We start from the raw sequence: 57,671 nt of genomic DNA, 5'->3' as shown, positions 1-57,671 counted from the left end.
TTGCCTTTCGTCAAATAAAAAGAGAACGGCTCCTTGTAGGAGTTTTCCGCATCGCTGAAAGTTTTGTCCTGCCACTTCGGACTTTCGATTTGCCTAGGCCTTAAGTCGTTGCCGTTGCGGTCTTGCTGCACTTCCGACAGTTCATTGCGCCATACTCGCGAGAATACGAGCCTGTTAGCTTCCTCGAACGGAGCTGCACCGTCAATCCGGAATTCTCTTTCAATTGGGGAGCTATTCCCTTTCACAGGAAAATAATGTATCCCAAATTGATACAACCCGTCTTCCGGTACCTCGATATCCCAGTAAATGGAGCCCGATTCTCCCGTTCGTACGACAGGGCTCGTCGCATGCTCGAATGAATCCTGAATACTCGCTTCCATTCCATCCGTTCCCGCGAACGTTTCTGCTTCAATCCGCTGAGATACTTCAGGACGAGCTGCTTTCGAGTATCGTGCAATATACTGTTCATAGCGAAGTGTTGACGATTGGACATCCGCTGCATCTTCCGGTTGGTTAGCCGGCTCCCCGGCTTGCTTCGTTTCCTTACCGCTTCCTGCCGGCTGATCCGCAGATACGAACGAACCGACCATCCATACGAAAACGATAGCTATTATGGAAACAGCAGCAATTAGCTTTCTCTTTAAGATCCGCACGTCTAGCTCTCCTCTCCTTCATAATTGACCCGATCCATCCGCATCGATAGGAAACCCCGCCCGTTCAATTACCAGAGCATCACGCTGCATGAACAAACGATAATGCAACTTTTCATGAGCAGGCGGGGATTTTCATTCATTCGAAACGGTTAAGATCCGAATCCATTATTTACTTGCAGTATTCAAAATCGTATCCAGATCGGCTTGAATCGGTTGTTTGATTTTTTCCAATTCCGATTCTACCGTTCCGCCTTTATTCAAGAAACCCCAAGTGGCTTCTTGAATTTTGCCTTCAACGCTGCCTACGCCAGCCCATGGAACCGGGAATGCGAAGTCACCCGCATTTACTGCCGCTTCAACATCGTCTGCATTTTGCAAGTGGCGTTCGTTGTATTCTTTTTTAATGTTTTTAAGTTCATCCCACAGCGTGAGTTCTTGCCAGATCTTCGCAACAACTTCCGGTTGCTTCACGTTAGCCGGTATGAAATATTCGGTATAGTTAACAAGCCAGCTTGCATAATCTTTAGCTTTTGGACCTTTCGGGAAGTAGACGAAGCCGAATTCATCTGTCATGTCTTTGCGTCCTCCAGCTTCCCAAGTCTCGCCGGTAACCATAGCCGCTTTGCCAGTATGGAATGCGGTTTGGGAATCAGTCCAATCTTGGAAACTGCTGTTTTTATTCGGCATTGCAACTTTGTACGTATTAAATATGTCATTTATGAAGCGGAATGCTTCAACCGCATTCGGCTCGTCGGCGCTGAACACCCACTTACCGTCTTTTTGGGTAATGAACGATCCATCATTCGAATACGTGAACAAACGGCTTAAGAACGGTGCATGGTTTGCGATGCCCCATTGATCGATATTACCGTCGCCGTCCGTATCTTTTGTCGCTTTTTTAGCAATATCAAGGAACGTTTCCCAGTTCCATTTGTCTTGTTTGACCAGCTCATGCGGATCAGGCAATCCTTCGCGCTTAAACAATGTTCTATTGTAATAAATGCCTGCTCCGGCATTCACCGTATCCAGGAACCCGTACATTTTGCCGTTCCACTCGCCGAACGTTTTAATGCCTTTTGGCCATTTTGGATCGTTGAAGTCGAACAGGTCGTCGACCGGACGCAGAAGCCCTTTGTTGATCAACGGAATTGCAAAATATTTGTCAAAAGCGACGATGTCTGCAACCGAGTCACCGGAAAGACCTGCGGCAACTAGCTTCTCGCTTACTTGTCCATAACCTACTGGCTCGTAAACAATTTTGACATTATATTTTTGCTCAACTTCTTTTTGTCTTTCGAGTCGCATATCACCGTATTTCGTACCGGCAACCGGACCGCCAAGACCGCGTTGTTCAGCGTCGTCCATCAAGATGCGGATTTCTCTTCCGCCAAGATCGATTTTCGGCTCTTCCGGTTCAGGTGTTTTTTCTTCCGTTTTTGGATCTTCTTGTTTTACTTCTTCCTTCTTCGTATCATCTTTAGCAGGTTCTTTCGATTCATCTTTTGTTCCAGATCCGGAGCATGCGGTTACAAAGATGAAAGCAAACACTAATAAGATAGATGCGAGCGTTTTCAACTTGCGCATTGACAGATAACCTCCCCAAAATAGTTGTTGTGCTGATGCCAATCGGAAAACAATCTTACTCTGACCTCATTTACATTTGAAGCGGCATCACCTCCTTTAATGTGTTTTGTTGCATTGTGTTGCTTGTTTCTGTTGGTTTTTTTCTTTATCGATTATTTAAATAAAGAAATTTTCTTTTTTATGAAGCCGCAATTAAGGACACTCATTCAACGGATCGACTTTATCTATTATAGAGGGTGATTCTGTCGGATGATTTAATTATTGTTCAAAGAAGTTGTACTATCATCCAAACCTGCCTTGTTTGTAGCAAAATCGTAGCATCCGCATTTGGTTTTTAATAGTTCTCATATGGCCAATCGAGTTCTCAAAGGGAGAAAACGCCAGTCGTCATTTGCCTTCTCCGGTTCATTTTCAACCTATAAAATATGGGAAAACCTAGTCACAGTAAGCGTTTTCATTGGAAAGAATCAAGTCACCTAAAATATCTAAATAAGTTATTTTCTGTGTCAAGATACAGTTTGTTTGCACCTTGCAAACTCTAACATAATTTAGTTTGAGTTGTTTTTCTTACAAATCATGAGCAGCCCAGACGAAATCTCCGCATCCGTCACAAAAAAGTTACGCGGCCAAACGTTGTGGAATACCGACTTTTTGTATAGGATTGTATCTAAGTCATTCATTCCCGTTTAGAAAGAGGTTGGAACACCATGCCAAGACCGAAATCGATCGATCAATATATTCGAAACGATAAAGAAGCGAAACTTGCCGCTGCAGCCGAACGGTTGGCAAGCCTATTCGCCGAGCGGGCGGCCAAGCATGATGCGGAAGGCTCGTTCCCGTTCGACAACTTTGAAGATATCCGGCAAGCCGGCTTTTATAAATTGACGATACCGAAACGCTACGGCGGGGACGAAATTTCGCTATACGAGCTGTGCCTCGTTCAGGAAAGACTGGCGATGGGGGACGGCTCGACGGCATTGGCCTTCGGCTGGCATCTCGGCCAGACGATGCACTACCGTTCCACGGAATCTTGGCCGGAGCCGCTTTTCCGCCAGTATTGCTTGGATGTCGTCGAGCGCGATGCCATGATCAATACGTTTGCGTCCGAGCGAAATACCGGCAGCCCGAGCCGGGGTGGTAAATTGGAGACAACCGCGGTCCGTGCAGAAGGAGGCTGGCGAATAAGCGGCCGTAAAACATTCAGCACGCTGATTCCGATTTTGACGCAGTTTGTCGTATCGGCTTGGGTCGAGGATGAGGATCGGCCCGGGCATTTTTTAGTTCACCGTACCGAAGGGGTCGAGGTCGAAGAAACGTGGAACACGCTCGGCATGCGCTCGACGGGCAGCCACGACGTCGTTTTGCACGACGTGTTCGTTCCGGAAGGGTCTAGAATCGATTCGATCGACAGCAGCGGCAATTCGCTGCCGAAGAAGGACGACTCCAATGCCTGGATGCTGCACATTCCAGCCTGTTATATCGGGATCGCCCATGCGGCCCGCGATTTCGCCGTCGATTTCGCAAGCAAATACCGGCCGAGCAGCTTGCCTGGACCGATCGCCGAACTACCTCACATCCAGCAGCAAATCGGGCAAATTGAGGTCGAGCTGAAAACGGCGCGCGCAATGTTATACACCGCCGCGAACCGGTGGGATGCGGAAGTTGAGCTGCGCGGCGATCTGCGGCCAGAACTCGGGATGGCCAAATATATCGCCACCAACAACGCGCTGCAAATCGTCGACAAGGCAATGCGCATCGTCGGCGGCATCAGCTTGTCGAAATCGCTGCCGCTAGAGCGGATGTACCGCGACGTCCGCGCCGGGTTGCACAATCCGCCGATGGACGATTACATCTTGAAGACGCTCGCTCAAGAAGCGCTGCGCGAGCGGTCTAGCATCTAGCGCTGCCTGCCGTCCGGCGCTGTCGGGCTGTGGGAAAGACGCAATCGTGCAGTTAATTTCATGTGAAATGGCTCAAAGGCTGGAAATACCCGCACACGGCGCTACTGGTCAGCTCAGCATAAAGACGGTTTTTGAGCCTAGTCAAAAACCGTCTTCGGATCGGTTCTTACGGGATATTCCGAATCTGAATCGAACCCTTTATTTCGCCGCCCTATTCAAAATTTCGTCCAAGTCTTTCTGGATCGACTGACTGATTTTCTCCATCTCTGATTCCGGCGCCCCGCCGTCCTTCACAAATCCCCAAACGGCCTCGGCCATCTTCCCTTCAATTTCACCTATTCCGGCCCAAGGCACCGGGAATGCAAAATCGGCGATATCCAGCGCAACTTCTACGTCTTCCGGATTTTGCATATTTTTTTCGTTGTACTCTTTGCGAATGTTGCGAGTTTCATCCCACAGCACGAGGTCGTTCCAAATTTTCGCCAGTACATCCGGCTGTTCCGCGTTGGCCGGAATGAAGTATTCCGGGAAATTGATCAGATAGCTTGTATACGCATTAGCTTTCGGACCTTTCGGAAAGTAAACGAATCCGAACTCGTCCGTCATATCGCCGCGCCCGGCCGCTTCGCGCAGTTCCCCGGTAACCATCGCCGCTTTGCCGGTATGGAACAATTTTTGCGATTCGTTGTAATCGTCGAAATTGCCGTTAAGATTCGGCATCATCACTTTGTACGTATTGACCAAATCGTTCATGAAACGCATCGCTTCCATGGCGTTCGGCTCATCGCCGGTAAATACCCATATTCCGTCTTTGTTTGAAATTAACGCTCCATCGTTAGAATACATAAGAAGTCGGGCCAAAAACGGGGCATAGTTCGTAAAGCCCCATTGATCGATCGTGCCGTCGCCGTCCGTATCTTTGGTAGCTCGCTTGGCAATATCGAGGAATGCATCCCAGTTCCATTTGTCTTCTTTGACCAACTGCTGCGGGTCGGGCAAGCCTTCACGTTTGAACAAGGTTTTATTGTAATAAATTCCTGCACCGCCGTTTACCGAACCGAGAAAGCCGTACATTTTGCCATTCCATTCGCCAAACGTTTTAATGCCTTTGGGCCATTTCGGATCGCCAAAATCGAACAAATCGTCGACCGGACGCAGCAACCCTTGATTGATGAGCGGGATGGCCAAATATTTTTCGATCCCGACGATCTCCGCGACCGGTTCGCCGGAAAGGCCTGCGGCGATTAATTTTTCGCTGACTTGGCCCCACGAATGGGCTTCGTATACAATTTTGACATTATACTTCTGCTCGACTTCCTTCTGTCTCGCTATCTGCATGTCGCCGAATCTCGTTCCTTCCACCGGGGCGCCCAGAGCGCGCGATTCGGTAAGGATCCGGATTTCCCTGCCGCCTAAATCGATTTTCGGTTCCTCCGTTTCTACCTGCTTCTCATCCTTAGCCTCCTGTTGCTTTGCAGGTTCTATCGGCGTTTCCCGATTTGCCGTTTCGTTGGCTGCTTCTTCGGATCCCTTTGTTCCAGATCCGGAACATGCGGTAATAAAGATGATAATCAAAACAAATACAAGTGTTGACGCTTTCAATTTGTGCATTGGTAGTAATCCTTTCTCAGCATTGTACTAGAATTATTAGAGATTTAAGTGCAACCCTGCCTAGCCCGAGAAACTACATCACCTCCGTTAAGCCGGCTATTCTCTTTTTTCAGCAAAATCGCACTTCCGTTATTCCGCTATATTATACAAATTGTTCCACGAACTCCGTTATAAATTTCGAACAATATATTTGTAAAATCATCCCAACCTTCTTTTGCGGTAAAACTCATGTAATTTAGAACAAAAAATTGAAATTGAACGATCGAAGCCGGTTTTCCCCACTTACGAGCAAGTAAAAAACGGCGCCAGAACCAATGTGGTTCAAGACGCCGTTTCTTCAATATGAAGCGTTCATTTTCACCACAGCTCAAGCAGAAAATCGTCACCGCGTTTCTCGAAGCTCAACAGAATCTCCATGGAAGCTCTACGGCAACTCCACGGCATCCGCCGTTTTGCCTTCAAGACCATAAACCTCGATTTCGTCGATGAACACAAACCGCTCGACCGGGAACGTGACTTTCACGTACCTTGCATAAGCCTTGGTCGCCCCGGAATGTCCGGGAATGCCTTCCTTACTTCCGTCCCAGGTATACATTTGCATTCCGCTCGTATTCATATACGTCCCCGGAGCAAGTTTGGTGTTCGCTTGACCGATCGGAGTCCACTGCTGACCGTCATTGGACACGGCTACCGAGATGTTCTGCGGGAACAGAATCGCGGCGTCGCCATATTCGAAGAAGTCGGCGCGGACCATGCCAACCGATTTCTGGGCGCCGAGATCGAATACGACGTCCCTGGACGCTCCGTCACTGTTCACATGGCCCTGCCATTTCCAGTCGAACATATCGGTTCCGCCGTAGTATCCGTCCGTCAGTTCATTTCCAGAATCCGGATAATGCGCCTCGGCCGGAGCGGAGATCGTATAGCTCATGCCCTTAACCAAATTTATCGAACCGTCGGCAGGCCCGCCTGTCTGCTTCGTGTACGTCCCCTTGACGAACTGGTACATCCAGTCGTAGTTCGCGCGCACGTCCGGGTCTTTGCTTTGCGAAGCCTTATACATGGCCAGAATTCCCTGGTAATGTGCCTTGAACGTATTGTTCATGTAACCGTAGTCTACGCCGCCGTTCAAATATTCGGTATATTTCTGACGGAGCGCATAGCTTTTGTTCATATCCTCGTCGGTTTCCATTTCAAAGCCCATCCCGTATTGCTTGATAAGCTCCGCCGTATCTTGAATGCGGTACTCGCCATGCTGGAAGAAGAAATGGTTCGGCTGCAACGCCGCGGCATCAAAACCGAGCTCCTTCCATTCGAATACGGAATTCGACTGGAAATACGGGATCCAGAAAAACTTCAAATCCAGCCCATGTACAATATCGCTTGTCGCCCGGATCAAGTCTTTATCGCGGGGATTTTCGACATCGACATTTTCGTTCAGCCAATATAACCCGCTAAGCGTCAGGTTGGAAAAATGGCTTTCGTTCCATTTTCGCATCAGGTCGTCAACATGCCATTGAATCGTCTTCAACTTGTTGTTATACGCTGCATCGGCGCCGATGGAAGCCGTATTGAAATTTTCTGAAATTCCGTCGCCGTCGATGTCGCCGAAATCCGTTTGCGAATCAACCGGATATGGGATCGTCAGCACAACCTTCACCTTATGCTTCGGCTGGCCGAGCTTCGCCCCGACTTCCTTCGCCGCCTCATTCAAATTGTCCAGGTCTCCGCCTGCGGCAAACGTTTTGTCGGCGTACCATTCCCAATCCTCCTTATTCGCCGGCGGATCCGTCGCGAATTTGCGGTAGGACGGCGCATAGTTCGGACATAACAAGAAGCCATCGTAAAACCAATCAACAGGTTCGCCCGCTTCATTGACATAACCGACGTACGGAATAAACTCCTCCTTCGTCCAGTCGCCCATGTTATCCGGATAATAGCTGTTCGGGATGAGCACCAAATCATGAATGCCGCCTGTTGCTTTCCCCGGTTTCAAATACGCCGTTTTGTCCTTAGGCAATGCTTTGGCGCCTTTGACTTTGCCGTCGACGCCCCAAATTTCGATCTCGTCGATGAAGACGAACATTTCCATCGTAAACGTCACTTTAATATACCGGGCATACGCCATCATCTTATTGGAATTGCCGTCGGGCAGTCCGTCAATCGACCCGTCCCATATAAAATCATGCAATTTCGGGTCCGACCATTTCCAAAAGGGAGCCTTCGCGCCGACATGCGAAATCAGACCCCAGTTCTCCCCATCCATCGATGCGTAATAGGATACGGTCATCGGAAGCATAATTCCAGGTCCGGTGTCGTGCAAGAAATGGGCTTTGATGCGGCTGACCGATTTGTTATCGCCCAGATCGAATATAACGGAACGGGTCTTCCCCCTGGCATGCCCCTGCCATCGTTGATCCCAGAACTCCAGGCTGCCATATTGGCCGTCCGTTAGTTCATTGCCGCTGTCGGGATAATCGACGGTAGGCTGTTCGGAGAATGTATAACTCAAGCCGGCGGCCAAGTTTCTTTCGACGGCCGGTGGTGCATCTTTTTTATTCTGTTCATCTTGTGCATTTTGTTCATCCTGTTCATTCTGTTCGTCTTGTTTGTTCTGTGCATTCTGTTCGTCTTGCGAATTCTGTACATTCTGTTTGTCCGCCCAAACATTCGAGACGCTTAAGGATAATAGCAGTACGATAATGAGGATCGAAGTCATTTTTTTGAACAACATAGTCGTCAAACACCTCCGTTTGATGGTTACTGTGGCACCCGCTCATGTTTCCGAACGAGCTCTAGTCGTATGACGCTTGCCTCGACGAGTATGCATCACCTCCCTTCGGAAATCCAGCGATTATCCCACCACTCCGGTCCGTTCCACGCTTTCGACGAAATACTTCTGCGCGAACAAATACAGGATGAAGATCGGCGCAATGACAAGCAGCGTCCCCGTATTGACGAGAAGCGATACATACGACGGGTCCGACGTTACCCTTCCGATGTTGCCCGGCAATAGCCCAAGCATAGACGACAGCACGTTGATGTTGTTCATATACAAGCTCACGTAATAGTTGTCGTTCCACTGCCATACGATCGAGAAGAGCAGTACGGTCACGAGCGCGGGAATCGTATTCGGCAAAATGACGCGCAGGAACGATTTCGGAATATCCGCTCCGTCCACGTAAGTAGCTTCCTCAAGCTCCTTCGGCAGTGAGCGGAAAAATTGCCGGAATATGAAAATATACAGCCCGTTTTTCATTCCCATTGCCGTCGCCGACGAAATGAAGAACGGCCAGAAGCTATCCAGCAAATTGATTCCCCGGTTGCCCGTAAACAACCCGTACAGTCCGAATACGTCAAAAAAACGGAAATGGATGTACGTCGGGATCATAATCGTTTGGGGCGGAATGACGATCGTAAAAACGACAAGGGCGAACAGCAGGCTTTGACCCGCAAACTTCAACCGGGCGAACCCGTAACCGGCAAGCGCGCACGAAACCGTCTGCAGCAGTGCCGTTCCTAACGTCAGCAGAACCGAATTCGTAAACGATTTGCCGTAATTGAGCAGCTCAAGCGCGATGTTGATATTGTCCATCGTAAAATGACGCGGAATCCAAACGACCGTAGGGTCGAAAAAATCGAACCGGTCCCTGAACACGACGGACAATTTCGAGATGAGCGGGAACAAAATGATAAAACATATGCCGAAAACGAGCATGAAACGAATGATCGCCCACAGCAAATGTTTCCCTTTATCCACCGGCCGGTGCCGGTCGAGCCAACGGGCGGCGGAGGCCTGCGCATGGCGAAGCTGCTTCGTCTGCATGAACTGCTTGATCTGCATAGGCAACCTCCTTTGCATTAGTCGTAATAAAACACTCGCTTGGAAATGATGCGCGTCGTCACGAGCAAAATGATGGCGATGAGGACAAAATAGATCCATGCCATCGCCGAGCTGAGGCCGAACTTCAGCTCTCCGAACGCGATGTTGTGCATATAGCCGGTTACCTGATTGTTATAGAACGAATCGACGATCGTATAAACCGTATTTGTCAAAATGAGCGGGGTCACCATCGGAAACGTAATTTTCCAGAACATTTCGTAGCCGGTGGCGCCTTCGATTTTGCCCGCTTCGTACAGCGTAGGCGGAATTGATTGCAAGCCGGCGAGGAAAATCAAAATTTGCACGCCCGACGATTTTACGATTTGGTAAATGCGGTCGACGGCGTCGACCAAGTAGCTTGCGATCATCGGATTCATGCCGGACTGGACAAGAAGCGGCCGCAGCTCCAAGCCCCTCAAACCGGAAAAATTGCCTTCCGTATCCGTTGCTGCCGAGCCTAAGATTTGCCCCAAATAATTGCCGCTGTCCAGATTGGCGATGACGCCGGAAGCGAGGACGACCGGCAGGAAAAACACCGCTCTGGCCAGCATCCTTCCTCTGAATTTTTGCGATAGCAACGAAGCCGAAAACAAGCTGAAAAATATGATGAGCGGCACGTTCAGCGCCATGGACGTCACCGCGTTCGTCAAAATGCGGTTAAACCACGGGTCGACATAAAAAGCGTCCAAAAAATTGGACAAGCCGACAAAATCGAGCACAAGTCCGTCGTCACCAAGCGAAAGCTTGCTGAGGCTGTACCGCACCGATTGAAAGAGCGGCACGGCCATTAGCAGCATGAAACCGAGGAGCCACGGCAAAATAAACAACACGCCGTACACGGCCCTTCGCCGCTCCAATGTCATTCGTCTTATTTTGATCATGACTGACTATCCCCCCACTGCGTAAGACTCGGCGCCAACGGTGATGCCGCCGATCGATACGGCTTTTTTTCCGTAATTCACCGTCACCGATTTGCCGTTTTCATAGATCGTCCGATAGACGTCCTGCCCCAGCTTTTCATGAGCGACGATCGTTTGTCCGCGAACCTGCCGCAAAACGGCGTTTACTTCTTCGTAGGCCTTCACGGCTTCATCAAACCATGCCTTGTAATAAATGGCATATAAATCCTCGGAATCCGTTTCGTTCAACTCGGATGGGTCCGCGCAAATCCAGCGGTAATACACGTTGGACCCCGTTTCCAGCGATCGCAGCACATTTGTGCGCAAGTCCTGGTCGTCGGCGTAATTGTACGGTTTGCCGGCATATTCGACATAACCGTGCAGCACCATTTGGGCGAACGGCACCGATTCGTCGGCGATCTGGAACATGCTGCTCGTTTGCGGCAGGTTCACGAGATGTTTGGCGTATTTCAGCGAAAAAGCGTTTCCGCCGTTTACCATCAGATCGGGAGCCGCCTTCTGGATTCGCTCCAGCTCCTTTTCGTTGATCCATTTCGCTTCCTGTCTGTTTATCGTCTGGGACAAGCGGAAATCCGAATGAATGTCCGACCCGAGGTCGCGCAGCGATACGGCGTCCATCCCAAGCTTGCCATAATCGTGCAAAAACCCGTCGATCACGGCATCGAGCTTGCTCGGCGACAAATTGAAATGCGAAAAGAGCATTCGGTTTTTCCGGAACGTAACCGGATCGTAGTCGTACACTTTGGCGATTTTGCGCGTTAAAAATTGCGCCGCGTCTTCCGACGGATCAAACCCGGATCCATCCTGATAAACTTCGAGGAAAGCGACGTCCGGGTATAGTGCGCCTCCCGTTCGTTTGACCCGTTCGACGAGCGACTGCCATTGTTCACGGCTGCCGAGCTCGCCGTTCATCCGAATGCGAGAAGGCAGCTCATGGCGAACGCCGCCGTTAAACCATCCGCTATAAAGGAGCCGAATGTTGCGTACCTGCTTGCCGTCCAGTTCGTCGACCAGCTTCGAGCTTTGAGCGAAATCGCTTAACGGCACCTGAGCCTCGTAAGGAATGCCGAGGAAGCTTTTCGTTTTTGGGATCGTTCCGATCAGCTCCATATAAAACGGTGCGTCTCCTTGCGATTCCAGCTTTTTCAAGCCGTATTTATGCTCCAGATACCCTCTGTAATAAGCGGCCATGCCGGAATAATTCGCTTTGTCTTCGTACAAAAACGAATAGCGGATTTGCAGCTTCCCCCGGTACGGCTCGCTTGGCGTCCTTACGAGCTCTTCCCGTTCGTTCAGCCTTAACTTGTCTTTCGGCAAAATCGTAAATTTGGCGGCGATGCTGTTGTACTCGTGCTGCTTGCCGCCAATATCCGCTGTCAGCTGAGCGAGAGCGTCCCCTTGTTCGATGACGGCGAAGTACGCCTCGTCTCCCTTCTTCATGCCGAATACCGGCATCCGGTTCGTTTCGGCCGTAAACGGCTTGTCATCCTTGACAATCGACCCGTCCTCTCCGTAAATCGGGACGACAACCGGTTGGGACAGCACCCTGCCGTTGTTCAGCCGAATCAGCGCGCCGGAACCGTCGGGAACGAACATGTAGCCATCTTCCTTCTTCCCCGCGGCTCCGAAGTATTCGAGCAAGCTGATCGCATGAATCCGGTACGCTCGGCTTTCCTCGATATTCTTCGTATCGACGGAAGCGAGCAGCTCATCGCCGTCGAGCGCATAACGAACGGCTGCGGTAAATTTGGCGTTCCCGGCTCCGACGCCGCCATCGATGCCGTTTTCCTTATTGTCGAAAGCCAGATCCTCTTCCGTATAGCCGACTTTCTCCAGGATCGCGATCAGCTTCGTAATCGCGGCCGTCGGCAAATCCCTTCGTATATAGGTCGTACCGTCCTCGCTTAGCTTATACCGAGACTGAAGCTCCCGCTTGTCTTTTTGCTCCGTTAGCTTGCCAAGCAGCTTCTCCTCGAACCGCTGTTTGTTTATTGACGCAGGTATGGATTCAATTCCTTTGACGTCTTTGCCGAAATGATACGTCACCAGAACGCCGCCGTCTTCAGGTTTGATTTCGAACTGATTGTACTGGACGCTATCGTTGAAGCTATCGAATTCCTTCGTTTGCCCGTTGCCGGCCAAATAGACGAGCGACAGCTGCGACGACAATTTTCCTTTGACATAGGGCGTTGCCAGTGAATCCTTCTCGCGGTCCTGCGGATTCGACCGCCATACTTTCCCGTTCCGTTTATCGAGAACGGCAATTTCGGCGGTTTTCCGATCCACGTACAGCTGGAGCGATTCGCTTGCGAGCACCGGCTCCATGCCGTCCAGCATCCGTCGCGATTCCGCCGATAGCGGAAGGTTTAGCGAAACCGGGACGGTTTGGCCGGCTCCCGTATATTCCTCCGGAGCCTGGCTGGATTCCTGCGCGGCGGTTGTCACACTGCCGCCGATTCCCCCGCTTCGAACGAATGCAAACACCGCCGATACAACCAAGACGAGCAATAGGGACGCTGCCGCAATCGTCTTGAAGCGCTTTCCGGATGTTGTCATGCGTCATCCCTCCTCCAATCTGAACATGATTTCCTGATACACCGTGGAGAAAAACAACAGGATCTGCTGGGACAAACTATAGAGCAGCAGGCCGATAAACACGATAACGCCAATAACGACAAGCGTGAGCAGCAACGTCGCGATCGTTTTCCCGACGTTGTATTGATGAACCGTCATCATGCCGACGAACAGCAAGCCGACGAACCAGATCACGCCAACCGACTCGATCAGCCGATAAAACGAAACTTCCTGAATCGTAATCATTCGCGAGAATACGATAAGCAGCAATTGGGTGATGAACAGCGGTATGAGGGAATAACCCGTTGCAATAACGATTTCCTTAAATTTCCCCTCCCCGTCCATCAGCGTCGTCAGCGACCAGTTGGCGACGCACCATAGAACGAACGGCAGCAGCACAAAGGTGATTTCCTCCAGGCTGTTCACGTCGGCCGTCGTATTCGGATTAAGAACAAATCCGGTAAACTGCTGCTTCAAGATGGACGTGACGGCGAGCAGCAGCAGGAGCAAGGCCGCGACCCACAGCTTGCCCTTCTGCTCGTTTTTCAGCTCCCAGAACCCTTTGAACGGATGGATCGTCGTGTACATCGCAAAGCGAAGCGTACCCGGCTCGCCGGACATTCTCCGACTCACAACCCGATAAACGACGGCGAACAGCACGATGCATCCGATAACTACGGTCGATATCGTTCCGAAATGGTTCCACATCCAGTCCTTGCGGTAATAACCGAACGCCTTCGAATAATACCCGCGCTGCATGCCGAGCTGAAAATCGGCCATCGCCGCCTTATATTCGCTGCCGCTCAAATGTACCTTGCCGATCCCGACATGCGACATCTCCAGGTTCCGGTTTAGCTTCAGTGCGTCGTTCCACGCGGCCTCCGACCCATCCTCCCGGCCAAGATCGCTTTCGATGACCGCTTGGCGGATCGTTGTGCCGTACCGCGTAGGTTCAAACACGGTAAGCTGGTTCAAGCCTTTGTCGAGCACGACCAGCTGATCGCCGATCGTATCGATTTCGACGGGCGCTTTGAACGTGCCGATCTGTTCGCCCAGCTGCCCGAACTGATACATCAAATTGCCGTCCTTGTCGTACGTGAATATCCGTCCGCGCTTACTGTCCAGAACGCTATAGATGCCGTTCGTTTCGACGGCAACGCTGACGATGGCGGACGATCCCGGCGTATTGCCGGCACGAGTCATGCGCAAATCCCCCATCGGCGGGTGATAGCCGTTCGACCGCAGCACGTTGACGCCGGAAGGATTGAGACGGCGAACCGGTTCCGGATTAAATGCTTCCGCCGTCGTCGTATAAATAAACCCGTTCTGGTCGATATCCACATTGTTGAATTCGACCGGGATGAACAAATCCATCCGTTTGCGCTGCTCCTTGGTCGCAAGCTGCTTCCAGAACAGCTCGACCGGATCGTACTTGACCGGGTTTTTGCCGATAAAACCGGTAAACTTGCCGTCTTTGCCGAATCCGATCAGGCCGTCGAACACGCCTTTGCTGACGACATACAGCCGCCCGGCTTTATCGGCCGCAACCTTGATCGGCATATAGGTGAAATTGCTCCGCAGCACGTCGGATTCCGGCTTGCCGATTTCCCTCACGAATTCGCCGTCCCCGGTCAACTCAACAATGCGCTTATGACCCGTGTCCGCGACATAAATATGGTTTTTTCGATCGACGAACAAGCCCTGCGGCTCGAGGAACGCATCGTCCTTGCCGCCGTTAACGAAATTTGCGATCGTTCGCCGTACGTTCCAATCCGCATCCAAACAAACAATGCGGTTGTTTCCCGTATCCAGGATGTATATATTGCCGTCATCCGCGACAACGAAGTCTTCCGGCGACTGGAAAGAACCAACGCCAAGCTGCTTCCCGTCCACCCGCTTGGCCGGCATATAAGGAACGGGCGCAAGTTTCGGTTCTCCGTCAAAATCGTAATTGTATCCCGCGTACGGCGCGCTGTAAGCAGAGGGTACAGGCCCAGCCGCCGAGAGCAAGAGCAGGAACAGGATGATAATTTTCCGCATCGCGTTCAAAATCGGGCTTCCCCTTTCTCGTTATACGCTCAATCTTTCAGGCCGGAAGTGGACATCGTCTGAATGACATTGCTTTGCGTAATAATAAAAATTGTGATCGGAACGGATATCATGAGCAGTGTCGCCGCCATCGACGGTCCCGTTCGGATAATGCCGCCGGCCAAAATTTGTCCCAGCGCATAATCGACCGTCTTCAGCTCCTCGCTGTAGATGTACATCGATCCGACGGCGCCTCCAGCACCCCACAAGCCTTGGAACGAAAAAATGATCAACGTCAGCCAAGCGGGCTTCACCGCCGGCATCACGATGCTCCAGTAGATGCGGAATTCGCTGCAGCCGTCGATTTGCGCCGCTTCCAGCAGCGCGTCCGGCACCTGCTCCATAAATTGCTTCATTAGATAAAGCCCGAGCGACGAGCCGACCGCCGGAATGATAACCGCCCAATACGTATCAAGCAAGCCAAGCCACGACATTGTCATATAGTTCGTTACTTGCGTCACCGTTCCCGAGAACATCAACGACAGGACGACGATCGTAAACAAAATGCTTTTTCCGGGAAAATTTCGTTTGGCCAGCGGGTACGCGGCCATGGAGGCGATGAAGACGTGCCCCGCCGTGCCGACGATCGTAATGAAAAACGTGTTGAACAAGTATCTCGTGAAGGGAACCCACGTCCCCGACAACAAATAATACAAATCGAAAAAGTTGTTTAACGTCGGATTGTGCACGAGAAATTTCGGCGGAAACTGCAGCAGCTCGTTGATCGGTTTAAACGCGTTGTTGATGACGAATACGAGCGGCAGCGCCATGAATAGGCCGACTGCGCCCAAAATGCAAGTGAGCAGCACATCCCCGATCCTCGACCGGTTCATTTTATTGCCGGTGCGCAAGCGCATGCGAACCATTGTTGCCATTCAATCACCGACTTTCTTTAACAGCTTCTGTACTAGAAGATTCGATCCGAGCATGATCGCGAACAATACGGTTGCAATCGCCGAGGCATAACCCATCTCGTAACGAATGCCGCCATAATCCATCAAATGGGTGACGATCGTATGGCCCGCATATTGGACGCTCGGAAATCCGGCAAGCGTTGTCGACACTTCGGCGACCGCGAAGGAACCCGTGATCTGAATGACCGCTCCGAACAATAGCTGAGGCCGCATCGAGGGAAGCGTAATAAACCACAGCTCCTGCCACCTGTTCCGGATACCGTCGATGGCGCCCGCTTCGAACAAAGTTTTGTCCATGCTTTGCAATCCGGCGATAAAGGCGAGGAAGCTCGTTCCGAGACTAAGCCACAGCTGGACGATAATAATGATCATCATGATGTATTTCGGGTTATCCATCCATAGGATCGGCTCCAGAATCATTCGCCATTTCAGCAAAAACGCATTGGCGTATCCGTACGAATCGCTTGCGAACATCAGCTTCCAGACGATATAAGCGTTGCCGGACAACGCCGGCGCATAAAAAACAAGCGTCGCAAACGCCCGCGTTTTGGGCGACAGCTCGTTGATCAGCCATGCGAGCACGAAGCAGGCGATGTAGCTGATCGGGCCGGTAATGGAGGCGAAAAAAAGCGTATTTTTCAAAGCGATCAAAAAGATGTCGTCCTGGACGAACAAGTTGGCGTAATTTTTCCAACCGACCCACTTCGGAAACTCCAACATATTGAAATTTGTGAAGCTTACCAACAGAGACAACAAAACCGGTACAACCGTAAAAATCGCAAAAATGATAAAATAAGGCGTCAGCATCATATACAACGAACGGTGTTTCCTGATTTCCTTCAGCTTGGCGCCGAGACGGAGCTGTACGGCTCCGTCCGGCGTTTTTGCTGTTTTTCGGCTTAGCTGGGTCATGTACAGCCCCCTTCTATTGTGTCGGCAATTGAAATTCCTCGCGTTTGGTCGTAATTTCCCGGTTGATCGTGCGAACGTATTCCTTTAACGTCTCCTGCGGGTCGCTGCCGTTGTTGAGCACTTCGAAAAATGCGTTGGTCAAATGCCGGCTCAGCGAATATCCGCCCGGCACGTCCGGCGTCCCTCTGACCCAGACCCATTGACTGAGCAATTGTTTGTAATCTTTGGTCGGCCAAGGCAGCCGTTTCAGCGCCTCTACATTGGCGGCCGCGTACCTGCCCGATTCGCCGAAGATTGATTCCATTTCGCGTCCGAACGTGACTTGCGCATCCGTATCCGTCCACCACTTGATGAAGGCCCACCCTGCTTCTTTATGTTTCGCTTTCTTGAACAAGACAACACCCGTGCTTGCGGATAACGCCTCGCGATGGATTTGGCCGTCCGCTCCCACCGTGCCGGGAACAGGGACAAATTCCCATTGCCCGCGAATTTCGGGCGCGAATATCGCCAGCGTGTTATAGGTCGAATAATCGGCGATGCCAAGCGGCATTTCGCCGGTTCGGAAACGGTTGATGAAATCGAATGTTTGCGGCAATTTGTAATTGGTGTACAGTTCGGTCCATTTCTTGAACGCCTCGTTACCGGCCGGCGAACCGATTCCGGTGGCGATTCCGTCTCGTTCGTACAAGCTGCCTCCTCCCTGATACAGCAGCATGTCAAAAACCGGCGTCGGCGTCATGCCGATCTGCATGTGCTGCTTCTGCAATTCGGGAATGACCTCGTACATGTCGTCCCACGTTTGCGGCACTTGCAGATTCAGCCGCTCAAATATATCTTTGCGGTAAAACAGCATCGGAAACGTCTGCTTCTCCGGAATCGCGTAAATGCCCCCGTTATACTTGAAGCCGGCAAACGCGCTGTCCATAAATCTGGCCTGAACGGCGTCAAAGTCCGGGTAGCGTGACAAATTCTCAAGCGCGTTACGCATCGCAAAATTGACGACTTCCCCTGTGCTTACCGCCACATCCGGCCCTTGGCCGGCCAGCGTTGCCGACAGCAGGACGTTTGCGCCTACCAGCTTCAGGTTGACTTTGATTCCGGTTTGCGGGGTAAAATCGTTATCGATCATCGTCCGCAGCAGCTGCGCCTGATCCCGTCCACCGTTGATCCAAACGGTAACCGTGTTGTCGTCATCGGGCAAACTGGCGGAACGATTGTAATTTTCAAAGAACGAGTACCCGAAGGATGCCACCTCGTGCTCCAGCGAGCTGAAAAATCCGGACCGAGGGCTCGGCGTTTCGACATCCGGCGATTTGGCAAACAAATAATCGATTTCCAGCGGCTGCTGGTTGACGCCGATCAGCCATGTCCCGAGTGAGCTTATATTTTCTTTAAGACTGTCCAGCCGACCCGTTACCGTTTCCGGGTTGTTGCCCAAATCGTTCAACTGATAAGCGGTTTTTTGCAATAGGGTCGTGTTTTCGCTCGTTTCCCCGATCATCCGGTCCATCATTGCCGCCGCTTTGTTTAATATTTTGCTTTGCGCAAGCATCATGCCGGTCATTTCGGGAATTTGCGTCTCCAGCTCGTAATCGCGGAACGGATCAACATCGGTGCCGGTGATCATTATGATTTTCAAATACAGGGCGTTTAGTTGCTGGATGCTCGAACGAACCATCCGGATCGTATCGGCCAGCTCGCCCATCGTCACCTCAAGCTTGATTCGATGGCTGCCTTTGGTCAAATAAAACAAATACGGCTCGTCCTCCGTACCGGGAACGGTCGTTTGCCATGCCCCGCCATATTTGAACGGGATTTGCATCGCTTCCTGAAACGGCACTTGATCGTCGATGTACAGCTTTCTGACGACCTGAACCCCTCTCGCCTGGTTTTGCCGATATTTGATTCCCAATTCGTACAAGCCGTCCTTCGGAATGTCCAAGTCCCAAGCAATCCACTCTCCGGGAGACTTCCAGTTGATTCCGCCGATCGTGTTCATCCTGATTTTCGACACGTCGTAAGGCTCCGTTGCCGGGCTGGAACGGTCGTTGAGCGGATACAAAGAAGGGCTTGATTTGAGAACCGCATGCTCCCCCTGCTCTTTGACGAAAACGCCTTGCGTCGGCTCGCTGTGTTCACGAGACGTTTTGATGTAATCTTGGTACGTCGGAATCTTTTCCTCCTGGTAAAGCCGGATAAAATCGATCACCATCGGCTCCCGCAACGAAATCAAAGCCAATGTATGCCTGCCCTTCGTGAAATAAAAAGAAAAAGGCTCCCGATAATACCCTTCGGAGTCTGCAATGCCGGCTTCCTGCCATCCCGGCTTTTCAAATTGCGCGGGCCGCAAATCGTTGCCGTTCACATCCCGCTCCACCTCGGAATTGCTCCATACCCGCGGGAAAACAAGCCGTTTCGCTTCGTCGAACGGGTTCTTGCCGTCGATGCTCAGCTCTCTTTCGATTGGGGAACTGTTCCCTTCGATTGGGTAATAACGCAATCCAAGATGATACAATCCGTCTTCCGGCACGTCGATGCTCCATGAGATCGATCCGCTCTCCTCCGTACGAACAACGGGCGTCGGCGCGCCTTCAAACGATTGCAGAACATTCGCCTGCATGCCGTCCGTTCCGGCGAACGATTCCGCTTCGATCCGCAGATCGACGGCAGGGCGAGACGCTTTTGCATATTTGGCCGAGTATTGCTCGTAACGAATCGGCCCACCTGCGCCATACCCCAAGTCCGTCCCTGCATCAGCCGCTTTCAGGCTATTCGCCGCAGCGTCATCTTCTTCGTGGAATGCCGGTTCGGCAGACGGCAAGGCGCTGTACGCCCACAATGCGGCCAGTACCGCGATCAGGGCGATGAGCTTGATGTTTTTCTTCAACGTCTGCAAACGAAACCCTCATTTCGTCGTTGGTCAATTCCTTTTGTCCTTGTGCACAAACCGGAAGGGATCTCGGGTCGCTCTACGTGCAGGTCGACCGGAATCCCTCCCCGTTTACCTATGATACCGCTACTTTTTGTTCATTACAGAATCAAGCAGCTCTTGCATCGGTTTTTTGATTTTTTCAACGGCCGATTCGGGAGCAACTGCCTTATTCGTAATTTCTTTGACCGCTTCCCCTTCTTTATTACCAACACTGTTATCACCGGAGCCGATGCCGTTATAGTACAGCGGCTCGATATTTTGGCTCATTTGGAACACCATATCAACGTCTTGATCAGTTCGGAACTGCTGCTCCAGCCAGTCGCGGCTTTCTTGCTCCAAGCGATCCCAAAGCTGCATTTCATCGAAAATTTTGGCGACTTCTTTCGGATGTTTTGAATTCGACATCACAAACCACATGGCGAAGCCATCCGAGATATTCGTATAGCCCGTCGCTTTAGGACCTTTCGGGAAGGGTACGAAGCCGTATTCGTCCTGCATATCCTTGCGGCCGCCGCCTTCCCATTCAGCACCGGGCACAAAAGCGGCTTTGCCTGAATTGAATACTTTTTGCGATTCCTCATAATCCGCATAAGATGCGGTTTTGTTCGGCATGATGACTTTTTGCGTATTGTACAAATCGTACAGTAAACGAAGCGCTTCCATCGAATTCGGCTCGCCCATCGTAAACGTCAATTTGCCGTCTACGACATCGACGACTTTACCGTTATTGGAATACATCAACGGGCGCGCAAAAATTGGAGTATAGGCGGTTATGCCCCATTGATCGATTGAGCCGTCGCCATCCGTATCTTTGGTCGCTTTTTTGGCAATTTCCACGAATTTATCCCATGTCCATTGGTCTTGCTTGAACAGCTCTTGCGGATCCGGCGCTCCTTCGCGCTTTAGCATCGATCGGTTATAATACAATCCATAAGCGTTCGACACCGAAGGAATAAATCCATACAGTTTTCCATTAAACGATCCGAACTCTTTCATCCGCTTCGGCCATTTCGGGTCATCGAAATTAAGCAAATCGTCGATCGGACGGATATATCCTTGCTCAGCAAGGCTCGGGAAAGCCCAATAATTGTGGAGCAGCGCGATGTCGGCCGCCGGTTCGCCGGCAAGTCCGGCAGCGGTAATTTTCGGTACGCTTTCGCCCCAAGGTACGGCAACCCATTCGATTTTGACGTTGTATTTCGCTTCCAGTTCCTTCTGCTTGGCGAGCTTTAAATCGCCGGTTTCCGTGCCGCCCTCCGGAGGACCGCCCCAGACGAGGATTTTCATCGTATATCCTTGAAGATCGATCTTATCTTCCGGGTCCTTCGACACCTCTTTTGTGCCGCTCTCTTTCGTATCGCCTTCTTTCGTTTCGCCGCTCGCCTCGGGCTTTGATTGATCCGGCTGCTTCTCGCCCGTATTCGAGCCGCTTGAGCATGCGGTGACAAAAACAAAAGCGAGTATGAACAATAATAGTGAAAACGCTTTCAATCGGCGCATGACTAAATAACCTCCCTATGGTTGATCTCTTGTAAAATCTCTAACACTTTGACTTCCGCTTGCCTTCCGCCTAACGAGCGAACGTTCTAAACGTTCTAATTTCCATCCCTCCCCATACCTTCGGCAATCTTCAACTTCAATCAAAACCATCGTTTTGATTCAAGTACCACCTCATTATACCGCGTCTTATATGGGACTTTTTTAATTATTTTCCTGTTTATTTTAACTATTGTACAATTTTAAAATTTTCGCCAGGGAACATAAAAGACCGAAGGCCCGCCTCCGGTCTTCCGTACAAGTTCAACTCGAGGAATGTCTTTTTTTATAATCGGAAGGGGATATTCCGGTATATCTTTTAAATAGTGTGCTGAAGTAGCTTAAATCGTTAAATCCACTGGACAAGGAGACGTCCGTGATGGACAGTTCTGTACGATTCAACAAATCCATCCCTTTTCTGATCCGCAGCTCAATTAAATATTCATTAAACGTTTTTCCGGTAATGCTTTTAAAGCGGTTACACAAATAAGTTCTGGACATCCCGGCAATTTTGCACAGCTGCTCCAGTCGTATTTCTTCATGCAAATGTTCTTCAATATAGGTCATGACGTTTTCGATCACCAACCGATATTTTTCCAAGTGATAATCCGTCACGTATAAACTGTTTGAATGCTGATGAATTCTTGAGATCATCGCCATAAGCCGAATCAGGCTTCCTTTGATCATGTTTTCATAATATGGCTTGGCATGGTGATATTCTTTGATCATTTCTTCCAACGTTTTACATGCATCATGTTCTTGCGAACCCGTCAAACGGATTCTCGGAATAAAATGATTGTTTACGGAAGCAGAGTTTGAATATCCGAATTGGTGAGACACCGTTTTATATTTTTCATCAAGGAAATCTAGAAGAAATTCGCAGCCGATAATCGAAGTTTTGATTTCTGGGGACATCACGACGCGATGAACGACATATGGAGGAATTACGCACAGGTCACCTTTGACCATAACGTATTCTTTTTGATTGATCTCGTGAATAATCCGTCCTTTATGGATATACCAAATCTGAAAATAGTCGTGCGTATGCTCCTGAATGGAGCCCCAAGACTGGTTGATCTTGTACAGCTTGCACAAGGTCCTTCTGGACGGAAATTCCCGGGCATGGGAGAAAAAACGGACATCCGAATCGAAAACTGAAGTATGATGATCGGATTCAAAAAATCGATTCATATCGGTCACCTGCCACAATTTGATTTGATTAAGATTCGTCCTAGAGACTCTATCCTATCTGTCCGGCTCCAATTCGTATATGACGGATCACCCCCGAGTTTTTCTTTAACTTGTTAACTCTCTCGGCTATACTCTTTTTCATTATATCGGTGTTTTGAAGTTGTACATATGGAAGCATGATCTTTAATTATGGAGAAATGTAGTTTAACTTCCTATACTTGAGAGTGTTTCTCTTGCTCAATTTGAGTTTACCACCATACCTCCGAACAAACTTTAACTATCGATCGTAAAAATGTAACGATCTTACCCACTTTCTGCGTCGCTTCTCTCCGTCGCCGTCATCTTCCGACTGCTCAACGTATCTATGAGACCGGCATATGTGATGCCGTATTTTTCGGCGATATCCTTGGCATAGCTTAAACCTTGCGGGCGTGTTCGAACAATCCTGAAGCTTCTTTTCCCCGGCGTCGTTTCGTCGAGTAATGCGGTCAAATGATCGATTCGGCCGCCTTCCTCGGATGAGCTGCCGTTCATTTCCTCGACTCGGAGGGCCAGATCATGCAGATGGGTGGCAAAAATCGTACGGCATCCCGCCGCCTGCAACCCCATAACGACCTCCCCGGCGATATACGTTCCTTCCGAAGCGCTTGTGCTCGAGAACGTTTCGTCCATTAGCACGAAGCTATAACGGGAAAGCTTCTCGAACATCTTCTTGACCCGAAAGCATTCTTCCCCGAATCTCCCTTTGGCGTCGGTTTCGTTCCCGCGCGCCTGAAACAGCGTGAATAGATGATCGACTGGACTTAACGCCGCCGAATACGCCGGAACGAACAAGCCGAGCTGGAACATGAGCTGAACAAGCCCGGCCGTTTGCGTAAATACGGTCTTCCCCCCTTGATTCGGACCGGTCAGAATATAGATCATCCCGCTCTGATCGAATTCCAAATCGTTCAAGACGAGGCCCGTCGTCCGGTTCGGCTCGGAAGGACCGTTTCGCAGCGCGATCGCCGGATGATACATCCCATGCGCCGTAAAACGTCTTTGCTCCGCTTCAACCGCCGCCGGCTTGCAAACGGGGAGTCCGGTTGCGATCAATTTACGAATCAAAGCCACTCCGCCAAGTAAAAACCTAATTTCGTCGATCAAATCCACTAGAAATTTCGATTGATGCTTCGTAAACGCTCTTACCGCTGGCTTCCATTGTTTAACCGAAGACTTGAGCACATGGTCGAGCACATGGTTCACCGTCGCACGAAACGCGGCAAGCTGTTCCTCGCGTATCCCTTTGCCTGTCACTTCGAGAGGCGCCAGGCAAGTGAAGCTGCTGTCAAAATCGACTCTTAATATTTTATCGATGATGTTCCCTGAACGATAAGGTGTCGTATGAATGGACACTAGTCCGGCTTCAATCGGCCTCAGTTGAGCATCCAAATTGATGCCAACCGTCACGCTTTTTATATTTCGAACGCTGAACGTCACTTTCCCGGCTTCTTCTTTGATCCTCCGATAAGATTCACTTGCATGCACTTGCGTTATCGCGGAACTGAACTCCTTGAAGGCGGGTGATGAAAATCTCCCTTTGGATTTTTCAAAATACCCGTGCACCATATCGATACAATCGGTATACAGCTCAATTTCCGTGATGCTGTACAGCGAAGCGGCGGTATCGGCCGAATCATATTCCCCGGCAATTCTCAGCTCCTTCATATGCTCGAGCCGGGGAAGCAGCTCTTGAAGCATCGATACCAAGGCATCATCGTTCAGCAGATCGTCAAACACATCAAGCCGGTATCGGATGACCTCGATTCGATCCGTATAATAGGCAGAAGGTTGCTTGTAGCCCGGCTTGTATGCAACGGCCTGTTTCATCGTATCGAGCAGTAGTTCCCCATCCAAATCCGCAATAAACGACAGGTCTACCGCTCCATTCGAAGCTGGCGATTCCCCCTCGGGATATAGCAAGCTAATCCGGATTTCTTCGCTCATACAGCCAACTCCTTCAAAGCAACGTGTGAATTTTTGAAAGGATGATCAAGAAATACGTTCTCGCAGAATCAGAGACCAACGTAAAAACGATCCAAACTATAGCCGTCATCGAATGCAGCAATTTGATCGAGTAACCATAGGTGCTCCACTGGACAATAAAAGCAAGATAGTTCCGGAAGAAGAGGAATATGGCTGCCGGGATCGTTATAAAAAAGAATACGCCCGCAGAGGCAATGACGATCGCGAACAACAATAGCCATAACCTCAACATTCGATTCAATAGCTTCACTCTGGGCGGATTGATGAGCAGAGGCTGATCAGGCATATTCAAACGTGCTGCGGCTCTTGCCGCATCCTGCAGTCGGCTCATGATCACACTTCCTTCGCTTTATCGCGCAGCGTCTGCGCCCCATAACAATACCTATTTCGGAGTCTTTCGAGGTCTTTCGAGGTCATCTACTTTCTTATCTCTTAAACATAACCTCTTCCCGGAAAAAAGGCTTGTGTTTTTGTACAATGAACTTGAAGTTTGTTCCACAAAACGGAAATCACCCCGCTTTCAGCCAATAAAGCTCCTGGAGCTTATTGACGAAAGTAGGGTGATCTGTTGCCCGTTATGTTACTACCTTGCAGCTTCTTGCGGTCGCAGCCTCCAGCTTATGCCTATGGCGTCGTTTGCTCCGCCCACAAATCGGCAAGCGCTTTCGCATCGGCAGTCAACGCTTGAAGTGCATTTTCGGATATCATTTCGTTATTGCCCGGCTTGCCCGCCATCTTCACCAAATCACGCATCGTATCGGTGGATTGCTTCAAATGGCCTTTAGCGAAATGCTTCTCCGCCTTCTCCAGCCTTTGCCACAGCTTATCTTTCATCGAGCTATTCAAGTCGCCCGAAGCCAAATAACGGTCTACAAGCTGCTTCATCGCCGCGATGCTCGTCTGCACAGTAACATGAATTACCGTTTGCGATACGTTGCCGGCTTCGTCCTTGACTGTGACCGTAATCGTGTGGACCCCGAGTTGACCCGCCCAATCCAGCTGCGTACCCGGGGCGTACGGCTTGCCGTCCGCTTCGATCGATTGCTCCGCAATGCCGGACAGGTTATCCTCTGCCTGCAGGGTAAAGTTCAACAGCTCGTTATCCTCCAAAATGTGCCCATCGGCCAGAGGCGTTCCATTCACTGCAGCAGTAAATATAGGAGCCGTACGATCAAGCTTGACTTCAACCGACTTCTCAGCCTCCACATTGCCTGCACGATCCTTGGAACGGTATAGCAGCTTCGTGATTCCGTCATCTGCTATAACGACCGGACCGGTATACGGCTGCCAGCTCGCCCCTCCGTCCAGGCTGATTTCCGTCAACTCTACGCCGGAATGATCATCTTGCGCGGATAATGTCACCGTAATAGGCGCGGTATACCAGCCATTCTGCCCGTTAGGCTCCGCCGGAGCGAGATCCGCTGTCGTGACCGGCGGCGTACGATCGGTTTCCTGCTCGATCGAATCCCGCAACGCGGCGATTAGCTGTTCAAGCGTATTGACGGTGCTGTCGGTCATGTACGGGAATTCGTTAAGCTGCTCAATCAGCTGCTCTCGGATCCCCGCATCCCCTTTACCGAGCGCAAGCAAATCTTCCGCCTCGCGAACTTTCGCCACATAACCGCCAATTCGCTCCGGCGCATATACCTCGAATTCATAAAACGAATTGCCGTACCACGTTCCTCTTTTTATGCCTTGAAACTTGACATACCGGGCGTTCGTCGGATCGAAGGAAATCGGCTCTACGCCGCCCTGGCCGTTAACGATACCGTCATTCGCCAAGACGTTCTTCCACTGCTCGCCGTCATTCGATACGAGAATTTTGTAGGCTTGGGAGAAGGCGTATTCCCAATGGATGACGACTTTATTTATTTCCTTGCTCGCGCCGAGATCAACCGTAAACCAGGCATCGTCCGTCAGCGTGCTTGCCCATCTTGTCACGAGATCTCCGTCGACGGCCTGATTCGGTGTCAAATGCGGCGCCTCCGACTCCGACGATTGGACCTGCTTGTTCAGGGCTAAATTTTCCCCCTCCATCACTTTGGTCGCAGCATTGTAAACGATCACGTTATCGATAACGCCTTTAAACGAGTTGGTTGCGCTTCCGATTCTTGCCATCGGCAGCACCATCGTATGCAGCTGCCGAGTCGCATCGTAAACGACAGCTAATTTTTCGACATATTCATTGCCGTTCACATAAAGCGATACGCCTTTGTTGTCTCCGATGAGCAGCAGATGGGTCCACTTTCCAGTCGGGACCGTGTAGTTGAACACGCTGTTATAATGCTCCTTCGTGAATCCGAGCTTGCCGGTGCTGCCCTGCTTCAGCTTCAATTGGCCGGCCGGCGATTCCATCAACACCGCGTCGTCCGGATTGTCCGAATCCGGATTGACCCACATGGACATCGTCCATCCGAAGCCTAGCGACTCCAGGGGCGTTTGGATGTAGCTAGCGCCGCCTTCAAGCCTCGCGCCGCCTCCGAATTTGCCTTCCGTCAACTTGACGTTCGTGCCGGTACCGTCGTAGCCATTACCCGAGGAATCGGCAAATCCGTTCTCGAATTGGTACTTCACGACATTGCCGCTTTCGTTCCTCACCTTTACCCTATGGGAAATATTCGCCCCCGGAGCCTCTCCGATCGCAGTCGCTCTTTCGGTGTAATCGACATAATTCCGGTCGGCGCGGGTTCCCGTCCACATTTTTTCCGCCAGCACCTGCACGGCCGGGAACATGCGATCATGCGAATCCTGCATGGATACGCCTACGGAATCGGAGATGTCGTTCCAGAGCGCGAGCATGCCGCCTTTCAACTTCGGATGGCCTGATGGCAGCGTCGTCGACGTCCATATATTCGGCTCCCACGTGTTGTACATGAGCCGTGTATCCAAATATTCGCGGTACAGCCTCGGCACGAGGTACAAATAATTGTTTTCCGTGTTGATGATATCGTAACCAAGGTCGACTGCCTGCTGCGCGTTCCCGTAAGGCTCGTGCCAAATATTCATCGTTGCGTCGTTGCTGATCGGTGTGACGCCGTTGTATTCCAGGAGGCCGCCCCACAAGTGAGGGTGCTTGCCCTTGGCGTTAATATATTGGATCAGCGTGTCCATATATCCGCGAAACGTTTCCGTATCCCCCCAATATTCGTCCGTGCCGATATGAACGTCCGGACCGACGAACGTCGGATTGTCGCCGTCGATGTATTCGTCGAACAAGCTTTTGACAAACTGCACCGCTTCCGGCTTCGTAATGTCCAGATGCCCGCCGCTTCCGAGCGAAGGGTTATAGTCGACGAAAGACCTCGAATGTCCGGGCGTATCGATCTCTGGGATCACATTGACCCCATAATCCATGCCGAGCAGCTGCAAATCCCGGAACTCTTCCTTGGTATAATGGCCGTTGCCGCTGGCGAGTCCAGGGTAAGTCTCATTCTCCAACCGGAATGCGGCGTATGTACCGTCTTGGAACGGTGTCCCGACATCGTCGTTCAGGTGGATTTGGAACTGATTCATTTTGTACCAAGACAGCAGCTTGACGTAATCTCGCAAGAAATCGATCGTATAGAACTTACGGGCTACGTCCAGCATGACACCGCGTATTTCGTATTTCGGATAATCTCGAGCCGTCCCTTTCGGAATTTGATCGTTTCCTTCATCCTGCTTTAAGATTTGCAGCACGGATCGGGTGCCATAAAATACGCCCGTAGCCGTGGCTGATTTGAGCGTAACGTAGTACTCCGTATCGAGAATGTAACCTTCCTTGCCAAGCGAAGCTAACGAATCGTCAAGCGCCAAATAAATGTCGCCTGCCCCAGGGCTGCCGTATTGGATGTCCAAATGCAAGCCGCTAACTTCGGCAAGGTCGCTCTGCATCGCTTCCGCCGTTTTTTGCAAATCAGCTTGATCCGATGGGTTTACGACAATTTTGGAGCTATTCGTCAGCGTCATTTGATCGGTTCTGCCGTGCCATTCCCTTAAGGACGGAATGACTCCCGGTTCCTTGTTCAGTTCGCCGGTTTGGACATATTGCCCGGGAACCGTAACGGGCACATTGCCTGTGATCGCTTTCTCGTCAGGCATAGTCAAACTCTCGACTTGGAGCAAGAGATTGACCTGAGAATCCACGAGCGGCGCATGAATGACGCCCGCCTTGTCAATGACCGGAAGCCGGTCGCTGCCGTAAACGGTTACCTTGTAACCTTCCGGCACTGCAGGCATCGCGATTTCGGTTTGTCCCGGAGCAATGGCCGGAATCGAAGTAATGCCTCTCGCGATTTGCGCCGCATCGCCTGCGTTATACACTTCGAATTCGAAGAAAGAATATCCGTAATAAATCCCCCCTACCGGAGCCCTGGTTATGCCTTGGAATTTCACGTACCTTGCCTGGGTACGATCAAAATCGATCGTTTCCGTTCCGCCCTTACATGTTATGGCCGCGTCGTTTTTCAGCACGTTCGTCCACTCTGCGGCATCGTTCGAAACGAGGAGCTTATACGTGCTTGCGGGTGTCTGCCATTTGATGACGACCTGGTTCACGTCTTTCACCTCGCCAAGATCAACGTAGAACCATTGATTATCGTCTTTGGCCGAGGACCATCTTGTAGAGCTATTGCCATCCACCGCATTTTCGGGAACGAGCCAGTCGACTTCGTTTCCCGAGGAGTACGCCGGTTTATGCAAGGCCAAGTTTTCACGGACTGCCTGAATGCCCGCGAGGGAAGCGGCATCCGCCGGTTCCTCCGCCGTCGCGGTTTGAGCGAAAGCCGTCAATAGCAATAGAAACGTCAATAGTAGAGATATTTTCTTCTTTCCCATATCGTCCCTCCGTTTGGATGAATACTGTGAGGCGGCAAACCGTTAAATGCGCAGTCATCGTTATTTCCGCATGAAATAATGCTGTTCTCATATACCTCCTCTCGCGCTTGTCCGATAGACAAACAAAACCCATCGCATGAACGGCTGATCAAACCTCACGGATGGGTAATGGAATCTATTCTTTATTATTATAAAAATGAACGGCTAGACAGTGATATAACTTTCGGACAAAAAAGTTGAAAAATCATTCGTTTAATGGACCGTTTTTTTAGTCCATGGAATCCTTTAATTCTACAATCAACTGCTCCAGCGTGCTGACAGAACGGTCATTTAAGTACGGGAATTTGCCGAGCAATTCACTCAGCCGCATTCTAGTCCCGGCATCCCCTCGGCCGCTCGCAAGCAGATCTTCCGCCTGTCCGGCTTTCTTCAAATAAACGCTCAACTGTTCCGGCCCGTATAGATCGAACTCGTGAATGGACGTTCCGAATTTCGTGCAGCTGCCGTATTCCGTCCCTCTTTCGATGCCTTGATATTTGACGTAACGGACGAGCCGGGGGTCGAACTTCGTCGTGATGACGCCGCCGCGGCATTCGATCACGCCGTCATCCGCAAGCACGTTCGTCCAGGTTTGCCCGTCGGACGACACGTAAATCCGGTACTTGGAAGGGAACGCGTCCCCGAAGCGAAGCGCTACCTTCGCTACTTCCTTCGGCTCGCCCAAGTCCACCACGAACCAGGCATCGTCAACGTTCGCGCTCGACCAGCGGTTTAGCAGATTTCCGTCGACCGCAAGCTCGGGCGCATATTGCGGGTCTCCGGTCTCCGAAGACCGGACCGGCCGGCCCAACGCAAGATTCGCTCCTTCTAGCACATCGGCCGCATGATTGTAGACGACGAGAAGGTCGATCACACCCTTGAACGCGTTCGTCGTGCTGCCGATCCGGGCCAGCGGAAGAAGCATGGTATGAAGCTTCGGACGCGTTAACGCCGCGACGAGGTGCTCCACGTATTCGCCGCCGTTCACATACAACGATACCCCCTGATGGTCGCCGATCAACAGCAGGTCGGTCCAAACTCCCGCCGGAACCTCATAATCGAAGGTCGAGTCGTAATGCTCCTTCGTGAATCCAAGCTTGCCTGACTTGCCCTGCCTCAGCTTCAGTCGGCCTGCCGGCGATTCCAGCAGCACCGCGTCGTCCGGATTGCCGGCGTCGGGTTTGATCCGCAGCGACAGCGTCCAGCCGAAACCAAGCGAATGCAGCGGCGTCTCTACATAACTCTCGCCGCCGTGCAGCCGTACGCCCTGGCCGGTCACCCCCTCCGAGATCGAAACATTCGTGCCGGTACCGTCATATCGATTGCCCGATGAATCGGCAAATCCGCCGTCGAACGAATAACACAGCACCGTTCCCCCACCGTTAACGGTTTTGACCTGAAACGTCAAATCGGTCCCGGGAGCGTCCCCCGTTACGGTCGAGCTTTCGGCATACTCGTCAAACGCTCTATCGATCCGAGTTCCCGTCCACGTTTTCTCGGCCACGATCTGCACGGCTGGAAACATCCTGTTATGGGTATCGTGCATGGAGACGCCAACCGAATCGGAAATATCGTTCCAGAGCGCGAGCATGGCGCCACGCAGCTTCGGATGGCCGGAAGGCAACGACGAGCTCGTCCAAATGTTCGGCTCCCACTGATGATACATCAGCTGCGGATCGACATATTCGCGGAACAGCCGGGGCACCAAATACAAATAGCTGTTCTCCGTGTTGATGATGTCGAATCCGGCGTCAACCGCCTGCTGCGCATCCCCGTATGGCTCGTGCCAAATGTTCATCGTCGCATCGCTGCTGATCGGCGTATTGCCGTCGTATTCGCGAAGTCCGCCCCACAGATGCGGGTGCTTGCCTTTGGCGTTGATATAACGGATCATCTCGTCCATATACCACCGGAACCGCTCCGTATCCCCCCAATATTCGTCGGTGCCGATATGTACATCTGGGCCGATGAAGGTCGGGTTGTCACCGTCCAAATATTCGTCGAACAAGCTTTTTACGAATTGCACCGTTTCCGGCCGCGTAATGTCCAGATTCCCCTTCGTTCCGAGCGACGGATTGTAATCGACGAACGAGCGGGAATGACCCGGCGTATCGATTTCGGGAATGACGTTCACCCCGTACGTCATGCCAAGCCGCTGCAGCTCGCGGAATTCGTCCTTCGTATAATGATCGGTTGCGCTCGCGAGACCGGGATACGTCGTGCTCTCCAACCGGAACGCCGTGTACGTGCCGTCGGCAAACGGTGTGCCAACGTCGTCGTTCAGATGAATTTGGAACTGGTTCATCTTGTACCATGACAATAGCTTGACGTAATCGCGCAGGAAATCGATCGTATAAAATTTCCGGGCCACGTCGATCATCAAACCGCGTATCGCATATTTCGGATAATCCCTTGCGGTTCCTTTCGGGATTTTGTCGTTGCCTTCGGCCTGCTTGATTATTTGAAGAACGGAACGCGTGCCGTAGAATACGCCCGTCGCCGCGGCGGACTTCAGCGATACAATTTCATCTATGTCCAAAATATAGCCTTCCTGCCCAAGCGACGCCTGCGAAGCGTCAAGCACCAAATATAGATCGCCCGCTTGTGGATGGCCGAATTCAATATCCAAATGAAAACCGCTGATATCGGACAAGTCGTTTTGCAACGTGATCGCCGTTTGCTGCAGCGATTCCCGATCCAGCGGATTCACGATTATTTTCGAACGGTTCGTCAATACGAAATCGCCGGTTCTGCCGAGCCATTCTCTCAAAGAAGGAATGACGCCCGGTTCCATATTCAATTCTTCAGTTTGGACATGCTGCCCTGGAACCAAGACCGATACATTGCCGGTAATTGCATGGTCCGACCCGTCAAGCTTTTCGACCCGAAACAGCAGCTTGACTTCGGTATCCACAAGCGGCACATGGATCGCACCGGCCTTGTCGATCACCGGCAGCCGGTCGCTGCCGTACAGGGTAATCTTGAAGCCTTCCGGCACGGCAGGAAGTACGATCTCGGCTTGCCCCGGCTCGATGGCCGGAATTGTCGTAATCGTTCTAGCAATTTGTTCTGAATTTTCTATATCTTCCATTTCGAATTCGATCGATGAGTAACCTGTATGAATTTCTTTCATGATAGCCCTCGCAACTCCTTAACATATATGTATTTGCCGCCGCAGCCGCGGGGGGACCAACCATCAACCTTCGTTGATTCCCCCGACCGCCGCTTTTTTCTACCTACTTGGCATATACTTCAAATTCGTACAACGAATATCCGTAGAATGTGCCGCGACTCGTCCCTAGCATCCGCGTCACGCATTATGCTCCATATACTTGCATCTCGTATAACGAATACCAATAAACGGTTCCTTGCTCCGTCGCATACATCCTTACGTACCTGGCGCTGGTCGGCGAAAAGCTTATATCGTCGAGCGCTCCGTCGCCGGTCGTCGTCGAATAGACATCCGTCCAGTTGACCGCGTCGTTCGAGACTTGAATTTTGTAGCTTTTGGCATATGCAGTCTCCCAACTAAGTTTGACGCGGTTCACATTATAGGCCTGCCCCAAATCGACGTAGATCCACTGCGGATTCGAATACAAGCTGGACCACCTTGTCGCTCCTTTGCCATCCACCGCTTTGTCGGCGGTATAGGATGTAGTTTCGTTGGAGGAAGAAGTTGCCGGCTTGTTTAGCGCCAGATTCGCCGGGGACGTATAAGTGCCTTTCACGAAATTATAGATGTCGTGGTAGATCGGCCTTCCGTTATAAATGCCGCTGTTCCCGTTGTTATCCTTGTTTCGGTACAGGTTGTAAATGCCGAACACATCCTGGTACCAGCCCTTGATGGCCCCGGTCATATACCCGTACTCCACGCCGCCTCTCATGTAGTTATAGAAGCGGTTGTAGTGATCAAAGTCGAACATGACCCCTTCGTCAAACTCCATTTCGACGCCTTCATGGTACGTTTGGGCTTGGTTCACCGTGCTTGTGATCCTGGAATAATCGGTATCCAAGTGAAAATAGTGGTTCGGCTGCAGAATGCTGAAATCAAACGAGTAGTTCGCCCAGTTGTTTCTTTCGCCAGCCCCTGACCAAGGACACCAGAAAAACTTATAGCCCAGCGTGTGAAGGTAGTTGCCGGAGCTGTTGATCGCATTGACTTCCCCCTTCGTCGTTTTGTGAATATCTTCTTCCAGCCAATAAAAGCCCTTTAATTCAAGATTGCTGTAACTCGCTTGATTCCATCTGCTGAGCACCGTATCGATATACCACTTGCTGACCTTGTACATGTTGCTTGACGTATTTTTCAGATTTTCGCTGATCCCGTCGTTATCTACATCGCCGAAATTGGTTATTTCGGAATTCGGGAAAGGGATCATGATATACACCTTGGATTTGTAATTGGAAAGGCCTAGATTCGCAGCAGCCTGGGCAGTAGCTTGGTTTAAAGCGTCAAGCTGCTGATTTGCGGTGAAAATCCGGTTGATGTACCACTCCCAATCCGTCTTATACGTCCATTGCGAAGCCGTCGACGAATCGCCGAAATACCGGCCGTTCGACGTCCATAGCCCTAGGAACAAGAATGTATCGAAAAAGGTGTCGTCCATCGCATTGCTGTCATTGTAATGCGCGACGTAAGGCAATAGCGTATTTTTGTCGTATACTCCGATTTCTCGACCTTCATCGGTTGTGCCGTTGTAATACCCGGTGTAGATCAGAGCGATGTTTTTCGCAAACCCGGATTCAGCCGTATTGGGTGGAAAGTAGCCTGCTAGAGCGGAAGCGACAGTCGGTTGCAAAATCGTTGCCAATACGAAAGTGAGCATGAAAATAGAAAGCGTAAATTTTTTCATATCCAATGCACCTCGTATCTATAATTTGGCGTTGCCTCGCAGCTATTTGTGCTGCGGCCTTACAACCAATCCGCGCTCCCCGGTGATTTCCCCGTTCGGCGTCGCGAGCTTCGCCGAAATGACGACTTCGCCTTCGCTTACCGCCGATACCCGGCCGCTGGAAGAATCGACCGCGGCAACCGCCGGATTGCTGCTGCTGAAGATCAGCCCTTCGGTTACCTTCTTGCGCGAACCGTCGCTGAATATTTTATGCACGATGGCCTTATGCTCCTTGCCTGCTTTGATCGTATCCGGCAGCTCGATTTGCAGGCTAACCGGAACAGGCGCCGTGACTGTCACTTGTACGGAAGCTTCCTGCCAGCCCGATTTAACCGTGATCGTAGCCGTTCCTTGCTTGACTGCTTGCACATTGCCGAGCCCGTCAACCGCGGCTACGCTTGGATTGCTTGAGCTCCATTCCGTCTTAAACGGCGCCTGAAGCGGCATGACGATGTCCTGGTTCAGATGCGTCATGAAGTCGGCTGTTGCCTGGAGCTTCAGCGAAAGCCCGGATGGAATTTGCGCCGACGGCTCGGCGAACGTAATCTTCTCCAACAGCGGAATGACATCCCAAGAGATTTGGCTGCCGTCGACCTTCATGTTCAAGTAGTGGAAGAATCCGCCCTGCTCCGGCGTATTGTGCGTGTATTTGCCGCCTCCGCCGGAAATGATGTAGTCGACGCCTTGCACCTTTTTGTGCTGGTAAGCATGTAAATCCCCACTAAGGACGAGCACGTTTTTATTCGGGTGGCTGCTCTTGAACGCGCCGACCAAATCGTAAAACCGCTGCGCTTCCGCAGGATCCTGGAACCCGTGCCCTGTTTTGAAATCAACGCCGTCAGGACTGACTTCGTCAGGCGGGATATGCATAAAGATCAGGATGTTGTCGTTGCCTGAAGCTTCCAACGTTTCCGATAACCACGGCCACTGCGACGCATCGGATGTCGTTATTTTGCCGGAAGCGGAGTCGAGCACGATAAAGGTCGTATTGCCGTAGTCGTAAGTATAGGTCGGTTCGCCGAAATACTGTTCGAAGTTATCGCGAGTCCCCGTACCCGACACTTCATGATTGCCGATCGAAATCAGATAAGGATAACGGAACGTATCCATCACCCGTTTCGCGTCGACATAACTTGCGTTTTGACCGTCATCGACAATATCTCCGGTATACCCGACGAACTCGGTCGCCGTTTCCAAGTTGATCCGGCGGATTTGCTCCTGCAGCAGCACGTCAGGCGAACTCCCGTCGCTGCCTTGCGTGTAATAGCCGCCGTCGCCGATGACGGAAAGCTGGAAGCGGTTCGGGTCCTTCGGCTGCCCGATCAAATTGTCCGCCATGAACGACCAGTTCAGCTCCGCTGTGTTGCCGCTTCGGTCAGCTGTCGTTACTTTGACGCTATGCTGAGACTTCGGCTCATACTTGACCGGCGGCGTATAATAAATCGTGCCGCTCTCCTGGTGCGTGCGGTAGGCCACGTCCACCCCGTCGATCTCGAGCTTCGTTGCGGCAAAATCGATGCCGGTGTACGCATCATCCAGCTTCACCGCGATTCTCGGCTGAGGCGTGCGCGTCACGATCCCGTTCATCGGACTGATCGGTTTGATGATCGGCGCGTCGAGATCCGGACCGGTGTAAACCGTGAACGTGAAGTCCGCCTTCGGCGCCGCTTCGTTGCCCGTCTTGTCCTGGGCTTGAATCGTCACATGATGATTCCCGTCCGCAAGCGGCGTTTGCGGCGTATACGTCAGCTGCTTCGTCGCAACATCGTATTGCGGGCGAACGAGCTGATCGTCGACATGCATTTCGATCGAAGAAGGCTCTACGCCGGATTGATCGTCGGTAATCATCGCGGAGATCACCGGTGTCGACGTATACACGGTCGATCCATCGGCAGGCTTCATCTGCGTAATCGCGGGGCCCGTCAAGTCTTCGCCCATGTCGTAATAAACGGCGCGAATATCGTCGATATAGACGGTACCCTTCGTTTTGCGATCGGCGTTCGGCTCGACGACATAAATTTGTCTGAGGCGCAGCGGAAGCGGAGTATCCGGATCAATCGGAATGGTGACGTACTTCCATCCGACCCAGTTCATGCCGCCGTCTTCGGTAATGTCCACGGATTTACGCACGTTGTTCCCATCGACAAGCTGAGCGCGAAGCCAGTGCGGCTGCCCGTCGGCATGGACCCACATCCCGATTTGCAGCGGACGGTCTTCGATGAGGCGGCCGTCGGGCAAATCAACGTTCGCATATGAAGCTGACGTTGAAGGCTGATTCGTGAAATCGTACTCCAGCTTTAAGCTGTGGGTGCCGCGGTGAACCGGATTCGGCCGGCTGGACGGCTGCACGCTGCCTGTTGCGCGGATAGCGCTGTTGGACCAACGGGAGAACGCGTCAACCGATTCGAAATCTTCGATCACGACCGGCGGCTTGCCGACGCTGACCGAGGCTTTGCCCGTCACTCCTCCCGCTTGCAGCAGCACATAGCCTTGCCCCGATTCGGTCGACGCTTGCAGCAAGCCGGTTGAATCGATCGTGCCGATGCTGCCCTCAACCGACCATACGCCTCGGGATGCATCGAATGCGACCGGATTGCCTTGACTGTCTTTGGCCGATACTTGGAATTGCTTCGAATCACCCGGGTTGATGACGGCCGGATTCGGCGTAATGTCGAGCGCTCCGAGCGTATCGACGACTTCAACCGGCAATTGCTCGCTAATCGTTCCGACCCTTGCTTCGATTACACCGGAGCCGGCTGACGAACCTGCGATCAAACCGCCGCTCTGAAGCGTCGCTCCGGGCACCGTCGTTGTCAGTTGAAGCGAATCCGGTACGTCGACAGGCTGGTTATTCGCGTCAACGCCTTTGACCTTGAATTGCAGCGTACTGCCGACAAACGCTTTCGTCGCCTTCGCTTCGATAATGAGGCGGCTTAATTCTCCTTGAGGTGCCTTGTTGTACAAGAACAGACCGTTGGCAACAAGCCGCTCGAAGCCGTCGGACGGAGAGTTGACCGTCGTCACAAGCCGGTCTCCCGGCATGCGGACGACCATTTGCGCCGATCCGCCGGAGTCGAACGCCATCGCGTCCTTCATGCCGACCGCTTTGAAATATTCGCCGAATTGCGGCCTTGTCAGGCCGATGCTCAAGTTCGGCTGGCGGCCGTCGAACAGCGCAATCTGTACCGTCTTGCCGTCCGCTGCGATGCCGAGTCCTACGACGGGATTCCGCACATTCCGCTCTTCCGCGGAAGGCGCATCCGGATCCTCGTACCATTCGCCGTCCTTCAGCAGCTGCGGACCTCCGCCGATGATCGTCTTGTAATTGCGCCAATCGGGACTTGTGGCGAAATCCGCATCCATTTGCAGCCCTAGCATGACATTCGCGGATAACCAATCGGCAGCGCCGCCCTGCCCGACGAACATGAGCTGATTCGGCGTAAGCAGCGGCACTTTGTCGTTGTGCGTTATTGCTTTCACTTCATACAGCCCGAAGGAATCAACCTTTTCCAGCAGAACGTTCACCCTGCTGCTGCCCCCGTCCGAAGCGGCAACCTCGCTGCCGAACTTTTCGTTGTAGACGTATAATCCATCCCATTCAGGCGCCCAGTTTAGCTGATTGATCGACAGCGATTGACCGTCGGGCTTCGCGGTTCCCATGCCGTGCTGCTCCCACAACGAGATATTTTCCGGCGTTCCCGGTATTACGACTTTGCCTTGCCATGTAAACTTCAGAATCGACGGCTTGTTGTCATGATCGATTGCGAAAGCTGCCCAATCGAGCGGGCTTCGATACAATACGCCGTTCGAAAGATGAAGATTGAAAGGTGCTTGCGAATGGCCGATATCGTAATAATCGGAATTGATGCCCGCGACGGCCCCTGTCCGGTTCGCCATCGAGCTGACCGTTTCCCCCGTGTAGCTGAATACTTTGTCATGCGCCATTACGGCATCGAACCCGACATATGGATTCGATGTGTCGATTTGCAGCGTATTGAGCTGCATCGGACCGTCCTCTGTCGTCATATTGACTTTGCCGTAATCGATTCCCGGCGCGACGGCAAGCGGATCGGTGGAAGTTTGCGAAATAATGGCCGGCCAGTTGCCGGGCTGCGGTACATCGGCGGCGAAACCATGCACCGGCAAAGTGAACAACATGCTGAATAACGTTACGGTAGCTGCAAATTTCATCAGACGTCGCTTCATATTTCGCTTTACCTCGCTTTTCGATGATCTTTTGTAAAACTCGACCTGCGTCCATTAGTCATAATCTTTGAAAATTACGGGTGAAACGGCCCAACCCGATATGCTTTATCATTTTCACCTCCTGACTTCTTGGTCTAATAGACAAAGAAAACCCATCGTATGAATGGCCATTCAAATGCACACGACGGGTTTCGAATCTATTCCTCTTCATTATAGGGAGGGACAGCGAGAGGCAGATATGATTATCGAACAATGGAGTTGAAAAATCATACAAATTCCGCAAAAAAGCGAATCGCGATAAACGGAATATCAATCATCTCGTCCAATCGCGCTTAAACAAAACCGACGCCGGAAGTGACTCCCTTCCAACGCCGGTTTATGTTTACTGATACCCAATTTGTGATAATAAATTACCGTTTATTTCGCTAGCTTCGAGTTGTAAATGTCGAGAATCGTCCGGGCGTAGGCAATGTCCGCAGCCATCCGCTGCTTGACCTCCGCTTGGATCGCGGCGGACTGCTGAATGCTATTTTCCAGCTTGTCGAGCTGCTTGCCCGTCGATTTCGCCGAGCCACGGGAAAACTTCTTGTCATCCTTCGCTTTGTCGGCAACATCCTCGATCTCTTCCTTCAGCTTCTTCGCTGTTTTGGAATCTACGCCTCCGAACGGAACGTAAATCTCGTCGATTTTCCGTTTCATTTCCTTCATGATCGTAACGAACGGCTTCGTTTGGACATAATCCGGCATGATCGCTTCCGTCCGGTACAGCCCCAGCTTTAATTCATGGTCATAGCCGTTGTCGAACAGCGATTCGAATTCGAACAATGCCGTCCCAGAGACACCCGCTTCGTTCACCTGGTTAATCTGCTCGGCAAGAACCGACTTCGTCAGGTTGATGAAAGTACCGACGCCGGAGCTTACGAATGCCCGGTTATTTGCCAGCTGCAACGAGTTTTTCGCATCCGTCACGATCAATGATGGATCCGGTACGTACGACATATGGAATAAATGGTCGATATAGCCGTTGTCTATCCATGCTTTCGTTTCCTGCAACACTTTCTGCGGAGCGTCCTCGTAATTCGGCCATACCGCCGCTGTCAGCTTCATGTCTTTGCGAAGCGGCATCACTTCCTTCACGATGCGGCCGACGAACTTATTGATGATGCCGCTCCGGAATTTCGTCCAAGTTCCCCACAATGGATCTCCGGGGTTAATGTTGATCGGATCTTCACCGTATTGCTGCTTGAACAAATTCCGCGTATACGTGTCGTACGAGAAGTCGTTCGTATAGTCGCCGGAATCGGGATAACGGGCAAAATCGAGATGAATGCCGGCTACATCGTACTTGCGCACCAGTTCCTTATAGATGTTCAGCACAAAATCTTGCGCCGCAGGCAGCGCCGGGTTGATAAAATAAAACTTCTCGCCGTTGATATCGTCGTACAAGTCGCCTTGCTTGCTTACCATCGACCAGTCCGGATGGTTGACATATACCGGGCTGACGTGGTTTTGCCCGACATAGAAGTTCTCGACCCATGCGTGGATTTCGATGCCGAGCTTCTTCCCTTCGTCGATGTAAGCCTTCAGTACGTCGAAGCCTTGGTAAATCGGATTCAGCGCCGTATCCGGATTATTGATCGGGAAAGCCGTATGTCCGTCCCACCACGTTTCCAAATAAATCGAGTTGATGTTCGTCGCTTTGATCTTCTGCAAATGCTCGCGCACCTGCTCCACGTTCGTTTCCTTCGGACGAAGCCACAACCCGCGCGTCTCCACCTTCCGGGATTCGAAGTTCATGAAGCTCGCATCGCTCACTTCGTGGTCGAGCGTACCCAGCAAGTCGAACAAGCCGTCGTACGAACCGGAGGCGAGCTTGACTCTGACGCTGTCCAGCGTCGTACGGGCGCCAGCGAGCTTTTGCTCAATTTGTGCATACGGCACATCCAAGTAACGGGCACGAGATGCCGCCAAACCTTGCTCGACCTGCGCGATCGCGATTTCCGCCTTATCGACGTACGATTCCGGCGTATAGATGAAAAACACTTGCTTATTCGTCCGATCCAGCCTGACGGTAGAGCCGACCAATACGTTATTGGCGAGCCAAGCCGCCGTCTTGCCTACACCGGAAACGACGAATCCGCCTTGCGGGATGGCGTTGTCGTTACCCCCGTTGCTGACGACGCGGTTGTTGGCGTTAACGACGACTTCGTTACCCCACGGATTCGTTCCGGTACGCTCGCCGTAGCTGCTGTCATAAATGATCAGCTGATCGGGGCCGCGAAGTCCCGGATACGGCGTATTGCTCGGGTCGTGCCAGCCGCCCGGATTGTCTTCCCGTGTCCGCGGATTGAGCGCGTCGTAGCCGATTTTGCCTGCGCGGTACGTCAGCGTATTCAGAACCAGCTCGGCGCTGTCGCCTACGGCTACTTTACCGTTCAGCTCGTTGTAGAACGGGCTGGCCGACTGGATGGATAAGACGTAACCGTTCGCCGGAATCGGCGAATTGTTGTCGATGAAGTTGCCCGAAGCGTCGGCCGCAATCGCGACCACACGCGTGACGATGCCGTCCGCAACCGTAATTTCCATTCCCCACGGGTTCGTCCGTGTCGAGGAACCATACGATGGCTGGTACAAAATCACTTCCGCCAGCCCGCGGCCGCCGTTGATTTTGTCGATTCCAACCGCCGTCCCCTTCACCTTCACATACTTCGCGGGCAGTGTCGGAATGTTCAGGTTGTAAGCTACCACCGAATCGCCGACCTGCACGTCGGCAAACGCCTCCGCGGCGGTTCCGCTGACCGAAACGACATACCCTGTCGCCGGGATGTATGTACCCGTTCCTCCGTTCGTATTTTTCACGACGACAACGTTGCCGGAAACGATAAATTCCACGGTATCGGCTCCGAACGGCTTCGTAATGGTTCCGTACTGATACGTATATACGGTGGTCTGATCCGGCTGACGCTCTGCATCCATTGCGTCAACGGCAACTTCGGTTCCGTCCTCCAGGATGAGCTTTTGCCCTGTAATCGGCTCCGGCAGATTGTAGCCGTCAATAACAACCGCATCGCCTATTTTCAGGTTGCTCGTGACCCATAAGCCACTCTCGTTGTTGGCAAAAATAACGAACCCGTTGCTCGGAATGTCGACGGCCCCTTGCTTGTCTTTAATTCCCGTTACGACATAACTTCCATCGACATAATCGACGATCGCCGCCGTAGACCATCCATTCGAATCCGTCTTGCTGCCGTAGTCACGCGTAAACAAAATAACTTCGTTAACCAGTTGAATCGGACGGTTGACGTCCGTGAAGTTTAACGTGCTGCCATTCGGCGCGGTGGCGACGATGCCGCCTGCTGCCGCTGCCGCCGTCTGCGGCGTATCCGTTTGCTCTCCATGTACGTATGTAGCTGTTCCTGATAGTATGAGCATGAAGCAAATGATGAAAGAAAGCGCTCTCTTCATTAGTTTAGCCTCCAACTCGATTTATTCAGGTGCTCGAACCATTATCATTGCAGCAAAGCCGGCAATTGTTCCCACCATTCGTAATACTCCAAGTAACAAACGTCGAATAACATAACGCCCTGCGATCTCTCCCGGCATAATGCAACCGCTTTCGCAAATTGCTCCGGATTATCCTTGTAATCGTGCAAATAAAGACTTGCAAAAAACGGGATCTGACCGTTCATCGCCGCGGCGCTAACTTCGATCCCGCCTTCGACGCTATACCAGAAAGCAGGTCGGTTATTCGCGGCCGCCTCCGATTTATAAACCTCTGGGTAATAGCAGCCGGTCATGAGAAAATCCAGTTCATCCGCATACCCGGACTCATGATAGGTCGGTGACGCCCATTCGAGCTCAGCCCGGTAAGTCGAGCTCGCCCAATTGACGCCTTCCTCGTAATAGAGCGGGTACCAGGAGCCTACATAAATGCAGAACAAGCCGTCCGGCCTTATCGATTTAAACTCGGCTTTCGCTTCTTGTACGAACTGCTTGATGTTCATCGAGCGCCATTTGGTCCACTCGGGAAACAGCTCCCCACGACGAATCTTGCTTCCGTCCCCTTCACGACCTGCCGTAAAAATATCTTCCGGCCACCGCTCTACCCTCATCCCTAGATGTGCCTCGAATCGATGGCGGCTCAACTCGCTGAAATCCCCATAAACGTTCGGGTACCTGCATCGATCCAGCACGATTCCGTCCACCGGATAAAGCTCGGCGATTTCCCGAATAATCGCAAGCTGATGCGCGCGTACCTCGGGATGAAGCGGATTAACGAAAATGCTGTCCTCATGCCCTTCCTCCGCTTTAATAAAAGACGCTGTCCCTCCTTCGGAAGCAGGCACGTAATAAGTCACCTGCCAATCCTTGCGTTCATAAGCCAATCCGTCTCGGCTGCGAATCGTCCCTTCCGCGAAAATATCCACATTGGCAATGATCTTCAATCCTGCCTCATGTGCCTTGTCAGTCAGCTCCCGCAGAAAATCTCGCCCGGCCCACGCGCCATACCTTCCGTCCGACCATTCGCTGACATGCAGCGCATCCGTCGAACTCTTGAATGTCACATGCCCGTACGGAATTTTGGCGTCGACGACAAGATGCGTAATATGCGCCGCCTTCGCCCGATTCACTAGCTTTAGCTGCTCTTGCGGATCCGCCAGCCTTTGGCCGTTCGCCAGAAAATCGACCCATAAGATGTTGGAGCCTTTTTCAATGAATGCTCTCAAATCTCATATCACCTCATTCTGCTTATATTGAAGTCCTGTCTTCATCGTATGATGCGAGCAAGAGGCAGTCAATAGATTTTTAAAAATTATTTTTGTTAATTACATAAAAAATGAAGAAATTTTCCGCATATTTTCGCCGTATAAAAATAAATAGCTGCAACGGAAAGTACCCTTTCCATGTGCAGCTACTATTGCACTATTTTTCAGTATTACCTTCAGTTTATTTTATTCACCTTGGCGGCCCCCTTCTCCATCATTTCAATCACCTCATCGATCGTTGTGATATCATGTTTCAAATATTTCTCAACCACTTCTCGCCACAGATCGTGCAAAGCATAATCATATTGTGAATTGTTTGTATCATTTTTCATCATTTCTTCCACATCGATCTGGCCAGTAAGAAAAGGCGCAAATTCAGCTTGTTTGGATTCCGGAATCAAATCGATTCTTGCTGGAAGCCCGTAAATTTGATCGAGATTTTGACGTGCGACTTCTTCACTATTGGCAAACTGAAAGAACTTCAGTGCCGCATCCAAATGATTAGTTTGTGCGGAAATCGTAATGATGTCTTTAAGATTAAATATTGGTATTTGCTTCGCATTGAATTCGATCGGTTCTAATACAAATCCATAGTTGTCGGTATTATCATGTAATTGAATGCTGTCTAACGTCATTGCCGCAAGATTCTCTTCAAAAAAATTATCAAATTTCTCCTTTGCTATTGGTACCGGTGGGGGAAAATAACCATTCGAGTATCCCTCCAACACATGAGTTATTAGTTGCTTCCATGATGGAGTATGTAAATTGACAACTCCTTGTTCGTCGAGATACGACAAATTAAATGCTCTTCTCATAGTGTAAACAATCACAATTGGATCGGATCTATGGAAATAAAAACCATACAGTTTCTCCGCCCCTTCTGTATGACTCGGAAACTCCTTGCAAAGTTGAAAAAAATCGTCCCATGTGATATTGTTCGCCGGATATTTAATTTTATATTGATCGAATAGTTTTTTATTGAATTTTATACCAGATATCGAAAATCCGGTTGCCATACCATACAATTTACCATTCCCAAGTGCTTCTAGATAGGAGACAACAGGAGGATACAGTCTCCCTATATCAACAGTTTCGCGATCAATCTCCTTGAGTAAACCAGATTTAATAGCTTCTTTATAATGTTCCCAAAAATTTATAAACATAATATCTGGTTGTATCGATGTAAAATTATCGTTAAATGATCTAAATGTATTTCTTTTTAACAATTCCAACTTGATTTCCGGATGTAATTTTTTGAATACGTCGCCATATAATCGATTGAATGTTTGCGGTTCGGTGTCAATCATGATTTTAATCGTTTCAACTTCTTTTATATCTGTACTGGATTCCGTATGCTCGGATTCCTTAAGCTCTTGTTCGAAAGAATCTGTCGGGCTGTTTTTAGAACAACCTATGACAATTGTTAATATACAAACGAAGATAGAAATAACTACTTTTCTCAATCCTCAGTCCCCCCTGATATGGTTGATGTAAGGTCCTACAAGTAGGATACAATACTTGTTGTACCATTAATGGGGTTATCGTCCATTCAATTAGTAAGTTTGTTCATTTTATCAAATAGGTCTGCAGCTGTAATATGTGTTGTTACCAAAAGCAGACAAACACGAATGTAGTAAAATACTAAATAGAAATAAATACGGCGAAATATGCCATCTAGTTTACTCCAAAGATTGTATTTGTTATGGTTTGAAAACCGCCGCCCATTATGTACGATAGCATTCATTCCTTTTTCACATGCTATTAGACCACAAATAAATTCTACTTCCACACCCTCAGCATTCCCGTATTCAAATATTCATCTAGCTTCGCCTGAGCGCCTTGTTCAATTTGCGTTATAGCTTCGTCCAGCGTTATTTTCTGTGTGTTTAATTGTTGGAAAGCCTTATCTAGTTCAAAAGACATGATTATAGGCAGTCCTAGGCTTACCGTAAATATTTCATCATTGTGTATTAGTTTTTCTGCATTCACATCAAGCTGCAAAATCGATGAGAGAGCCTTTCTTCTGGATTCCGGAATCAAATCCGTTCTTGCGGGAATTCCGTACATTTGATTCAAGTTGGATCGAACAAATTCATCGCTGTTAATAATTCTTATAAATTCCATGGCCTCTTTAGGATGTGTAGCCTGCTTATTGATCGAAAAAATACCACCAACGCGAAAAGACGATGCTGCAAAGGAAGCTCCTATAGGCTCCCTAACCCAGCCAAACTCATCAGCATCCTCCATGAATTGCCCTCTGTATGCACCCATTCCATAATATCGATACGCCATGGTCGACTGTTCTTGCCGAAATAAATTCTCGAAATAAACGGCTGGATCCATGTATTTCGTTGGACTTAAATAGCCATGCATATAACCGTTCACGGCAAGCGATAGCAGTTGTCTCCATTCGTCGGTATGTAAGTTGATTTTTCTCCCTTCTACATACGATAACCCTGCAGATCGCTTCATCGCGTCAATCAAACCCATTTGCCACCCGTCCATATCCCCCCAAGGGAAATATAAGCCATATAGATTCTTATTATTATCGCCTTGGCGCGGGAACTTCCCGGCTAATTGAAAGAGTTCTTCCCAAGTCATTCCATCGGTCGGGTATTCCACTTGGTAACGGTCAAACAGTTTTTTATTGTATTGAATGGCCGCGAGAAAAAATTCGTCTGTGACTCCATACAATAGACCGGTGTCTCCGCCGAGCTTTCGTATATAATCAACAGCGGGAGGATATAAGTTAACTGTTTCTGTACCAGGGATTTCTTGAAGTAACCCAGCTTGTACAATTTCTTTGTAATAACTTGGATTCGAAATAATAAGATCAGGTTGATGTTTGATAATCTCGTCCGTTAATGTTGAACGCTCGTAATGGGTTGGCCAACCTACGATTACATCTGCATTTATAAACTCAAGATTAATATTGGGGTGCTGCTTTCGGAAAGCATCTCCATACATACTCTTCAAATAATCCTCATTTCCAAAATAGAACCACCAGCCTCCAACTAAAACCTTAAGGGTAACCTTCTTCTCTTCCACCTCTATCGTGCCTCCGCCCGAACATCCCACCTGTGCCAACAGTACAATAATGCTAAGTACGATCATATAAATCTTCATATTGGTTTCCCTCGCAATGCACCCATTTTTGCTTGAATCCAATTCATTCATCATTTTTCGGCGGACAGTAACACTTAACCAAACCTGTGAACATGTACTCATCCAGCAACGATTGGGCGCCTTTTTCAATTTGCGTAATGGCTTCGTCAAGCGTTGCTTTTTGGTTGACCAGCTTTTTGAAAGCCTCTTCCAGTTCAAAAGAAATGATATACGGTATTCCTAAATTGACTGTATAAATTTCGTCTTGGCTGATTAGGTTTTCTGCATTCACATCAAGCTGCAGAATCGTTGAAAGGGCTTTCTTTCTTGATTCCGGTATCATATCTGTTCTTGCAGGGATCCCGCTCATTCGATCCAAGTTGGACCGAACCACTTCATCGCTATTGATAAACCTTACAAACTCCATGGCCTCGTTAGGATGAGCCGCTTTCTTATTGACCGAAAAAATATCACCTACAAAAAATGACGCAGCCATGTTTGAAGATCCTATCGGCTCCCTCACAAATCCAATACCATCGGCCTCCTCCATGAACCGGTATCCTTTGTCCACTGGATGAAATTGATACGTCATCGCAGCCTGGTCTGTACGGAATAATTCCTCGTAAAAAATAGATCCATCCATATCCTTCGTTGGACTCAAATATCTTTGGATATAGCCATCTTTGACAAGGGAAAGCAGTTGCTTCCATTCGTCCGTATGGAGGTTGAATTTTCCCTCTTGGGTATACGACAACCCTGCCGATCGCTTCATAGCATCAACGAGACCCATTTGCCACCCCTGTATCCCCCACCACGGGAAATACAATCCATATAATTTCTTATGATTATCGCCTATACGCGGAAATTTGCTTGCTAATTGAAAGAGTTCCTCCCAAGTCATTCCATCCGTCGGGTATTCGACTTGGTAACGGTCAAACAGTTTTTTATTATACTGAACGGAAGCGAGAAAAAACTCATCGGTTACCCCATACAATAATCCGGAGGAAGTATCAAGCGTTCTAAGATAATCAACGACGGGAGGGTATAAATTAACTGCATCCGTACCGGGAATTTCGCGGAGCAATCCATCATTCACAATATCTTTGTAATACCTTGGACTCGTTAAAATAAGATCAGGCTGATGTTTAATAATTTCTTCCGATAAGGTGGAAAGTTCATAATAGGTGGGGAATCCAACTACGTTTGCATAGATATATTCCAGTTTAATATTCGGGTGTTGCTCTCGGAATGCATCTCCATACTTCCTGTCCAAATAAGTTTTATCCCCAAACATCGATGTTCCAGTCAAAATCTTTAGTGTAACCTCGTTCTCTTCCACCTCTAATGATCCTCCGCCGGTACATCCCGCGAGTACTATAAGCATAATGATGCTCAGTACAGTCACAAATATTTTCATGATCGCCGCCTACTTCCACAACTTAACTAATCCTGTGGTCAAATACTCATCCAGCTTCGCCTGCGCGCCTTTTTCGATTTGCGGAATAGCTTCGTCCAGCGTTATTTTTTGGGTGACTAACTGTTTGAATGCTTTTTCTAATTCGAAAGATATGATCTTCGGTATTCCTGGACTAACTGTATAAATTTCGTCGCGATTGATGAGTTCTTCTGCATTCACATCAATTCGTAGAATCGAAGACAGGGCTTCCATTCTTGATTCCGGAATCAGGTCCGTTCTTGAAGGGATTCCGTACATTCGATGCAAGTTGGATCGGACCAATTCGTCGCTGTTTATAAACCTTATAAATTCCAAGGCCTCTTTAGGATGAGTTGCTTCTTTATTGATCGAAAAAATGCCATTTATTCGAAAAGACGAAGCCGAATAAGAAGATCCTATCGGTTCCCTAACAAACCCAATACCATCCGCTTCCTCCATGAATCGGTATCCTATGTCGTAACCATTTTCAAAATATTGATATGCCATCGCTGCCTGGTCTTCACGAAATAAATTTTCGTTGTAAAAGATTGGATCTATAACCCTCGTTGGGCTCAAATAGCCTTGAGTATAGCCTTTTATGACAAGAGAAAGCAATTGCCTCCATTCGCCTGTATGTAAGTTAAATTTCCCCCCTTCTGTATACGCTAACCCTGTCGAACGCTTCATCGCATCAAACATGCCCATTTGCCACGTCCCACTTCCCGACCATGGGATATCTAAGCCATAAAGTTTCATATTATTATCGCCTGTAGGTGGGAACTTCCCGGCTAATTGAAAAATTTCTTCCCAAGTCATCCCATCAGTTGGGTAATCGATTTGATAACGGTCGAACAGTTTTTTATTGTATTCAATCGCCGCTAGAAAAAACTCATCTGTTACTCCAAACAATTGATCGGAGGAGCCACCAAGGGTTTTAATATAGTCAACTACGGGAGGATACAAGCGAATCGTATCTGGATTAGAGATTTCTCGAAGTAAACCGGCTTGCACGATTTCCTTGTAAAAAATCGGACCTGAAATAATAATATCAGGTTGATGTTTTTTAACTTCATCTATTGATGTTGACTCTTTATAATTGGTCGGGAATCCTATATTTACATCTGCATATTCATACTCCAGTTTAATATTCGGGTGATCTTTACGGAAAGCATCCCCATACATCTTATCCAAATATTCGGGATTGCCGATAATAACCCCCATTGTTCCAATTAATATTTTTAGTGTAACCTCTTTCTCTTCCACCTCAAATGTTCCCCCGCCGGTACATCCCGCCTGGGACAAAAGTATAATAATGCTGAGTACAATCGTGTAAACCCTCATAGGTTATTTCACCAACCCTAATCAATGATTCACCAAAATAAATATGCTTGATCGATCTTATGATCAAGCATGTTTAATCTGAGAACTAGAAGCACTCGCTCAGATTCTGAGCAAGGATATCTCAGATGCTACTGAACAATTGGTAGATCGTTTCTGGTAAAAGTTAAATTTGGATGTCTCTAGAAATGAAATTATATTTGTAGGTTCTTAAATGAAGTTGTACAAGCTGTGTACAATTTTGGAGTTAAGCGTAGAAGTAGGTGAGGTAAAAGGAATATTTTTTCAGAAATATTTGGTAAAGTGGTTTTTTCTGTTAATTTGATTATAGGCCGGTATCCAAATCCTGTCAACCCTAATCTATCCAATTTAGTATGATTGTTAATTTTGCCATCTTCATTTTCCACCCGCAGTCTTTTGCTCTCTCTCTTGCTTCTTCAACAAACGCACCTCTTCCATTCGGCTTGGCACCTCTTTTTCAATCTGAGCGATAGCCTCGTCTATGGTGAGTTTGTTCTCATACAGCTGCTTAAACGCTTTTTCCAATATTGAATATATAATGCTTCTGGCATCTCCCGAATCAAATTCGCCGAAGGCATCGAAATTCAACAGCCGGGGAGCATCGATTGGGAGTGATAAAAACGGCTCAAGCTCTGGTTTCTTCGATTCTGGAATAACATTTAATCTGGAAGGAAAAAAGACGGTTTGATCGATGTTTCGTGATGCAGTTTCTTCGCTGCTCATAAGTTTGACGAATTTCCACGCGGCGCTTGGATGTTCCGTCGTATTCACGATGGTAGCGATATTGTTTACACCAAAATCCGAAGTTTCTTGGAGGTAGGGACTTACAGGCAAAGTGACAAATCCATACTTATCCATATCCTTCATTTGCATGGTTCCTCCCTGGATATACATCGCAGCCCGCTTTGTTATCATAGCGTCTCCGACCGGATCCAAATATCCCGAGTGAAACCCATCGAGAAGAAGCTGAAGAACTTCTTTCCACCGATCGGAGTTCAACATAACCCGACCCTCTTGATCAAAATAAGTCAGCCCATATGCCTCTCTTACGATATCAATCGAGTTAAATGGCGAGGAAATTCCACCATATAGACTCAGACCATAAACAGGCACTCCATTCTCTTCTTTCCCCAAAAACTTCTTTGCAAGTTCAAATACTTCTTTCCACGTCATATCGTTCGTCGGGTAATCGATTTGATAGCGGTCAAACAGTTGCTTATCGAATTTGAGTCCCATTGTGGTGAACCCACCCGCGATGCCGTATATTTTTTTCTCGCTGCCGCTCATCGCCTCAACGTAGGAAACAACGGGAGGAAATAGTTTTTTAAAATCGAATGCACTTCCGTCGATCTCCTTTAATAATCCTTTGTCCAGGAATTGTTTGAACTCATACTCAAACGGAAAAATAATCACATCCGGCTTCTTTTCCGCCTTCTGATAGGCTTCTTCAAATGTCCAAATATCCGCTTTGTATGTCGCTTTCAGCGTTATTTTCGGATATTTCTTAACAAATTCTTTCCCGAAAAGCTGATCGAATTCCTTATCTGTCAAAGATGTCAGTACGTGTAGCTCTACCGGTTCTTTCTCATCCTCTTCTTCTACCACCGGGGTCTTGATTTCTTCTTGGCGTTCCTCCTCAAACGGATCGCTCTTCTCGTCTTTCGTACACCCTACTGATACGATGAGTAGGAATACGGATAAAAGTACAATCATCATTCGATTCAGACAGATCCCTCCCGATTGTGCCTTCTTTTCGATCTTAGTAATGTCCGCATTCGTTATTTCTTTAACTGAAGCACCCATGATCAAAAATAATTCATGAAGACCATTCTCTAACTTTTGATAGCACTATTATGCTTCTTGCTAATTTATTGCTGTATTCCTTTATCTTTTCCGCTTCGAAAATCGCAATCAGTTCGTCCATGGGAGCAACCGAAAATGAATGCGATTGCACAAATCATGAATAGCGTAACGAGACGTTTCATGATGAAACCAACCGTACCTTTCCGGAGGAATACTCCATTTTCGAATCTTCGTATAAAGATTATTTCTTTGTTTTTAACAATTCTAGGATAACATCCATTATGTGTCAATCCATATTTTCCATTGTCAGGGAAGTCGCACAAACGACAAAAAAGCCGCTGCGAAGGCGGCTTTCACCCTTCCTGCGCAACGGCTTCCTCAATATTCTTTATTTTTTCTTGGCAAAATAAATATCCAGCATCTGCCCCGCGAACTGCAAGTCAACTAGCATCCGCGCTTTGACTTCCGCATGGAGCGTTTGGCTGTTCGTGATGTCGCGTATCATGTTATTCACATGTACGTTTACTGCCGTTGCGATGCCATGATTAAACTCGCTTTTGTTCTTCATGACAGCGGCAATCGTTTTGAGCTGCTGCTTGTATTTAAGCGCTTCTTTGTCGCTCATGCCTTGGAAAGGAACGTAGATATCGTCGATCTTGCGGACCATATCATTCAACAGCGTGGATACGGCCTTCGTACTCCGATAATCCGGCACGACCGCCGCATCGCGATAAACGCCAAGCTTCAATACTTTATCGTAGCCGTAATTGAACAGCCCTTCGAATTCGAACAAGCCTGTTCCCGCTGCCCCATTCCGGTTCACTTCGTTCGCTTGGTTAACCACTTCTGCGGGCGGGTTGCCTTGGAACGTATCGATGCCGGAGGAGACGAACGAATGGTTACGTGCCAGCGCCAACGAATTTTTCAAATCATCGACCACGATGGCGGCGCCTGGCGCATACGACATATGGAACAGATGATCGATCAGGTTGTGGTCCAGCCAATATTGCGTTTGCTGCGCATGGGACTTCGGCGCTTCATGATAATTTGGCCATACCGCAGCCGTAATTTGCAGATTCGGCTTGATTTTGTGCGCATCCTTGACGACCCGCTCCACCCAGGTGTTGATAATATCGGCGCGGAATTGCAGCCATTGCTCCCAGTCGGCATCGCCAGGATGCAAGTTGAGCGGATCGGAGCCGTATTTGTTCAGGAATTGTGCACGCGTATATGCATCATACCCGAAATCATTGGTATAATTTCCGGAGCCCGGATAACGGGCATAGTCGAGATGGATCGATTCGATATCGAAATTCGTCACAAGCTCCTTATAGACCGAAGCGACAAAATCTCTTGTCTGTGGCAACGCCGGGTTGAGCCAGTACCATTTTACGCCGTTTCCGCCATCCTCATAATCTTGACCTTGCCGGCTAATCAAGCGCCAATCCGGATGGTTCTGAACGACCGGTCCTCCGGCGAAGAAATTTTCAACCCAGGCATGGATTTCGATTCCGAGCTTTTTCCCTTCATCAATGTAAGCTTGCAGAACGTTAAATCCGTCATAGATCGGATTCAACTGGGTATCCGGGATCGAGGTCGGCCATGTCGTATATCCATCCCACCATGCTTCAAGGAAGATGGCATTCACGTTGGTCGCCTTCAATTTCTGCAAATGCTCGCGTACTTGCTCAACATTTTTTTCTTTCGGACGCAGCCATACGCCGCGCATTACCACTTTTCTGGATTCATAATTCATGTATAACGCATCGGTAACCTTCGCATCGAGAACATTCAGCAGCTCGAACAGTCCGTCTGTTCCATGCTCCGCCATATGCTGCTTGACTTGCTCCAGGCTTACTTTCGCATCGGCGATCTTCTGCGTGATATCCGCATAAGGTACGTCAAGGAATTGGCTCTTGGATACTTCAAGCGCTTGTTCCACCGCATCGATGCTGATCGTTGCTTTATCGACGTAGGATTCCGGCGTAAAAATAATCAATACTTCCTGCTTCGCATGATTGATGATCACTTTGGCGCCAATCAATGCGTTATTGGTCAGCCATGTATTGTTGATGCCGTGTCCGGACAACACGTAACCGCCAACCGGAATTTCTTTATCGTTGCCGCCGACGCTGACAATGAATCCGTTTGCATTAACGACCGCTTCGGTGCCCCACGGATTCGTGCCGGTTCGCGCGCCGAAATTGCTATCGTATACGATCAATTGATCCGCTCCGCGAACTTCGGAGTTGAGCCCGTTGTACTTCGTTTTGGCAGCCGAATAAACAGGCGAATTCATGACAAGCTCGACCGTATCCCCGACGTTCACATGACCGTTTAAACGGGCATAGGCTTCATTGCCGATTTGTACGGACAATACATACCCATCAGCCGGAATAGGCGAATTGTTGTCTTTGAATCCCCCGGTTTCAGGGTCGGATTCCAATGCGACGACTCGGGTTACGCTGTTTCCAACCACCGTGATTTCCATGCCCCATGGATTCGCATTAGTCGACGATCCGTAGGATGGATTATACATGACGATAGCGCTTTCACCACGCGGTCCGTTAACGCTCGTAATGCCTACCGTATTCCCATTGATCGTAAAATATTTCGAAGGCAATAACGTAATATCCACGTTTACCGTCTGCACTTCAGTCCCTAGCTCCAGCGAGCCGAGTGTATCTCTTGCGGTGCCGGATGCCGAAATGACGTAGCCGGAATTCGGTATGTACGTGCCTCTGGCTCCGTTTGCTTCGTACGTGCTTTTTACGACGACCGAATTACCCGAGACAATATACTCCACCGTATCGTTGCCGAACGGTTTCGTTGTATTGCCATAGTCACGGGTATAAATCACAAGCTGATTCGGCTGACGGTCTTGATCCACCGCATCGATGGCATGCGTCGCTCCGCCTTCGACGACGAGCTGTTGCCCGGCGATCGGCGCAGGAAGCGTATATCCTGAAATCACAACCTCATCGCCCGAATGCAGGTTGGCCAGGATCCAATCTTCGCTTGTTCCATGACCGAACAACACGAAGCCATTGGTAGGGATATCGACAGCGCCTTGCCGATCCTTAACCGCAGACACTTTGTAAGCGCCTTCTTGAATGTCCACAATGGCAGCCGCGGCATAAATGTTCCCGTCGGTTTGTTTCGAAGCATTTTCTCGGGTGAATAAAATCAGTTGATCCGCGGCGGTAATCGGTTGGTTCACGGCCGTAATCGGAATGGTGTTGCCGTTAGGTGCCGATGCGGTGATTGCCGTTCCTTCATTCGTAAATGCGGACAAAACTACGGTTGAAATCAGTAGTACGGTGCTGAGGGCCAAACTCATTACTTTTTTCATGGTTACCTCCCAATCATAGAATATGACTTACACCTGTTACATGAGACATAAGTGAGCAAAATCACCTCCTTTTAAAATAATTCTGTGTCTCCACTTCATTTTCATAAATATTTTCTTTTTTATTTTATAATATTGCGGAATTTTCCTCTTTTTAAGTCGAAAAAAAAGAGGGGTTATTCGTAATACCACAACTGCGCCGCCGCGCCAATAACCCCTGCATTTACGCCGACCGTGGCAGGTACAATTTCGGTTGCCTTCCACATTGCCGTTGCCGTGCGCTCTGCCGTCGCCTCGCGAAGCGCGGCGAAGAACGGTTCTCCCGCTTCGGAGACGCCTCCTCCGATAATGACCGCTTGCGGATTAAACGTATGTATGAATCCCGCGATTCCTGCGGACAAAGCTGAAATGACCGTATCGATCACTTGCTTCGCGTGCGGATCACCGTTTCTCCATGCTTCGATCACCGCCCGAGAATTCGGCTCCCATGAAGTGACCGCATGTGCTGCCGCGACTTCTGCGGCAATGCGGCCGATCCCTGTCCCGGAAGCATACAGCTCGAGACATCCGTAGTTGCCGCACGAACAACGAGGGCCGCTAAAGTTAACCGAAACGTGGCCAAGCTCTCCCGCTCCGCCGAACGCGCCCCGGATCAGCTTCCCGTCCTCTATCGTCGCGCCGCCTACGCCGGTACCCAGCGCCAAGCATACGAAGCTATTCAAATGCTTCGCCGATCCGAAATATTTCTCGGCAACCGCAATGACGTTCACGTCATTATCGACGTAAATCGGGAGATCCGGGAAACGCGAAGCAATCTCCGCCTTAATCTGCGTCCCCGTCCAACCCGGAAGCGTATCGACCGCAAACGCAACCGAGCCGGTTGCAAAATCGATTTGTCCGGCGCTGCCGACGCCGATGCCGACGAGGGCCGCTTCAGGGTAGCGCGCTGCGGCTTCATGCATCTTTTCGATTCCGGCGATAAGCTTGTTCAATACATTTGCTGCACCGAGCTTCGCTTCCGTAGGAACGATGTGCTGTTCCGCGATTTGACCGGTTTCGTCGACAAGCGCGAAATGAATTTTCGTTCCGCCTATATCTGCGCCAATTACGAGTTGTTTCATATATCCCCCTAAGGTCGTTATCTATTGTTATTTGTATGCGATCTTGAGCTTAATACAATTTATCGGCCACGGCGTTGGCCGTTTTCTTGATGGAATCCAGCGCGTCGGATTTGATCGAGTTGGAGACAAGCGTCGAAACGATATCCAGCAAATGCATTTGCGCAATCTTCGTGGACAACGCGCCGCCTTGGAACGGCATTTCTTTGGAAGGAACGAGCAGCACCGTATCGGCATAATTCGTGATCGGCGATTTGGCATGGCTCGTAAAGCAAATGACGTAAGCCCCGTTCGATTTGGCCTGCTTGAGCGGATCAACCAAATCTTTGGTACTGCCGGACGTGGAGATGCCCAGAATGACGTCGCCTTGCTTAACAAGTGCGGCCGACATCGCGATAATGTGCGAATCACGCTGCGCTTCCACGTTCAGGCCAAGCCGCATAAAGCGATAATGCGTATCGAGCGCCGTAATCCCCGAGGAACCAACGCCATAAATATAAATTTTGTTGGCACCGACGATCGCTTCGACCGCTTTGTTCAAATTATTGATATTGAGCAAGTCGAGCGTACTTTTCAGTACGTTCTCGTTATTCATCGTTAACTTGCGAGCGATGCTCGTCACATCGTCGTCATCTTCGATCTCGCCGTTGATCAGGTTAGGCATGTTAACCAGATCCTGCGCGACGGACAGCTTGAACTCATGATATCCGCGAAATCCAAGCGCACGGCAAAACCGGATGACCGACGTTTCGCCGACGCCGGCTTTCTCCGCCAGATCGGTTACCGTAGCGAGCACGGCTTCCTGAGGATTGCTCTGCACCGCATCGGCCACCTTCTTCTCGGCCTTCGTCATCGAAGAATAAATACTGGATATCATTAAAAGCGTATTGGAGGAATTGTTCAATTTACGAACATTTTTCATTTTAAATCTCCCTTTTTGATCACGTGTTGTGTTACAATTGTATACTTCAATCATAACATCGAATCAAGGGATGTAAAAGATATTTCTACTTTTTTACTTTTGCTTTTTAAAACGATTCTCCTTTTCCGGAGCCCGGTACAAGGACCCGGCATTGTTCAGGAATGGAGTTCGCCTCAAAACCTTTGTACAGCCACAAATCCGGCGTATCCTTTATGCCGTTGATCTCTAATTCGAATGATTCCTCCGGAAAATGGTCCGAATGCAGTATGATTCGGTTGCCGTCTGTTCGCACGGTCTGCACCTGAAGCGGTGCCGATCCTCCCGGTCCCCCCGATTCATCCGATCCACCTTGATGCGCGATGGAATAATTCTCGAATGAAGCTGCCGACAAAGAGTCGATTCTTTTGTTAAACGAAACGATGATTTCGTTGTGCCCTCTGCGTGCCACGCGCTTCGGTACAGGAGGCTCTTCATACATATATTTGCCAAGATGATATTCATATGCAGTCCATGATGCATACCCAAGCCGCTCGTTCGTTTCGATGAATAGATCTAGCCATTCTCGGCCTTTCAACATAGGCAAGGAAGAGCCGATATCCGCTTGAACTGCTAAAGGAATGTCGGGATGCAGCACGCGGATGTCCTCGACGAACGGCTTGTATTTTGCCACGTAGTCACCGGGCAGTTCAGCCTCCGATTTTACCCAATCCGGCCAATGCGTCTGCAGGAAATGGATGTCCGGACGCACTTTGGCGATCATCGCTTTCGCATCCAACCCTTGATATTCCCGCAGCAGCTGGACCGACTCCGGACCGGCATCGATCGCAAGCGACCAGGTCGCCACGAGAATATCCGGCTTCGCTTCCCGCACTCCTCCGGCTCCATTGATCATTTCGTCCAGAAAGCCGTTGACCGCATCGACGCGAAATTGAATCCATTTCTCATAGACGTCCGGGATATTCAAATAGAAATTCGGCGAGGCGGAATCGCGGAAGTCCGGGATCTCATGGCCGTATTGTTCGAGAAACGCTTTACGGGCCAGCGGCCCGATATCCCCGTATACGCCCGTTTCGATTCCGTTCCATTCGGGAAAATAAGGCTCGGCGATTTCGATGCCGTCGAACCTGTATTCCGCAAC

General features: G+C 49.9%; 31 protein-coding genes (2 of these 31 cut by a window edge). 1 reads left to right on the top strand and 30 read right to left on the bottom strand.

Going from position 1 to position 57,671, the window contains the following annotated elements; genetic code table 11:
* Window positions 1-653, bottom strand: partial view of an extracellular solute-binding protein gene (locus tag AC0LWM_RS12070; RefSeq protein WP_474675192.1) — the 5' end (the start) only. It extends 2,233 nt beyond the left edge of the window; only the first 653 of its 2,886 coding nucleotides appear in the window; its start codon is at window positions 651-653; its stop codon lies beyond the left edge, outside the window.
* Between the two features lie 165 nt (window positions 654-818).
* Window positions 819-2,279, bottom strand: a complete 1,461-nt coding sequence (locus AC0LWM_RS12065; RefSeq protein ID WP_474675191.1) for an ABC transporter substrate-binding protein — start codon at window positions 2,277-2,279, stop codon at window positions 819-821.
* A 665-nt stretch (window positions 2,280-2,944) separates the two neighbouring features.
* On the opposite strand from AC0LWM_RS12065, the gene AC0LWM_RS12060 reads away from it, so the two are divergent.
* Entirely contained in the window at window positions 2,945-4,138 is a 1,194-nt protein-coding gene (locus AC0LWM_RS12060) for an acyl-CoA dehydrogenase family protein (protein ID WP_474675190.1), read from the top strand.
* A gap of 198 nt (window positions 4,139-4,336) precedes the next feature.
* On the opposite strand, the gene AC0LWM_RS12055 is transcribed toward AC0LWM_RS12060, so the two are convergent.
* From AC0LWM_RS12055 to AC0LWM_RS11920, 28 genes are all read right to left on the bottom strand, one after another.
* The gene (locus tag AC0LWM_RS12055; protein ID WP_474675189.1) at window positions 4,337-5,749 is read right to left on the bottom strand and encodes an ABC transporter substrate-binding protein; all 1,413 of its coding nucleotides are present in this window, start codon (window positions 5,747-5,749) and stop codon (window positions 4,337-4,339) included.
* A gap of 424 nt (window positions 5,750-6,173) precedes the next feature.
* Window positions 6,174-8,483, bottom strand: coding sequence for a DUF4855 domain-containing protein (locus AC0LWM_RS12050; RefSeq protein WP_474675188.1), 2,310 nt, complete (start codon window positions 8,481-8,483; stop codon window positions 6,174-6,176).
* Between the two features lie 120 nt (window positions 8,484-8,603).
* Window positions 8,604-9,593 (bottom strand): carbohydrate ABC transporter permease, encoded by a 990-nt coding sequence (locus tag AC0LWM_RS12045; protein ID WP_474675187.1) that lies wholly within the window; start codon window positions 9,591-9,593, stop codon window positions 8,604-8,606.
* 17 nt (window positions 9,594-9,610) lie between these two features.
* Entirely contained in the window at window positions 9,611-10,513 is a 903-nt protein-coding gene (locus AC0LWM_RS12040; RefSeq protein ID WP_474675186.1) for a carbohydrate ABC transporter permease, read from the bottom strand.
* Between the two features lie 6 nt (window positions 10,514-10,519).
* Window positions 10,520-13,108 carry a DUF5696 domain-containing protein gene (locus AC0LWM_RS12035; protein WP_474675185.1) on the bottom strand — a complete coding sequence of 863 codons (2,589 nt, stop codon included), beginning with the start codon at window positions 13,106-13,108 and terminating at the stop codon, window positions 10,520-10,522.
* Between the two features lie 3 nt (window positions 13,109-13,111).
* On the bottom strand, window positions 13,112-15,166 hold the full coding sequence (locus AC0LWM_RS12030; protein ID WP_474675404.1) for a YIP1 family protein: 2,055 nt from the start codon (window positions 15,164-15,166) through the stop codon (window positions 13,112-13,114).
* Window positions 15,167-15,204: 38 nt separating this feature from the next.
* On the bottom strand, window positions 15,205-16,089 hold the full coding sequence (locus tag AC0LWM_RS12025; RefSeq protein ID WP_474675184.1) for a carbohydrate ABC transporter permease: 885 nt from the start codon (window positions 16,087-16,089) through the stop codon (window positions 15,205-15,207).
* Window positions 16,090-17,040 (bottom strand): carbohydrate ABC transporter permease, encoded by a 951-nt coding sequence (locus AC0LWM_RS12020; RefSeq protein WP_474675183.1) that lies wholly within the window; start codon window positions 17,038-17,040, stop codon window positions 16,090-16,092.
* Between the two features lie 13 nt (window positions 17,041-17,053).
* Window positions 17,054-19,936, bottom strand: a complete 2,883-nt coding sequence (locus AC0LWM_RS12015) for an extracellular solute-binding protein (RefSeq protein WP_474675182.1) — start codon at window positions 19,934-19,936, stop codon at window positions 17,054-17,056.
* Window positions 19,937-20,056: 120 nt separating this feature from the next.
* Window positions 20,057-21,472 carry an ABC transporter substrate-binding protein gene (locus AC0LWM_RS12010; protein ID WP_474675181.1) on the bottom strand — a complete coding sequence of 472 codons (1,416 nt, stop codon included), beginning with the start codon at window positions 21,470-21,472 and terminating at the stop codon, window positions 20,057-20,059.
* A 300-nt stretch (window positions 21,473-21,772) separates the two neighbouring features.
* Window positions 21,773-22,699: a helix-turn-helix domain-containing protein gene (locus AC0LWM_RS12005; RefSeq protein WP_474675180.1), complete on the bottom strand. Its 927-nt coding sequence runs from the start codon at window positions 22,697-22,699 to the stop codon at window positions 21,773-21,775.
* Window positions 22,700-23,002: 303 nt separating this feature from the next.
* Complete coding sequence (locus tag AC0LWM_RS12000) at window positions 23,003-24,685, bottom strand: MutS-related protein (protein ID WP_474675179.1); 1,683 nt, start codon at window positions 24,683-24,685, stop codon at window positions 23,003-23,005.
* A gap of 13 nt (window positions 24,686-24,698) precedes the next feature.
* On the bottom strand, window positions 24,699-25,055 hold the full coding sequence (locus AC0LWM_RS11995) for a hypothetical protein (protein ID WP_474675178.1): 357 nt from the start codon (window positions 25,053-25,055) through the stop codon (window positions 24,699-24,701).
* Window positions 25,056-25,348: 293 nt separating this feature from the next.
* On the bottom strand, window positions 25,349-29,539 hold the full coding sequence (locus tag AC0LWM_RS11990) for a discoidin domain-containing protein (protein ID WP_474675177.1): 4,191 nt from the start codon (window positions 29,537-29,539) through the stop codon (window positions 25,349-25,351).
* Between the two features lie 268 nt (window positions 29,540-29,807).
* Window positions 29,808-32,711: a family 20 glycosylhydrolase gene (locus AC0LWM_RS11985; protein ID WP_474675176.1), complete on the bottom strand. Its 2,904-nt coding sequence runs from the start codon at window positions 32,709-32,711 to the stop codon at window positions 29,808-29,810.
* A 184-nt stretch (window positions 32,712-32,895) separates the two neighbouring features.
* Window positions 32,896-34,431: a DUF4855 domain-containing protein gene (locus AC0LWM_RS11980; RefSeq protein ID WP_474675175.1), complete on the bottom strand. Its 1,536-nt coding sequence runs from the start codon at window positions 34,429-34,431 to the stop codon at window positions 32,896-32,898.
* Window positions 34,432-34,473: 42 nt separating this feature from the next.
* Window positions 34,474-38,676, bottom strand: coding sequence for a phosphodiester glycosidase family protein (locus AC0LWM_RS11975; protein ID WP_474675174.1), 4,203 nt, complete (start codon window positions 38,674-38,676; stop codon window positions 34,474-34,476).
* A 417-nt stretch (window positions 38,677-39,093) separates the two neighbouring features.
* A complete protein-coding gene (locus AC0LWM_RS11970; protein ID WP_474675173.1) occupies window positions 39,094-42,141 on the bottom strand; it encodes a glycoside hydrolase family 10-like protein in 3,048 nt (1,015 codons plus the stop codon).
* A 44-nt stretch (window positions 42,142-42,185) separates the two neighbouring features.
* Entirely contained in the window at window positions 42,186-43,403 is a 1,218-nt protein-coding gene (locus tag AC0LWM_RS11965; RefSeq protein ID WP_474675172.1) for an alpha amylase family protein, read from the bottom strand.
* Window positions 43,404-43,618: 215 nt separating this feature from the next.
* The gene (locus AC0LWM_RS11960; protein ID WP_474675171.1) at window positions 43,619-44,905 is read right to left on the bottom strand and encodes an ABC transporter substrate-binding protein; all 1,287 of its coding nucleotides are present in this window, start codon (window positions 44,903-44,905) and stop codon (window positions 43,619-43,621) included.
* Window positions 44,906-45,221: 316 nt separating this feature from the next.
* Entirely contained in the window at window positions 45,222-46,568 is a 1,347-nt protein-coding gene (locus AC0LWM_RS11955) for an ABC transporter substrate-binding protein (RefSeq protein ID WP_474675170.1), read from the bottom strand.
* Window positions 46,569-46,611: 43 nt separating this feature from the next.
* Complete coding sequence (locus AC0LWM_RS11950) at window positions 46,612-47,964, bottom strand: ABC transporter substrate-binding protein (RefSeq protein ID WP_474675169.1); 1,353 nt, start codon at window positions 47,962-47,964, stop codon at window positions 46,612-46,614.
* A gap of 9 nt (window positions 47,965-47,973) precedes the next feature.
* Window positions 47,974-49,245 carry an ABC transporter substrate-binding protein gene (locus tag AC0LWM_RS11945; protein ID WP_474675168.1) on the bottom strand — a complete coding sequence of 424 codons (1,272 nt, stop codon included), beginning with the start codon at window positions 49,243-49,245 and terminating at the stop codon, window positions 47,974-47,976.
* 471 nt (window positions 49,246-49,716) lie between these two features.
* Entirely contained in the window at window positions 49,717-51,144 is a 1,428-nt protein-coding gene (locus AC0LWM_RS11940; protein WP_474675167.1) for an extracellular solute-binding protein, read from the bottom strand.
* A gap of 388 nt (window positions 51,145-51,532) precedes the next feature.
* A complete protein-coding gene (locus AC0LWM_RS11935; protein ID WP_474675166.1) occupies window positions 51,533-54,496 on the bottom strand; it encodes a glycoside hydrolase family 10-like protein in 2,964 nt (987 codons plus the stop codon).
* Window positions 54,497-54,669: 173 nt separating this feature from the next.
* Window positions 54,670-55,614, bottom strand: a complete 945-nt coding sequence (locus AC0LWM_RS11930; protein WP_474675165.1) for an ROK family protein — start codon at window positions 55,612-55,614, stop codon at window positions 54,670-54,672.
* 49 nt (window positions 55,615-55,663) lie between these two features.
* On the bottom strand, window positions 55,664-56,533 hold the full coding sequence (locus tag AC0LWM_RS11925) for a MurR/RpiR family transcriptional regulator (protein ID WP_474675164.1): 870 nt from the start codon (window positions 56,531-56,533) through the stop codon (window positions 55,664-55,666).
* 106 nt (window positions 56,534-56,639) lie between these two features.
* On the bottom strand, window positions 56,640-57,671 hold the 3' portion of the coding sequence (locus AC0LWM_RS11920; RefSeq protein ID WP_474675163.1) for an N-acyl-D-glucosamine 2-epimerase. Its footprint extends 366 nt past the window's final position; the window shows 1,032 of its 1,398 coding nt (coding positions 367-1,398); the start codon falls outside the window, past its right edge; its stop codon occupies window positions 56,640-56,642.

The organism is Paenibacillus sp. sgz302148, from assembly GCF_056120465.1.
This window is presented reverse-complemented; position numbering and strand designations above follow the sequence as displayed.

What these genes read in the sequence shown, in the direction of transcription:
- AC0LWM_RS11980 (WP_474675175.1), bottom strand. Translation starts at nt 34,431, where the DNA reads ATGAAAAAATTTACGCTTTCTATTTTCATGCTCACTTTCGTATTGGCA.
- AC0LWM_RS11930 (WP_474675165.1), bottom strand. Translation starts at nt 55,614, where the DNA reads ATGAAACAACTCGTAATTGGCGCAGATATAGGCGGAACGAAAATTCAT.
- AC0LWM_RS12005 (WP_474675180.1), bottom strand. Translation starts at nt 22,699, where the DNA reads ATGAATCGATTTTTTGAATCCGATCATCATACTTCAGTTTTCGATTCG.
- AC0LWM_RS11995 (WP_474675178.1), bottom strand. Translation starts at nt 25,055, where the DNA reads ATGAGCCGACTGCAGGATGCGGCAAGAGCCGCAGCACGTTTGAATATG.
- AC0LWM_RS12040 (WP_474675186.1), bottom strand. Translation starts at nt 10,513, where the DNA reads ATGATCAAAATAAGACGAATGACATTGGAGCGGCGAAGGGCCGTGTAC.
- AC0LWM_RS12000 (WP_474675179.1), bottom strand. Translation starts at nt 24,685, where the DNA reads ATGAGCGAAGAAATCCGGATTAGCTTGCTATATCCCGAGGGGGAATCG.
- AC0LWM_RS12060 (WP_474675190.1), top strand. Translation starts at nt 2,945, where the DNA reads ATGCCAAGACCGAAATCGATCGATCAATATATTCGAAACGATAAAGAA.
- AC0LWM_RS11955 (WP_474675170.1), bottom strand. Translation starts at nt 46,568, where the DNA reads ATGAAGATTTATATGATCGTACTTAGCATTATTGTACTGTTGGCACAG.
- AC0LWM_RS11990 (WP_474675177.1), bottom strand. Translation starts at nt 29,539, where the DNA reads ATGGGAAAGAAGAAAATATCTCTACTATTGACGTTTCTATTGCTATTG.
- AC0LWM_RS12030 (WP_474675404.1), bottom strand. Translation starts at nt 15,166, where the DNA reads ATGCGGAAAATTATCATCCTGTTCCTGCTCTTGCTCTCGGCGGCTGGG.
- AC0LWM_RS12035 (WP_474675185.1), bottom strand. Translation starts at nt 13,108, where the DNA reads ATGACAACATCCGGAAAGCGCTTCAAGACGATTGCGGCAGCGTCCCTA.
- AC0LWM_RS11925 (WP_474675164.1), bottom strand. Translation starts at nt 56,533, where the DNA reads ATGAAAAATGTTCGTAAATTGAACAATTCCTCCAATACGCTTTTAATG.
- AC0LWM_RS11935 (WP_474675166.1), bottom strand. Translation starts at nt 54,496, where the DNA reads ATGAAAAAAGTAATGAGTTTGGCCCTCAGCACCGTACTACTGATTTCA.
- AC0LWM_RS12050 (WP_474675188.1), bottom strand. Translation starts at nt 8,483, where the DNA reads ATGTTGTTCAAAAAAATGACTTCGATCCTCATTATCGTACTGCTATTA.
- AC0LWM_RS11940 (WP_474675167.1), bottom strand. Translation starts at nt 51,144, where the DNA reads ATGGGTGCTTCAGTTAAAGAAATAACGAATGCGGACATTACTAAGATC.
- AC0LWM_RS11975 (WP_474675174.1), bottom strand. Translation starts at nt 38,676, where the DNA reads ATGAAGCGACGTCTGATGAAATTTGCAGCTACCGTAACGTTATTCAGC.
- AC0LWM_RS12025 (WP_474675184.1), bottom strand. Translation starts at nt 16,089, where the DNA reads ATGGCAACAATGGTTCGCATGCGCTTGCGCACCGGCAATAAAATGAAC.
- AC0LWM_RS11970 (WP_474675173.1), bottom strand. Translation starts at nt 42,141, where the DNA reads ATGAAGAGAGCGCTTTCTTTCATCATTTGCTTCATGCTCATACTATCA.
- AC0LWM_RS12010 (WP_474675181.1), bottom strand. Translation starts at nt 21,472, where the DNA reads ATGCGCCGATTGAAAGCGTTTTCACTATTATTGTTCATACTCGCTTTT.
- AC0LWM_RS12055 (WP_474675189.1), bottom strand. Translation starts at nt 5,749, where the DNA reads ATGCACAAATTGAAAGCGTCAACACTTGTATTTGTTTTGATTATCATC.
- AC0LWM_RS11950 (WP_474675169.1), bottom strand. Translation starts at nt 47,964, where the DNA reads ATGAAAATATTTGTGACTGTACTGAGCATCATTATGCTTATAGTACTC.
- AC0LWM_RS11985 (WP_474675176.1), bottom strand. Translation starts at nt 32,711, where the DNA reads ATGAAAGAAATTCATACAGGTTACTCATCGATCGAATTCGAAATGGAA.
- AC0LWM_RS12045 (WP_474675187.1), bottom strand. Translation starts at nt 9,593, where the DNA reads ATGCAGATCAAGCAGTTCATGCAGACGAAGCAGCTTCGCCATGCGCAG.
- AC0LWM_RS12020 (WP_474675183.1), bottom strand. Translation starts at nt 17,040, where the DNA reads ATGACCCAGCTAAGCCGAAAAACAGCAAAAACGCCGGACGGAGCCGTA.